This window comes from Novosphingobium sp. (assembly GCF_032093395.1).
Taxonomy (GTDB): Bacteria; Pseudomonadota; Alphaproteobacteria; order Sphingomonadales; family Sphingomonadaceae; genus Novosphingobium.
Genome location: NZ_DAMDBA010000006.1, coordinates 15,519 through 70,847, shown reverse-complemented (window position 1 = coordinate 70,847; position 55,329 = coordinate 15,519). Strand labels below are relative to the sequence as shown.

Here is a 55,329-nt window from a genome sequence, read left to right as displayed (position 1 = left end):
GCGCTCCTCGGTCACCCCTCCCTGGGGAAGCCCCGGCGGCGATCCGGGCCAGATCGGGAAGCGTTCGTCGGCAGCGCCCCCGCTTCCGCCCGCCGCAGCCAGAGCCCGGCCAGGCAGGAGGGGCGCGGCAGCCAGAGCGCTCAACGAACCCAGAAATTTACGGCGATCACTCGACATCTTGCACTCTCCCCGGAAGGTCTCATTATGAAGCGGAACATGCTGAAAATCATTCGAACTTTTGCCGGCTCCGGAAGCGCCGCATGATCGGCGCCTCGCTGCTCCTGCTGGCGGCCGCCACCACCACCGCCTCTGGCGCCGAGGTCGCGCCCAAGCCGCTGTTCCGCGATCCGGTGCATGACGGCGCCGCCGATCCCAGCACGGTCTACGATCCCGCCACGCGCGAATGGGTGATGTTCTACACCAACCGCCGCGCCGACCTGCCGATGGAGGACGAGAAGGACGTGCGCTGGGTCCACGGCACCGCGATCGGCACCGCAAGGTCGAAGGACGGCGTTCACTGGCGCTACGGGGGCACCGCGAGGCTTCCCGCAAGCTGCACCGGCGAAACGCTCTGGGCGCCGGATATCGAGCGTTTCAATGGCCAGTGGCACATGTGGCTGACGGTGGTGCCCGGCGTGTTCCGCGACTGGAATGCGCCGCGCTTCATCGTCCACCTCACCAGCAACGACCTTAAGTCCTGGACTTGCGGCGAGAGGCTCGACCTCGGATCCGACCGGGTGATCGACGCCAGCGTTATCGCGCTGCCGAAGGGCGGCTATCGCCTGTTCTTCAACGACGAGCGCATGGGCAAGGCCATCCGCACGGCGGACAGCACGGACCTGATCCACTGGAGCGTGAAGGACCGCCTCACCACCACGCCCGGCGAAGGCCCCAAGGCGTTCAGGTGGAAGGGCCGCTGGTGGCTGGTTTCCGATGCCTGGAAAGGCCTGTTGGTCATGCGCTCGGACGTCGACGACCTTGGGGGCGAACACTGGACCACCCAGCCCGGCCACATCCTCGCCACGCCCGGACAGGCACCGACCGACCGCGCCAAAGGGCAGCACCCCGACGTGATCGTCTCCGGCGACCGGGCCTATATCGTCTACTTCGTACATCAGGGCGGCGAGGACGAAGCCAAGGCGAACCCCGACTGGAACCGCCGCAGCGTGCTCCAGATCGCGGAACTGAAGGAGAAGGACGGCGTGATCACCGTGGACCGCGATAGCCCCACCCATGTCCGGCTCACCCCGCCGAAGGAGGCGCGGCGATGAGCCTGCTGCTGGACCGTCGCGCGCTGTGCATCGGCGCTACGGCGCTGGCCGGCTGCGCGACCACGCGGATCGCCCCGTCCGAGCCGGAAGGCCCGCTGCTGTTCGCCTATTTCAGCACCGGAAAGGGAGAGGCGGACGGGCTGAAACTGGCAGTGAGCGAGGATGGCTTCACCTTCCGCGCGCTTGGTGGCGGCAAGCCCTTCCTGGTGCCGCAGGTGGGCGAGAAGAAGCTGCTGCGCGACCCCTTCCTCTGGCGCGGAGAGGGGGCGGACGCGCCGTGGCACTGCATCTGGACCACGGCCTGGGAAGGCGTGACGATCGGCCATGCCACCACGCGCGACTTTGTGAACTGGACACCCCAGCGCGCGATCCCGGTCATGGCCTCCGTTCCCGGCACCCGCAACTGCTGGGCGCCCGAGGCGATCTACGATCCCGCCACGCGCCGCACCGTGATCTTCTGGTCGAGCACGGTGGAGGGCCGCTTCACCGAGACGGCCGGCAGTTCCGAAAGCGGCTACAACCACCGCCTCTGGTACACCACCACCGCCGATTTCGAGAGCTTCGCCGCGCCGCAAGTGCTCTACGATCCCGGCTTCAGCGTGATCGACGGCACTTTCGCGCAAGTCCCGAACGGCGGCCTCTGGCTGGTGGTGAAGGACGAAACCCTCGATCCGCCGCGCAAGTGGCTTCGCGCCGCCTCCGCTCGTAGCCCGCTGGGGCCGTTCGCGCCGCTGGGCGAGGTTTTCACGCCCTCGTGGGTGGAAGGCCCGATGACCACCCGGATCGGCGCCGAACTCGTCTGCTACTACGATGTCTATCGTGACGGCCGCTGGGGCGCGAAATCCACCCGCGATATGGTGGACTGGCAGGATGTCAGCGACCGCCTGGTCATGCCGCAAGGCGCGCGGCACGGCTCGCTGGTTCGCATCGACCGCAAGTTGCTCGCCGCTCTGGACACCTGAAAAAGCGGCTCCCGGATGGAGGATCCGGGAGCCGATAGTTCCGGCGTGGGAGGGCCCCGCCGTATTCTTCAAGATCAGAACTTCACATTGACGCCCGCAGAGATCGTGCGGCCGACGCGGGTCTGGAACAGCGTGTCCTGCCGCTGGCTATCGGTGTAGAGGCTGTTCTGCTCGTCGGTGAGGTTGGTGCCCTCGACGATCAGCTTGATCGAGTCAGAGATATTGTAGGAGGCCGAGGCGTCGACGAAGGTCGTCGCGTGGTTGCCCACCAGATCGCTGCCCGGCGAAGCGGGGATGCCGCGAATGAACGGTCCGCGATAGTTGATGGTGCCGCGGATCGAGAACTTGTCGTTCTCCCAGTAGAGCGTGCCGGAAGCGGTGTCCTTCGACAGTCCCACCAGGTCGTCACGCGTGGTGACCGTGCAGACGCCGCCCGCGCTGGAGAGGCAGTAATTGATCTTCGACATGACGTGCGTGTAGTTCGCCAGCACGCCGAAGTGGCTGATGAAGCCGGAGGCGAAGCTGAACGGGATCTGCGCGTTCAGCTCGATACCCTTGAGCGGGCCGCCCGGCGTATTGGTGGGCGTGGCGATGTTGAACAGTTCGTCGGGCGTCGTGTTGCTGCCGGTCAGCAATTCGTTGGGAAGGCCCAGTGAACTGAACGGTACCAGCGAATTCACGCTCTGCACGTAAGTCTTGATGTCCTTGTAGAAGAACGCGGCCGAAAGCAGCGAGCCGGGGCGGAAGTACCATTCCACCGCCGCGTCGAAAGTATTGGCGCGGATCGGTTCGAGCAGCGGGTTGCCCAGCGAGCCTGAGCGCGTCGTGGCATTGATGCCCACCGTGGGCACCAGCTGGGTGAGCGCCGGGCGCGAGAGCACTTTGGCCGCCGAGAAGCGCAACAGCAGGTTCTGCACCGGCTCTACCACGATGTTGGCGGACGGCAGCCAGTCGTCATAGCTGCGCGTGACGGCGCGGTACTGGCCGGTAAGGCCGGTGGGCGACGTGCGATCGGACAAGTTGATGAAGCCGGATGAGCGCTGCCAGGTGTGGATGTAGCGCACGCCCACATCGCCGCGCAGGCCGAAGCCCACCGCGTCGGAGAAGTCGAAGGTGCCCATCACGAAGGCGCTGCTCTGCTGCTCCTTCACGCCGGGGTTGGTCTCTCCGCAACCGGTGCAGGTGCGCGCGTCGAAGAGGTTGTAGGTATCGGCCAGCTTCTGCCAGTCCAGGCTCGCCCAGCTGCCTGGCGCGCCGTTGCCCCACAGGCTGTCTACCCCGGTGATCTGCTTGGTCAAGCTGGCCAGCGAGGTTCCCGCCGGCAGGGTCTGCACCAGGGTGTCGGCGGTGTAGTACGTGGTGAAGCGCTGCTGGAAGTCGCTCGAACGGAACTGGCCGCCGAAGTGGAGCTTGAAGGCGTCGGAGAACTCGTAGTGCGCATTCATCTCGCCCAGCATACCCTTGGTGGTGTTGCTGGCCGGCTTGCCCTGGAGACTGAAACCGCCCGTGACGATGCCCGCGCCCGGCGTGGGGCCGTAGAGGAAGTTGTTCGGATCGGACACGTCGAAACCGAAGCCCAGCACCGGGGTGCGGCCGCCGCCGGTATAGTCGATCGAGAAGTTGTCGGTATCCAGCGCATCCATGAAGTACTGCATGCGGATCTTGTCTTTCCACACCGACTCGTTGAGGCCAACCTTAGCATCGACGGTCAACCGGTCGTTGAACCGGCGCATGAAATTGAAGTTCGCCTGCTTGAAAGTGGTCGAATACTTCGAATGCAGGCCTTCCGAACGCACGTCCACGCCGTCCAGCAGGGCATATTCCACCGAGCCGAGGTCGGAAAGCTGCACGTCCTTCAGCGACATCATCGGATAGCCCTGGTTCGACCCGGAGCGGCCGAACGAGATTGCCTGGATGTAATTGTCGTCACGCGTCACGTTGAAGCGCGAATAGAGCAGGTCGAGCGAGATATCGGTGTCGTCGTCGGGCTTGTATTGCAGCGTCAGGGTGCCGCCGATGCGTTCCTGGGTCTGCGCGGAATTGATGTAGCGCGGGATGCGCGGGAAGAACGCGCCGCTGCCGGGCGTGTTGGGCAAGTCGTCGCGGCGGGCATCGTACACGGTCTGGTAGGCCGCAGTCGTGCCCGTGCGCGGATTGCCGGTGGAGCAGTTGGTCGCAGTGGTGCCGTTCGTGGCACTGTTCGCCGGGTTCTGCGGCGCGAAGCCCAGGGGAGAGCAGAACATGCCGTTCTGGTTGGCCGACAGGATGTCCACCGCCGAGTAACCGACCTCGCGCGTGTGGCGGCGTTGGTAGGCCAGCGAACCGAGGATGCCGAAGCCGCTGTCCCCGAACTGCTTGGAAACCAGCGCCGAGGCTCGCGGATCGACCTTCTTGGACAGTTCGTTCCATACGCCGCGGCCCGTGGCGGAGAACACGAAGTCCTTGTTCTGGTCCATCGGCTTGGGCGCGCTGAGGTCCACCGTGGCGCCCAGCGAACCTTCCTCGATATCGGCGGAAGGCGTCTTGCGCACGGTCAGGGCCGAGAAGATTTCGGTCGGGAACACGTTGAAGTCGAAGCTGCGGCCGTTGTTGCCGGCGCCGTAGATGTCCGATCCGCCGGTCTGCGCGGCGGCTTCCATGCCGTTGATGCGCACGCGCGTGAAGTCCGCGCCCAGGCCGCGAACCGAGATGTTCTTGCCCTCGCCGCCGTCACCGCGCTGGAGCGCGACGCCGGGGATGCGCTGCATCGATTCGGCGAGGTTGGAATCGGGAAACTTGCCGAGATCCTCGGCCTTGATGGTGTCGATCGCGGCGGTCTCGACGCGCTTGTCGGCCAGCGCCGCATCGAGAGAAGCGCGAAAGCCGGTGACGATGATTTCGGAAGGGCTGGGGGTATTATCTGTTGCGCTGTCCTGCGCGGCAGCCATCTGCGGCATCGCGAAAAGACATGCCGCGATCAGCGCCGGCACCGAAGCGCGGTTGCGCATGACGGATTTCGAGAAAGCCCTTCCCATTTTCCTCACTCCCAGTTTCTGTTCTTGTCCGAACATTCGCCCACTATGTGGGATTGAGTTTTACAATATACCTCGTTCTCGCTCAATTCCAGTCAAAATCGCTATGAGTTGACGAGTCATCCTTATTTGCAGGTGGGACGCGGCTGGAAAGCGATGGAAAGAGCGAGAGTTTCGCCGCGCGATGGATTGACTTGCCGTGCTCCCGTTATATGCCGTTCGGAACCGCCATATGGGACGATGATCGAGCGCGTCCGCCCAGCAGAGGATCACCTGAAATGTCGTGCAGTATGGCTCTGGCCCTGGCCACAAGCATGCCCGCCGCCGTGAATCCCACCATCGACATCGATCTCTCCGGAAAGACCCTTGCCGAGATGCCCGGCTTCAGGGCTGGCGGAAACGGTGTGGAGCGGCGCGATGCGTCAGGCGGCTTCGTCTATTCGATATCGCTGCCCGAAGGGACGTACCGCGTTACCCTGACACTGGGCGACAAGCGCAGCGCGGGGCGCACCACCGTCAAGGCCGAGAGCCGCCGCCTGATGCTGCGCGATGTCGCGACCAGACGCGGACAGGCGGTGTCGCGCAGTTTCCTGGTCGATGTGCGCGACGCGCGGCTGCCCGCGCCCCCGGCCAATGCCCCGCGCTCCGGACAGGCCGTATCGCTGGACGAGCGGGATCTCGCCAGCTTCAGTTGGGACGACAAGCTGACCCTCGAGTTCCTGGGTCAACCGCGCGTTTCCGCCATCCATGTAGAGCGGGCCGAGGCGCCACGCCTGTTCCTGGCAGGTGATTCGACCGTCGCGGACCAGTATACGGAGCCGTTCGCCAGTTGGGGGCAGATGTTGCCCGCGATGCTGAACGATCATGTCGTGGTGGCCAACCATGCGAAATCCGGCGCGACGATGAAGTCCTTCCTCGCACAATTGCGCTTCTCCAAAGTGCTGTCGCAGATACGCAAGGGCGACTGGCTGTTCGTCCAGTTCGGCCACAACGACCAGAAGGCCGAATGGCCGATGACCTATCTCGACCCGGTGCAAACTTATCCAGCCTATTTGCGGGCTTATGTCGCCGAGGCACGCGCGCGCGGTGCCCATCCGGTTCTGGTGACTTCCCCGGAGCGGCGCAATTTCGATGGGGCCGGAAAGATCAAGGACACGCTCGGCGCCTATGCGGAAGCGGTGCGCAAAGTGGCGGCCACCGAAAACGTGCCCCTGATCGATCTCAACCGCGACAGCATCGCGATCATGGAAGCGCTCGGCCCGGAAGTCTCGCCCCGCGCCTTCGCCGAAAATGGCAAGGACAGGACGCACAACGACAATTACGGCGCCTGGCTTTTCGCTGCCGCCGTGGCCCGACAGATGCGCGAGAAAGTCCCGGAACTGGCGCCCTACGTGACGTTGGGCGAGTTCGATCCCGCCCACCCGCCCCTCCCCGATACCCTGCCGATCGCGCCCAGCCTGCCGCTGGAGGAAAGCAAGCCCGAGGGGAGCTGAAGCGGCAGTTTTCTCCGAAATGTCGATTGACGCGCCCTCGTGGACGAGTTACCAAATATCGGTATTGATATCCATATAATGGAACAGGTGGGAGATTGGGTGTGCCGGATAGTGGAACGGGTTCCATCCACGCCTTCAGGATGCAGTTGAAGCCCGGCACGGTGGAGGAATACCGCCGCCGTCACGACGCCATCTGGCCCGAACTCTCCGCCCTGCTGACCGAAGCGGGCATCCGCGATTACTCCATCTTCCTTGACGAAGACAGCCTTGCCCTGTTCGCGGTATTGCGGCTGCTGCCCGACAATACGCGCGACACTCTGCCCGATCATCCGGTCATGCGCCGCTGGTGGGACTATATGGCCCCGCTGATGGAAGTGGACCCGGGCAACCGTCCGGTCGAATGGCCGCTCTCCCTCCTGTTCCACATGGATTGACGCGATGAAGCGCGCTTTCCTCTCCGCCCTGCTGCTGACAGCGGCACCCCTGCCCGCCATGGCGCAGGAAGCGAAGCCCACGGCTGACCTTTCCGCCCCGGTCCAGACGTTCGGCCGGGTTTCGTTCGATGCCCGCTCGCTGATGATCGACGGCAAGCGTCAGGTGATCTGGTCGGGCGAGTTCCACCCCTTCCGCCTGCCCAGCCCCGATCTCTGGCGCGATGTCCTCCAGAAGATGAAGGCCAGCGGGTTCAACACCGTCGCGCTCTATTTCGACTGGGGCTACCACTCGCCCAAGCAGGGGGTCTACGACTTCAGCGGCATCCGCGATCTCGACCGCCTGCTGACCATGGCCGAGGAAGAAGGCCTATGGGTCATGACCCGCGCCGGGCCTTACGTGAACGCGGAAGTATCGCGCGGCGGCTTTCCGGGCTGGCTGGTCAACCAGAAGGGCCGCGCCCGCACCGACGATCCCGAATACATGGCCGCCGCCGACGAATGGCTGACGCAGATCAACGCGATCATCGCCCGCCACCAGATCAACGGCGACGGTGAAGGTCGTGGGGGCAAGGGCCATAAGGGCTCCGTCATCCTCCACCAGATCGAGAACGAACTGGCGCTGACCACCCCGGCCCAGCGCCGCTACATGGACCACCTCTACGCCAAGGCACGCGCGGACGGCATCACCGTGCCGATCTTCCATAACGACCAGGGCCGCAACGGCTATTGGGTGCCGGAAGGTTCCTCCGTGGACAAAGTCGTCCACGGCCCCAACGACATGTACGCCTTCGACGGCTACCCCGGCGGCACCTGCACCGTGGAAGGCAAGCCGACGCGCAGCGTGGCCGCGCCGGACTGGGGCTTCTACGGCCCCGGCGGCGCGAAAGGCGGCGCGTCCGCCTCGCCGAAGACGCCCGGCTTCCTGGCGGAATTCGGCGGCGGCTGGTTCGACTATTGGGGCTCCAACGGCAGCTACGAGTGCAACGCGATCCAGCGCGGCAAGCGGTTCCAGCGGGTGTTCTACGGCACCAACCTGGCCAACGGCATCGGCATCCAGAGCTTCTACATGGTCTATGGCGGCACCAGCTGGGGCTGGCTGCCCGCCCCGGTAGTCTTCACCAGCTACGACTATGGCGCGGCCATCTCCGAAGCGCGAGGGCTTCGCGAAAAGGCGATGGAGATGAAGCAACTGGGCGGGCTGATCGCTTCCGTGCCGGACCTTGCGGGCATGATCCCGGCAGGCACGCCCGAAATCTCCTCCCCCAATATCCAGGTCTACCATAACAAGAGCCTGGAAACCGACGCGCGCTTCCTGATGGTAACGCACAAGCCGTCCAACGGGCAGACCGACGACAGCTTCACCGTCACCGCCGCATTGCCGGACGGCCGCTACACATTCCCGATGCGGCTCAATGGCTTCGACGCCAAGTGGCTGGTCGCCGGCGTGAATCTGGGCGGGCAGCGGCTGGTCTACTCGACCTCCGAATTGCAATCGGCCTCGAAGACCGGGGATGCCGACCTGCTGCTGCTTTACGGCCGCGCCGGGGAAACCGGCGAGACGGTGCTGCGCTACACCTCCGCGCCGAAAGTCGAAGTGCTGGAAGGCGCGGCGACGAGCGCCTTCGATGCGGCGAAAGGCGACCTGAAACTCACCTACACGCACAAGGGCCGCTCGGTGCTGCGCGTGAGCGGCGGAGGACGCGGCGACCTTATCCTGATCCTGGCCGACGAGGCCGAAGGCGCGCATTACACGCGCGCGCAGACCGCGGCCGGAACCGTGCTGGTGCGCGGCCCCGAACTGGTGCGCAGCGCGGCCCTGAAAAGCGGTGGCCTGGCCCTCACCGGCGACATCGCCCAGCCGGGCGCGATCGAGGTCTGGGCACCCGCCATCGTCCGCTCGCTGACCTGGAACGGCGCGCGTGTTGCTACCAAGGCGTCCGTCGCGGGCGGCATGAATTCCACCACCTCCCTGCCCGGCCCCGCGCCGATCGCGCTTCCCGCGCTCACCGGCTGGCGCATGGCCAAGGGCTCGCCCGAGGCCGATCCCAAGTTCGACGACAGCGCTTGGCAGGCCGTGGGCGGCAATCGCCCCAACGCCAGCATCACCCAGCGCCCCGATGGCCAGCCGAACCTCGGTATGGACGCCTATGGCTTCCACGAGGGCGACGTCTGGTATCGCGGCCGTTTCGACGGCACCGCGGGCGCGAAGACCGTTTCCCTGTTCTATGGCGCCGGTGGTTCCGGCCTCGTGCAGGCCTGGCTGGACGGCAAGTTCATCGGCCAGGCCGAGACGCCCGGCGGCATCCCGCGCCCGATCACCACCGGCACCGTCACTCTCGACCTGCCGCCCGAAGCGCAGGCAAGCGGCAGCCATGTGCTCTCGGTCATCGTGCGCAACAACGGCCACAACTGGGATCTCGATGCCGACGACTTCCACAAGGAAGCGCGCGGGCTGATCTCCGCCTCGATCTCGCAGCCGGGCGGGCGCAGCTTCGCGGTGCCGATCGCGTGGAAGATCCAGGGCAAGCGCGGCGGCGAGGATCTGGCCGACCCGGTGCGCGGCATCGCCAACAACGGCGGCCTCCATGGCGAGCGCATGGGCTGGCATTTGCCCGGCTTCGACGACCGCAAGTGGACGGCCGCAACCGTGCCCGCCACCAGCGCCGAGCCCGGCACCACCTGGTATCGCACCGCCTTCGACCTTGCGGCACCCAAAGGACAGGACGCGACCATAGCTCTGGCTTTCGGCGACACCGAAAGTCCCCGCTCGGTGGCGAAGTATCGCGTGCTGATCTTCGTAAACGGCTGGAACATGGGCCAGTTCGTGGCCCATGTCGGCCCGCAGCGCGTGTTCCCGATCCCCGAGGGCATCCTCAACCATCGCGGCACCAACCACGTCGCCCTCGCCGTTACCAGCGACGGAGCGCCGGGCGATGCGCTGGAGGCGGTCAAGCTCGTCACCTTGCGCAATGTGCGGGGCGGCATCCCCGTGCAGACGGTCAGCGCACCCGTCCGCCCGGACCAGTTGAAGTGACGGGCGGCACGCTCACCCGGCGCCAGTTGGGCGTAGCAGGCGCCGGGGCGCTCTGCCTTGCCGCGCTGCCGGGCGCGGTGAGCGCCGCCCCCAGGAAGGGTACACGTCCGTGGCCCTACCTGATCGGCGCGGACGTCTCCTGGATTCCCGAGGACGAAGCCGCAGGGGCCACCTATTACGAAGACGGCAACCGCAAGGACGTGCTCGCGATCTTCCGTGACGCCGGGTTCAACGCGATCAAGCTGCGCCTCTTCGTCGATCCCGCAAACGGCTATTCGAAGGGCAAGCCCGGCGGCCCCTGGTGCGACCTGCCGCGCACGATCGATTTCGCGCGACGGATCAAGGCGGCCGGCTTTCATCTCTCGCTTACCCTCCACTATTCCGACACCTGGGCCGACCCTCAGCATCAGGACAAGCCCGCGGCCTGGGCCGAACTGCCTTTCACCAAGCTGGTCGAAGCCGTCCACCGCCATACCGACGAGACGTTCGCCGCGATGAAGGCGGCAGGCGTCGCGCCCGATCTGGCGATCCTGGGGAACGAGACGACGTTTGGCATGCTCTGGCCCGATGGCCGCGTGCCGCTGACCATCGCCACCGGCAATCCGGTGACCGACAGGGAACATATGAATGTCTCCGGCGCAGGCGGCTACGACCGGTTCGCCGCGTTGCTGAAGGCGGGCATCGCCGCCACCCGCGCGCAGCTTCCCGGAACGCCGATCGCGCTGCACAACCACCTCGGCCGCCACTGGCCGATCGTCCGGCACTGGACCGACAGCCTGATTGCGCGCGACGTGGATTTCGATGCGCTCGGCTTCTCCTGCTACCAGCAGGCCGCCCAGGGCGACTGGGAGCGGACGTTCGCGGAATTCAGCCGTCGCTACCCGGACAAGGGCTTCTTCGCGATCGAATATTCGTCGCGCAAGCGCTACCTCAACGACCTTGTCCATGCCCACCCGAACGGCTGGGGCAGCTACATCTGGGAACCGACGCGCCATCAGGAAGCGATCTTCCTGAAGGACGGCAAGAGCGCCGGCGAAGGCCCGCGCCCGGACCTGCTCTCGCAGGGCCTCAATTCCGCCGAAGCACCCGGCGCGACACCCTCTTCGGAGCCCGCTCCCGGCACTCCGAAATCCGAAGACCACGGCGGCCGGTACGATGCCGATCCCGCCTTCCTGCAACTCTATCGCCAGATGGCGCGCGATTACGGAGTCCTGAAATGACCCATCGCACACTCTGCCGCTGCACCGCCCACAGGAGAACTTGAGTGGCCGCTCTTACCCATGACATCCCCCGCCAGCAGGTCACCGCGGCGATCGACCTGCTCATGCACAACCTCGTCAACATCAAGGACGAGACCGGCGAATTCCTGCTGCGCCTCGAAGACGGCCGGGTGATCGACACCAAGGGCTGGGCCGGCTGGGAATGGACCCACGGCATCGGGCTGTTCGGCATGTGGCGCTATTTCGAGCAGACCGGCGACGAGAAGGCGCTGAACATCATCCGCCAGTGGTTCGAGGACCGCTTCGCCGAAGGCACGCCCACCAAGAACATCAACACGGTCGCCCCCTTCATCACGCTGGCCTATCTCTACGAACTCGACGGCGATCCCAGCTATATCCCCTATCTCGACACCTGGGCCGAATGGCTGATGGCGCCGGATGGCCTGCCCAAGACCGAGGAAGGCGGCTTCCAGCACATCGTCTACAACGACGAGAATCCGGGCGAACTCTGGGACGATACGCTAATGATGAGCGTGCTGCCGCTGGCCAAGATCGGCCTGCTGCTGGACCGCCCCCAGTATATCGAGGAAGCCAAGCGCCAGTTCCTGATTCACATCAAGTATTTGGCGGACAAGAAGACCGGGCTGTGGTTCCACGGCTGGGACTTCACCGACCGCCACAACTTCGCCGAAGCGCTCTGGGCGCGCGGCAACTGCTGGGTGACGATCGCGATCCCGGAGATCATCGAACTGCTCGATCTCCAGCCGGGCGACGCCTTCCGCTCGTTCCTGATCGATACGCTGGCCGCGCAAGTGCGCACGCTCGCCGCCACGCAGGACGCGGAAACCGGCCTGTGGCACACCCTGATCGACGATCCGACCAGCTACCTTGAAGCCTCCGCCACGGCGGGCTTCGCCTATGGCATCCTCAAGGCCGTGCGGAAGGGCTACCTACCGCGCGAATACGAGGCGGTGGGCATCAAGGCGGTGCGCGGCGTGCTGGCCAATATCGACGAGACGGGCGAGCTTCAGCAGGTCAGCTTCGGCACGGCGATGGGCGACACGCTCCAGTTCTACAAGGACATCGCGCTCACCTCCATGCCCTATGGCCAGAGCCTTGCCATCTGCGCGCTGGCCGAGTTCCTGCGGACCTATATCTGACGATGCGCGGAGCGGCTTTCCTTGCGATAGTGGAGGGCCTTTCGGTAGTGGCGGGCCTGGCGCTCGCCCATCCGGCGCGGGCGGCCGCTCCTCCATTCGTCCATTTCGAACCCGTGCGGGGCGACTTCGTTCTTGCGAAGGATGGCCGCGCCGCGCAAGTCGTGACCGCGGCCGGGGATCACGAACTCGTCCGCATCGCCGCCCAGGACTTGCGCAGCGACCTTGCCTCGGTCACCGGCGCGACAGCCGGATCGGACGCGCAGGTCTGGATCGGCACCCTGGGCCGCAATCCCGCAATCGACCGCCTGGTCGCGACAGGCAGGATCGACGCGGCGAAACTGCGCGGCGCCTGGGAAAGCTTCCTGATCCTGCCCGTCTCCAACCCGGCCCCCGGCGTGAAGCAGGCTCTGATGGTGATCGGCAGCGACCGGCGCGGCACGGCTTACGGCGCTTACGAACTGTCCCGCGCGATCGGCGTCTCGCCCTGGCACTGGTGGGCGGACGTCCCCCCGGAACGACATCAGGCGCTCTACGTCTCCCCCAAGGCGCAGCGGTTCGGCCCACCTTCGGTCAAGTATCGCGGGATTTTCATCAACGACGAGGACTGGGGCCTGATTCCCTGGGCGCAGGGCAAATTCCCCGGCGAAGCTGCCCCCGGTCCCAAGACCTACACGAAAGTCTTCGATCTCCTCCTCCGGCTCAAGGGGAACACGCTCTGGCCGGCGATGCACAAGGCCAGCCGCGCCTTCAATGCCGATCCCGCCCATGCCGCCCTGGCCGAGCGCTACGGCGTCGTCATGGGCACCAGCCATGCCGAACCCATGCTGCGCAACAACGTGGGCGAATGGACCGGCAAGGCGGACGACTTCAACTACCTGACCAATCGCGACGGCATAGGCGATTACTGGCGGGGAAGGGTGAAGAGCAACGCTGCCAGAGAGACGATCTGGACGCTCGGCCTGCGCGGCATTCACGATAGCGGCATGGTCGGCCCCAGGACCGACGAGGAACGCCGCCGGACGCTGGAACAGGTCTTCGCCGATCAGCGCGCGATGCTCGGCGAAGCAGGGATTTCAGGCGCGCCGCAAGTCTTCACGCCCTACAAGGAAGTGCTCGACATCTACCGCGCCGGGCTGAAGGTGCCCGACGACGTGACGCTGATGTGGACCGACGACAACTTCGGCTACATCCGCCACCTGCCCGATGCCACCGAACGCGCCCGCACCGGCGGCAACGGCGTCTATTACCATCTCTCATACCTCGGGGCGCCGCTCTCCTACCTCTGGCTCTCCACCACCCCGCCCGCTCTCATTCGCGAGGAAATGGGACGCGCCTGGGATCATGGCGCGCGCCGGATGTGGATCGCCAATGCCGGCGACATCAAGCCCGCCGAACTCCAGATCGACTACTTCCTCAGCCTGGCCTGGGACATCGAGGGGACACGGAGTCAGCCGGTCGGGACATGGATGGGACAATGGGCCGAAAGCGCATTGGGCAAAGGCACCGGCAAGGCTGCCGCGGCCATTCTCGACGACTATTACCGACTGAACTTCGCTCGCCGCCCGGAGCATCTCCAGTGGTATCTGCCGGGAGAGAAGCCCCATGCCAGCCCACTTTCCATCGCGGAAGCCGACGAGCGCCTTGCCGGTTTCGCCGCCATGGAAAGCCGACTTGCCACGCTGCGCCGCGCGCTTCCCGCAGACCGAGCCGACGCCTTCTTCGAACTGCTGGACTATCCGGTTTCCGCCTCGACGGCCGCAAACCGGCGCTTTTTCGCGGCCGAGGCGCACGATGCCCTACGCGATGCCGATCCTGCGGAAAGCTGGCGCCGCGCCCGCATCGCGGCCGAAGCCAACGAGACGCTCGCCGCACTGACCATCCGCTTCAACCGCGACATCGCCGCCGGAAAATGGCGCGGGATCATGGCGGTGGAACCGGCGGACGGCCAGTGGCGCAGCTTCAGGCAGGCTCTTCCGGTGATGCCCGCCCTGGCCTCCATTCCCGACCTGCCTGCTATTGGGCCCGCCCCCTCCCCCACCAATGCCCCCGCCGCCACGCTCCCCCTGCTGCGTCCCGACCGGTTCGCGCGCGGCAAGGGCTGGCGCCTGATCGACGGGATGGGCCGCCACGGCGCGCTTCTCGGTGCCGGCGCAACCGCCGCCAGGGCGCGCGCTTCGATCGTGCTGCCCGCCGGACAGTGGCGCGCAGTCGTGGACCTCCTGCCGAGCTATCCCGCCGATAACGGCGAGAGCCTGCGGCTGACGGTAATGATCGATGGGAAACGCCACGCCTTGGAAGTGCCGCGCCGTACCGGCGACCGCGCCTGGGCCCTGGCCGTGCTCGACAACCGCATCTCGCACGCGCTTCCCACCCTGCTCGATGCCGGTAGCCACGAGATATCGCTCGAATCCGGCGATCCTGCCGTGATGATCGAGGCCATTCGTTTCCTGCCTGCTGACAAGCCGATTACTCCGACATAAAACCAGATCAATCGGCGCGCCCACGAAGGCGGGCCGCGAATAAGAACAAGACGGTGAAGGATCCTGTAGTGCCCGAAAGCCAGATGACGGCCGCGCGTCCCGTGCGCCTCCGAAACTACCTCGCCTATGGCTCGAACGATGTGCTCGGCGCCGGATCGATGGCGGTCATCTCCGGCTGGGTGCTGATCTTCTATACGCAGTTCTGCGGGCTTTCGGCGGCCCAGGCGGCAACCATCTTCGCCGTCGCGCGCGTGCTGGACGCCTTTGCCTCACCGATGATCGGCTATATCTCCGACCACTTCGGCAGCACCGCGCTTGGCCGCCGATTCGGGCGGCGACGCTTCTTCATCCTCGCCGCCATTCCCTTGCTGCCCAGCTTCGCGCTGATGTGGCTGCCGGGCCAGACCTTCTGGTACTACCTCGCCAGCTACGTACTGTTCGAGCTTGTCTACGCGATGGAGATCATCCCCTTCGAGACACTCGCCGCCGAGATGTCGAGCGACTATCGCACCAAGGCCAAGTTCGCCGGATCGCGCATCCTGTTCGGGCAGGCCTCCGCGATCCTCGCGGGCTTCCTGCCACTGTGGCTGATCGAAGCGCTGGGGCGCGACAGCGCCGATACCTTCTTCTACATGGGCCTGATCTTTGCCGCGCTGTTCATGGTGACAGCCGCCATGCTCTACCTGTTCAGCTGGGAACGACATGGGCCCCAGGGACATTTGGGCGGCACGCCCCTACCCCAGGAACGGCGTCACTCGGCAGGCCCGCTGGAGGCGCTCAAGGCGCTCTACCGCAATCTCTTCTCGACCATGCGCATCCGCGCCTTCCGCCTGCACTTGGGCATGTACCTCGGCGGCTACATCAGCCAGGACGTGTTCAACGCGGCCTTCACCTTCTTCGTGATCTTCGCGCTGGCGGGAACCACGGCGGTCGCCTCGGGTCTGCTCGGCACGATGTACATCGTCCAGTTCGTGGCGGTGATCGTCGCCATCAACCTGGCCCTGCGCGCCTCGCCCAGCCGCGCCTACCAGATCGCCGCCGCCAGCTTCGGTGCCGGTGCGCTGAGCCTGATCGGCCTGTGGCTGGCCGGAATCGAATCAGGCAGCCACATGATCTGGCTGCCCATCGTACTGGCGGGTCTCGGACGCGGCGCGCTGAACTACATTCCCTGGGCGACCTACAACTACATGGCGGACGTGGACGAGATCGTCACCGGCCGCCGCCGCGAGGGCGCCTTCGCCGGGGTCATGACCTTCGTGCGCAAGGCCACCCAGGCCGCGGCCGTCGCGGGCGTGGGCTTCGTGATGCAGGCGGGCGGCTTCGTCTCGGGCGCCGCGCAACAATCGGACGGCGCGATCCGCACGATCGCCCTGCTGCTCGGCATCGGCACCGTGACCATGCTGGCCTTCGGCATCGTCGTCTCGCTCCGCTTCCGGCTCTCGCCCCGCACGCACGAAGTGCTGATGCGCGAGATCGAGCACTTGCGTTCCGGCGCGCGCACGCCGTCCAGCCCGGAAGCGCAAGCCGTGGTGGAAGACCTTTCAGGCTGGCGCTACGACCAGCTCTGGGGCCGCAATCCACTGGTGGAGGACGAACCCGCGTCGTCCCGGACTCGATCCGGGACCGCTGGCAATTCTTTAGGCGATAGCGTGCGGTAAAGGCACCCAGCCGAAAGCTGGGTGAAGCGAGGCCAGCGGTCCCGGATCAGGTCCGGGACGACGAGAATTTCTACACCCGCGGCGCGCGATAACCCACGGCTTCGCTGATTTCCCCGGCCGTCGCCACGATGGCCGCCACCAGACCCTCGACGATGTCGTCGGTCAGGTAATGCGCGGCGCTGGCGATCGAGATGGCGATGCAGATCTGCCGCCGCGCATCGCGGATCGGCACGGCCAGCGAACGGACGCCGTCACCCAATTCGCTATCGTGCAGCACATAGCCCCGCGCCTTGTGCTCGCGCATCAGCGCCACGTATTCCTTCACGGCCTTGGCCGAAACCTTGCCGCCCACGGCGTCGCGGTAGAGTTCTTCCCAGACGGTCTCGTCCTCGTCGAGCAGTAGCGCCTTGCCCAGGCCGGTTTCCGCGATCGGGCGCCGGTCGCCGGGCGCGGTGGCCACGCGCAGCCGCTGGCGGCCGGTCACGCGGTCGAGGTGGCGGGACCAGTCGCCCTCGCGCTTTCCCACGAACACGCAGAAGCCGGTCTGGTCCGACAGCTTCTCCATGAACGGCCGGGCCACGCGTACGTAGTCGATCTGTTCGGTGGCCATGACGCCCAGTTCGAGCAGCTTGGGCCCGAGGCCGAAGCCTTCGCTCGTCACCGAGAGATAGCCGCGCGATTTCAACGCCTGGACCAGCCGGTGCGCGGTGGTCTTGCTCATGCCCAGCTTACGGGCGAGATCGGCGGCGCGGATGGGGCCGCCGATCACTTCATCCATGATGTCGAGCGCGCGCATGAGCGTCTGCGTGCCCTTGACCTCGACTTCGGGCTTGTCGTCGCGAAGTGCTGCCATGTTTCTGTCTTTCCCAAGTCAGGCCCACTTTGCGGGACGAGACTCCAATTGTTCCACCATGCTCTATACCTTGGAGCGTGGCGGTCAATGGGGGGAAAGGGAAGCGCGGATCAGGCGAAGGTAGCCTCGGTATCGCGCCGGATAGACAGTAGTCCGATCAAGCTGAGCACTGCCGCCACCGAGATATAGGCGCCGACGTAAAGCACGCCGCCCTCGTCCGCCAGCGTCTGGGCGATCGCCGGAGCGAAGCCGCCGCCGAAGATGCCGCCGACGTTGAAGGCGATCGACGAGCCTGTGTAGCGCACGCGTGCATCGAACAGCTGCGGCAGGAGCGAGGCGATCGGGCCGTAGACGAAGCCCATCGTGAACAGGCCGAGGCACAGGAACCCGGCGATGGCCGAGAGCGATCCGGCCGCGAACATCGGCCCCATCAGGAGGCCCACCGCCACCGCGCCGATGCACCCTGCGATCAGCACCCCGCGCGAGGTCCAGCGGTCTGCCGCATAGCCTGCCAGCACGATGCCCAGCGCCATGAACAGGATCGCGAAAAGCTGCACGCCCAGGAAGCTCTGGCGGTCGTAGCCCAGTGTCTGGGTGCCATAGCCGAGCGCGAAAGTGGTGGTGAGATAATAGATCGCGAAGCAGGCGATCACCGCGAAAGTGCCTGCCAGCGTCTGGCGCAAATGGGTTGCGAACAGCTCGACGATCGGGATCGACTTCGGCGGCGCTTCTTCCAGCACGGCCTCGAAAGCGGGCGTTTCCGTCAGCTTCAGGCGGATCCACAGGCCCAGCCCGACCAGCACCGAACTCAGCAGGAACGGAATGCGCCAGCCCCAGGCCAGGAACTGGGCGTCGGTCAGGGTCATGCTGAAGATCAGGAACAGGCCGTTGGCGGCCAGGAAGCCGACCGGGGCGCCGAGTTGTGGGAACATGCCGAAACGCGCGCGCCAGCCCGGCGGCGCGTTCTCCACCGCCAGCAGCGCCGCGCCGCCCCACTCGCCGCCAAGGCCAAGGCCCTGTGAAAAGCGCATGAGGCACAGCAGCAGCGGGGCCAGCCAGCCGATGCTCTCGTAAGTCGGCAGCAGGCCGATGATCACGGTGGCGCCGCCCATCAGCAGCAGCGAGGCGACCAAGGTGGATTTGCGCCCAACGCGATCCCCGAAATGGCCGAACAGGGTGGCGCCAACCGGCCGCGCGATAAACGCGATCGCGAAGCTGGCGTAGGCGGCAAGCCGCTGGACCGACGCCGATTCCGCCGGGAAGAACAGCGGCCCGAACACCAGCGCCGCAGCCGTGGCGTAGATGTAGAAGTCGTAGAACTCCACGGCGGTGCCGACCAGGCTGGCTGTCAGCACCCGTGCGTTCTTGCGGTAGACGTTCATCGCAGGCGCTCCGCGCCCGTGCTGCAAAGTCTCATCCCACCGAAAATTTCAACCGACACCTGGCACCCGCGAACCGCTTCCATTCAGCGGCTGCCCTTAGGGCAATCGACGCCAGTTTACAGCCCCCATTCGCGCAACATAATTACGTCAGCGCGCGGCGCCTGCCAGACGCTTGCCGGTGACCAGCGTCTGTACGACGAACAGCACCATCAGGATGGCGCCGACGGAGCCCACGAAGACGTCGAAACCGGAAATCGCCCCGAACAGGCCGCGTCCCGACCCCAGCACCATCATCATCGCGGTGAGGGCGATCAGCATGAAGCGCAGTTCGGTAGGCCCGGCCTGAAGGTAGGAAAGCTTGAACTCGCCCAGCACCCGCGCGGCAAGGTAGGCGTGGATCGACAGCAGCAGATAGCCGACGAGTGCAACCATGGCGACGTCCATGGTGACGTAGGGGCTGGTCCCGATCCCCCAGACGATCAGCGCCGTCGTCAAACCGTCACAGCTGTGATCTATGAAATAGCCATAGGACGGCCGTTCGATCTTGCGGAAGCGGGCCAGGCTGCCGTCCATCGAATCGCCAAACCATTGCACCACATAGCCGGCCATGGCCAGCCACAGCCAGTGCGCCGACAGGTTGCTCGCCGCGTAGCCGCCGAAGGTCATGAAAGCGCCGACCAGACCGGTTGCGGTCAGCAGGTCCGGCGTCACCCAGCGCGGCATGCGGGCGCAGAGCCATGTCAGGAGCTGGCGTTCGCGCCGCGCCAGCACGTTTTCCTGGATACGAGTGGGCGGTGCGGGATGGGCTTGGGTTTTGGCGTTCATGCAGGTCATCTCGAAATTCGGGGGCCGGTAGGTCTGATCTTCGCAGGCATGCCGACCGGGTCAGGCCACGGCCGACAGCCTCCCGCGCGCCCGGCCCGCGAGAGGAGAATCGGAAAAGGCGTGCAGAGTTCCATGAACAGGCTCCTGTTTGCGGGAGCCCGTCGGTCTCTCAGTCGTCGACGCGCAGAATTGAGCCGACGATCGGGCGCTCATAGCCGACCATCGCCCGCTTGGCCAGTTCGGCGCCGTTCGGCCGGCCCATTCCGCGCTCGCTTCGACGACAAGCCCCTGTAATCTCTGAGAACAGAGCCTGCCCCAGCTGCTTCTAGAGGCGGGCGAACAGGGGAATCGGGGAGAACATCAGCGAGACCAGCCCGCCCAGACTCAGCGCCACGAGAATGGCGCCCGTCAGTTCCATCAGCCGGCGCGGCGATATCCGGCGCGTGAACAGCGCGCCGAACGGGGTGGCGACTATTCCCCCGACGAGCAGGCCCGACGCGGCGAGCGTGAAGGAATGCAGCCCCAGCCGACCGATGAACGCGGTAAGCACGGTGACGGTGACGAAGAACTCCGCCGCATTGGCCGTGCCGATCGCCATGCGCGGGGTCATCCCCTGCGCCATCAGGTTGCCGGTGACCATCGGCCCCCAGCCGCCGCCCGAGGCGTCGAGAAATCCGGCGATGAGGCCGAGCGGCCCTACCAGCTTCATCCGGCGATAAGCCTGAGGCCGCCTTGGCCCGCGCCAGATCAGGTAGAGCCCCACGGCAGCGAGATAGACCAGCACCGCCGGACGCAGCACCGTCATGCTGACGCTCGTGAGCACCCAGACGCCGAGTAGGCCGCCGGCGATGCCCGGAATCACCAGCCGCGCGAAAAGCGGCCAGTCGACATTGCGCTGCAAGGCATGGCAGATCCCCGAGGCGCCGCTGGTGAAGCCTTCCACCCGGTGCGTCACCGCCGAGGCGACGCCGGGGGGCAGGCCCAGCAGCACCAGCAATGAATTGGCCAGCACGCCGAAGCCCATGCCCAGGCCGCTATCCACCAGCTGCGCGAAGAAGCCGGCGATGATGAAGGGCGCCAGGTCCAGCCACGGAATGGCGCTCCACGAAAAGGGCAAGCTGTCGATCATCCGCCCGCCTTCCGGAGCAGGGAAGACGCCGATCGGCCGATCCGCCCCGCCGGGGCCGTCGTCATGAACAGCAGCGGGAAACAGAGGGCGAGCACGGAGAGCACCGCGCTGGGCACCACGGCCGCTCCCGCCAGCCAGGGCAACACCGCCGCCCAGATCGCCGCCACCAACACGATCATCAGCGTCCTTTCCTGCTCCTGGTCGTCGAGAGCCGAAAGATCGGCATTCACCCGGCCGTCGAACAGCGTCCTGAGCCCCCGGCCGACCCGGCTCTTGCGGTCCACCAGCATGGGCGGGAGGCTGGCATGGGCCAGGCAGCCCAGCCCGGCCCCGACCATCCGCAGGCCCACGGCGCTGGCAAAGCGGCGATATTCGGGGTTGCGGTCGCTGAGTACCCTGAGACCGGCGCGACCGCCGAAGGCCAGGTCCGCCAGCGCATTGCTCTCGGCAGCGGGGGGCACCACGGGGGCGGCTTCCTGCTGGGTCGCCACCACCCATTCGAGAATGGCCGAAGGCACGTCGTACCCGGTCGCGCGCTCCAACCCCTGGAAGCCGGGAGCCGAGTTCGCCTCGCAGATGCGATAGCCTTCCTCGTCGAAGAGAATGTCGATGCCGGTGACGTCCAGTTCCAGCACGTCGGCCGCCTGGACGGCCAGTTCGGCCATTTCCGGTGGCGGATTATAGGCGATGCCAACGCCGCCCAGCGAGACGTTGGACTTGAAGCCCCCGGTCAGCGAGCGCCGCTCCATCGCCGCGATCACGCGCCCGCCCACCACCAGCACGCGCACGTCGCGGCCGTGGCTGGCGCGGACATAGTGCTGGAGGATGAAGTCCGCCTGGGCATCGGCGCTTTCCAGCAGGCCGGCGAGATCCTCGAACTGGTTGCGGTCCTCGCACTTGAGCACGCCTGCGCCGCGCGTGCCCTTCAGCGTCTTGACGATGACCGGGAAGCCGAGTTCGCGCTCCACCAGGTCCACGTCGATGGGGAAGCTGCCGAGGATGGTGCGCGGGATCGGCAGACCCGCGCGGTTCAGGGTTTGCAGGGTGTGCAGCTTGTCGGCCACCTGTTCGATAGTGGTCGGGCCATTGACCAGCCGCACGCCGCGCCGTTCCAGGTGGCGCAGCACGGCGAGCGTGAAGTAGTCCGTTTCCGCGCCGGTGCGACATATTACGAAATCGGGACGCTCGACGAGGCGGCCCTGATAGGTCGTGCTCCAGTCCTCCTCGGCACCCACCACCAGATCGAACTTGTGGGGATGCAGCACCAGCAGCTCGATTCCCATGGCGGTGGCCGCTTCCTGGAAACGAAGCACCTCGGGGACTTCGGAATTCGCGGGATCGAGTTCCCGATGAAACAGTATCCAGCCACGCAAGGCTTCATTTCCCCAAGAGAGATAGCGGTAAGGCAACGCGTTAGAAATGCAGCATATTCGGTGTCGTATCGAGCGGAGTGCCTTGGTGCCACGCAAAGGAACGTTCGCCAACGATCTTTGGTTGCCTGTCACACTATTCAGCCAAGAACCCTCGTCAAAAAGCCCTCGTCGTCCCGGATCAGGTCCGGGACGACGGAAGTTTTCGGGTTCCTTCATCCGCCCAACGCCTTATGCACGGACGAAACGCCGCGCACCGAAGGAGAGAGAGAGCACCATGATCCGCCACTTGCCCTGGCTTGTCACCGGCCTGATCGGCGCCATTTCACTGACGGTCGTCGCGGTTTCCCGAGGGGAGGCCGTGAACGCGTTGTGGATCGTGGTGGCTGCGGTCTGCTGCTTCCTGGTCGCCTACCGCTACTACGCGCTGTTCATCGCCCGCCACGTGATGAAGCTGGACCCCTCGCGGCCCACCCCGGCCATCCGCCGCGCCGACGGACTGGACTATGTCGCCACCGATCGCACAGTGCTGTTCGGGCACCACTTCGCCGCCATTGCCGGCGCGGGGCCGCTGGTGGGACCGGTGCTAGCGGCGCAGATGGGCTACCTGCCCGGCACGCTCTGGATCATCGGCGGCGTGGTGCTGGCAGGCGCGGTGCAGGACTTCATGGTCCTGTTCATCTCGATGCGGCGCGACGGGCGTTCGCTGGGCGAACTGATCCGCATGGAAATGGGCCAGACGGCAGGGACCATCGCCCTGTTCGGCGCCTTCATGATCATGGTGATCATCCTGGCAGTGCTGGCACTGATCGTCGTCAAGGCGCTGGCGGAGAGTCCCTGGGGCATGTTCACCGTGGCCGCCACTGTGCCGCTGGCGATGGTGATGGGCGCCTATACCCGCTGGATCCGGCCAGGCCGGATCGGGGAAGTTTCCATCCTCGGCCTCGTCGGCCTGCTTGCCGCCATCGTCTACGGCCAGGCCATCGCCCAGTCGCCGGTATGGGGGCCGCTGTTCACCTTTACGCCGGTGCAGCTCTGCTGGATCCTGATCGGCTACGGCGCGGTCGCCTCGGTCCTGCCGGTCTGGTTGCTGCTGGCGCCGCGCGACTATCTTTCGACGTTCCTCAAGATCGGCGCCATCGCCGCGCTGGCCATCGGCATCGTCATCATGGCCCCGCCGCTGCGGATGCCCGCGCTGACCGACTTCGTGAGCGGCGGCGGGCCGGTGTTCTCGGGCGGGCTGTTCCCGTTCCTGTTCATCACCATCGCCTGCGGGGCAGTATCCGGCTTTCACGCCCTGATCGCCAGCGGCACCACGCCCAAGCTGATCGCCAGCGAGAGCGACGCCCCGCTGATCGGCTACGGCGCCATGCTGATGGAGGCCTTCGTGGCGATCATGGCACTGGTGGGCGCCTCGATCCTCGACCCGGGCATCTATTTCACCATGAACAGCCCCGCCGCGCTGATCGGCACGGATGCCGCCAGCGCGTCGCAGGCGGTGACCGCGATGGGCTTTGCCATCTCGCCCGAGACCATCGCCCAGACCGCACGCGACGTGGGAGAACACACCATTATCTCACGCGCGGGCGGCGCCCCGACGCTGGCCGTGGCCATGGCCGAGATCTTCTCGCACGTCGTCGGCGGACCGGCGATGAAGGCGTTCTGGTACCATTTCGCGATCCTGTTCGAGGCCTTGTTCATCCTTACCGCCGTTGACGCGGGCACCCGCGCGGGCCGCTTCATGTTGCAGGACCTGATGGCCCTTGCCGTGCCCAGCCTCAACGACAGCCGGAGCCAGATTCCCGGCCTGATCGCAACGGCGCTCTGCGTGGCGGCCTGGGGCTTCTTCCTGCATCAGGGCGTCACCGACCCGCTGGGCGGGGTGAACACGCTCTGGCCGGTGTTCGGGATATCGAACCAGATGCTCGCCGCCATAGCCTTGATGCTGGCGACGGCCGTGCTGTTCCGCATGAAGCGTGACCGCTACGCCTGGGTCACGCTGGTGCCGACCGCATGGCTGTTGGTCTGCACGATCTCGGCGGGCTGGCTGAAGCTGTTCTCCGCCGATCCCACCGTGGGCTTCCTGGCGCATGGCGCGAAGTTTTCCGCCGCGCTGGAACGGGGCGAACTGCTGGCGCCGGCCAAGTCGATGGAGCAGATGGAGCGCATCGTGTTCAACGACCGCGTGGACGCCGCGCTGGTGGCGGTGTTCCTGGCCGTGGTCCTGTCATTGATGGTCTATACCTGGCGTACCTGCATGGCCTCGCGCCGCAGCGCCGTGCCGACCGTTCACGAGATTCCAGCCGCTGCGGTGGTGGCGTGAGCCTGCTGCGGACCTTGCGCCGCATGGCCCGGCTGATGGTCGGCGTGCCGGACTATGACGACTATGTCCGGCACATGGCCGCGAATCACCCGGAGCGCCCGGTGATGGATCGCAAGGCGTTCTTCAGGGATCGGCAGGAGGCGCGATACGGCGGCAAGAACGGCGGGCGCTGCTGTTGATTTGGGTGCTACCGGAGACGGTTGCGAAATGGCGATCCGTCATCCTGAACTTGGTTCAGGATCCATTCCGCCCCGCACGAAGCGGTATCGATATGGCACGATGGATCCTGAACCGAGTTCAGGATGACGTTTGGGAAAGACGCATAGGTCAGATGGGGCCAATTCCGCCCCCACCCCCTCAGTGGCGGCGAATCACCAGCTTGGTCTCGCCGCAGAGGCTGCATGCCTCCTTGCTGCGCACGAAGCCGTTGGTTCCCACCAGTTCGCGGGTCTGGACATCCGCATGATGAAGCACGCTGAGGCCCAGCCGCTGCGTGATGCAATCGTCACAGACCGGCTCCGGCGCCAGTCGCGCGACGAGTTTCTCGATGTCTTGCAGGATCGTCATGTTCATTGCCCTCGACCTGCCCGTGCCAGCTTGGCGCGGTCCCGGCAATGGCAATTACGATAGTTCGAGTTTCGCTACGGTAAACTCACCAGCCCGGCGATGGGCATGCTACCACTCTCCGCCGAGAGGCAACACCATTCGCGGTTGCCCTCGTTAAATGTTAGCGCTATCTTTCAAAATAGAAGAGTAAACCCACCGGGAGATCGATGTGTCTAGGCGAATCCACGCAGCCCTTGCGGCAACCGCTTTCTGCGGCCTGATCACGGCCTGCAACGGCACGGGCGGCGCGCCCGAGGCCACCGCTTCGGCCGATGTCACACAGGCGGGGGCCACGAAGGCGGATGCGTCCGGCAAGAAGTACCTGTCGCAGCCGCTGGTCAGCGAAATCTACACCGCCGACCCGTCCGCCCATGTGTGGAACGACAAGTTCTACATCTACAACAGCCACGACATCGACGGCCCCACGGCGGAAGACGACCTGGGCAGCCACTTCGAGATGCGCGACTACCATGTCCTGTCGATGGACAAGGTTGGTGGCAAGGTCACCATCGGACCGGTGGCGCTGGACGTGAGCCAGGTGCCCTGGGCCTCCAAGCAGATGTGGGCGCCCGACGCGGCCTTCAAGAACGGCACGTATTATTTCTACTTCCCGGCCAAGGACAAGCAGGGCGCCTTCCGCATCGGCGTGGCCACGTCCAAGGATCCCATGGGTCCGTTCAAGCCGCAGCCGCAGCCGATCAAGGGCAGCTATTCGATGGACCCCGCCGTCTTCACCGACGACGACGGCCAGAGCTACATGTACTTCGGCGGCATCTGGGGCGGCCAGCTCCAGCGCAACATAAACGGCAAGTACGATCCCAACGGTTCCAAGACCGATCTCCAGGCCGACGACAAGCCCGCCCTGCTCCCGCGCGTGGCCCGCATGAACGGCGACATGCTGGAATTCGCCGAGGCCCCGCGCGAAGTGAAGATCGTGGACGAAAAGGGCAAGCTCCTGCTCGGCGGCGACCATGACCGTCGCTTCTTCGAGGGCTCGTGGATGCACAAGTACAACGGCAAGTACTACTTCAGCTACTCGACCGGCGACACGCACTACCTCGCCTATGGCATCGGCGATTCTCCCTACGGTCCCTTCACCTATAAGGGCCGCATCCTGGAGCCGGTGGAAGGCTGGACCACGCACCACTCGATCGTCGAGAAGGACGGCAAGTGGTGGCTGTTCTACGCCGACAGCCAGCTCTCCGGCCAGACACGCCTGCGCAACGTGAAGGTGACCGAACTGCACTACAACGAAGACGGCACGATCAAGACCATCGATCCCTTCGTACGCTAAGGACAGGCGGGATGGCGAAAAGGCACGCTGGTCTGCTTGTCGCGGCGCTTCTGGCCGCCATCCCGTTTCCTGCTCTCGCGGCTCCTGCTCCGCAAATGGCGCTGACGTTCGACGACCTGCCCGCACACCCGCCATATCCGGCGGGTGAATCGCCGGTATCGGTAATCGACGCCATCGTGGCGTCGCTGAAGCAGGAGCGGGCGCCGGCGTTCGGCTTCGTCAACGCCGGGAAGGGCAAGCCCGGCGAACTCGGCACCGTGCTCGCGCACTGGCGGGCGGCCAGGCTGCCTTTCGGCAATCACGGTTACGACCACCTCAATCTCGACAAGGTCGGTCCAGCGCAGTTCGTCGCGGAGATCGACCGCAACCAGGCCGTGCTCGGCCCGGACGGGATGAAACGGCTACTGCGCTATCCCTTCCTGGCCGAAGGACGCGATCCTGCCGTGCGCGACAGCGTTCGCAAGGCCCTGGCAGAGCGAGGCTATCGCATCGCCGCGGTCAGCCTCTCGTTCGACGACTGGGCCTGGAACGCGCCCTATGCGCGCTGCTCGGCCCAGGGGAACGCAGCGGCGATCGCCGATCTGGAGGCCCGCTATCTCGACGCTGCGCGCAGCGATGCCAAGGCCGCTCGGGCCGCGTCCCAAAGCCGCTTCGGACGGGACGTGCCTTATGTCCTGCTGCTTCACGTCGGCGCCTTCGGGGCGCGAATGCTGCCACGGCTGCTGGCGCTCTATCGCGAGATGGGCTTCCGGTTCATTCCCCTGGAAGAGGCCCAGCGGGACAGGTTCTACGCCTCGACCGACCCGGCAAGGCCCGGCCCTTCACCGGCCTTGCTGCGAACGACTCCGCTCACGAAACCGGGGGATGAGGTCTGCCCTTCCTGAACGTCGTCCCGGACCTGATCCGGGACCGCTGGCAGTGAACGGCCCACGTTGCGACGGGGCGCTGTCACGCAATCTCTCGCCTAAAGAATTGCCAGCGGTCCCGGATCAGGTCCGGGACGACGTTCATCCGCTTACCGCAGCAGCTCCAGCGGAATTGCCTCGCCCATGGCCTTGTACCCGGCCGGGTTGGGATGCAGCGCATCGCCCACGTCATAGGCCGGATTGAGCCTGTCCGGCCGGGCGGGGTCGCGCATGACCTTGTCGAAATCGATCACGCCGTCGAAGTGGCCCGGCTCGCGGATCCAGGCGTTGATCGCCTGCCGGTCCGCTTCGTTGGCCGCGTCGGGATGATAATACTCCGTCCCCATATAGGGCAGCAGCGTCGCGCCGTGGACCTTGATCCCGCGGGCATGGGCGCGCGCCACGATCTGCGCATAGGCGCCGGTGATCTGTTCGACCATGGCCGCATGTTCCCCGGCGCTGACCGGCTGGAGACGCGTGAGATTGCCCAGGTCGTTGATGCCTTCCAACAGGATCAGGTGGGTAACGCCCGGAAGCGCCAGAACGTCGCGATCGAGCCGGGCCATGGCGTTGGGGCCGAGACCGTCGAGCAAGACCCGGTTCCCGCCGATGCCCTGGTTGATCACCGCCCGCTTGCCACCTAGCCGCCGCGCGAGCACGTCCGTCCAGCGATCGTTGCCGTTGGTGGTGGTGCCGCGCCCATCGGTGATGGAATCGCCGAGCGCCACGACCGCGCCGCCGCCGCAGGCGCGCGCCTCGATGCCGGAGAGCATGTACCAGTGGTCTACTTTGGCGGCGGCGGGCAGGTCAGCATCGGCCACATGATCGCCCGCCAGCCAGTAGGAGGTTGCCCGCGATCCCGGATGGGAGGTCTGGCGGCCGGGCACGGCTGCGAGGTGGATCGAGATCGCAAGGTCGTCGAAGGCCCTTAGCGGCAGGTCGATCGGATCGGAGAGCCAGTCGGCGCCGGGCGGGATCGTGACGCGGCGCTTGCCGGAAAAGCTCAGACGCGTGACCGACCCCGCGTTCACGGCGGCGCTGCCCGGCTGCACAGCCCGCGCCAGCGTCGCGGCTTCGATCACCAGGGGGACGTCTCCGAAGGCGTTGGAAAACCGCACCCGCAACCCGCTGCCCCCGATCGACGGCCGCACGATCTGGCGCAGCGTCACATCGCGCCGTGCCTCCGCCGGCAGCGCATTGTCGGCGCCGGGCTCCATCTGCGACGAACCCCAGGCCGCGACCCAGGGGCAGGACGCCGCCAGCGCGGGCATTGTCGGCGATGTCGCGAGCAGCGCGGCGGCAGTCAGGGCAAAGTGGCGGAACTTCGGCGGCATCGCACAACCCTCAAAAAAGAAAAGAGCCGGCGACCGAAGGCCGCCGGCTCGAAGGTTTCAGGGAGGAGGAGATCCCTGACAAGAACGAAATATCGAACGCGATCAGAAGTTCGCGCGCAGGCCCAGCAGCACCTGGCGGCCCGGATAGTAGACCGAGTAGGCGGCGTTCGAATACTGGAAGGTCGTGCGGATCGGCTCGTTGGTGATGTTCAGCACGTCGAGCGTCAGGCGCACGGCCTTGTCGAGGAACGGCAGCTGATAGCCGGCCGACATGTCCAGCTGGCCACGGGCATCCGAGCGCAGCGCGGCGCCGGGGATGTTGTTCTGCGGACCGTTCACGGCGATCGACTTGTCGTTCCAGACGTAGTTCAGGCTGACCGACAGGCCGCCGTTTTCGTAGAAGCCCTGGAGGTTGTACGAATAAGGCGAAACGCCGGTGGCGACGAGGCCCGAGGACGACGACTGCTTCAGGTAGGTGCCGTTGGCCGAGAAGCCCAGGCCCCGGAACAGGAAGTCGAGCGGCTGCACCCAGGTGACTTCCAGACCCTTGATCTTGAGGTCGGACAGGTTGATCGGGCGGTTCACCGTGATCGGCAGGTCGGCGATCGCCACGCCGGTGGCCGCCGCGCGATTGCGCAGGGCATCCTGCTGGGTGGAGATCAGGCTGTCGAACGGAATGTTCAGCGAACCGAAGCTGGCGCTGGTCACCTGGGTTTCGGTGAAGCCCTGGATGTTCTTCATGAAGGCCGAGACACCGACGTAACCGATGCCGCCGGTGTAGATTTCACCGCCGATATCGTAGTTGTCCGAGGTGTAGGGCGTCAGGTCCGGGTTGCCTGCGGTCGCCACCAGCGCCGAAGGATCGGAGAAGGTGATGCCCGGCAGGATCTGGCCCGCGTCCGGACGGGTCATGGTCCGCGACGCCGAGGCACGGATCTTGACGTTGTCCATCAGGTCGTAGGTCAGGTTGATCGAGGGCAGGAAGTTGTCGTAGTTCGACTTCGAGCTGATATCGATGATCGTGGTGCCGACCTGGCTTGGCCCGACGACGACCTGACGAGTGTGGGCATAGCGCATGCCGGCATTGGCGTGCAGGTCACGGCCGAACAGCTGGGTTACGCCGTTCAGTTCGAAGTAGGCACCCCAGACCGTCTCGTCCATGTCGCCGGTGGCGCCGCCGGTCACCGCGCCGCGTGCTTCCGGCGCGCTGTCGCGATAGCTGGCATAGTTGGTGGCGGCCTTCAGCGCATCGAAGTCAGGCACGACGAAGGCGTTGTAGCCGACGCTTCCGCTGGCCAGATGGCCGAAGTTGTCGACCGGGAACTGCTTCAGGTACTGCGCGATAGCGGTGGTCGGCACCGTGCCGGTGGCGCCGGTGCAGCCCGTGCCGCAGACCGAAAGCTGGTAGGCGGTGCTGTTGTCATAGGCGCGGATCGAGCGCTGGGCCCGGTCATAGGCGCCGCCGATCTTGATGCTGAACTGATCGTCGCCGATCGTGGTGTCGAGGTGGGCACCCTTGGTCTCGGTGCTGCGACGCACGAGCTGGATGTTCTGGCGATACCACTGCCAGCCGAGATTCGGATCGTTGAGATCAACGTTGGTGGTGATCAGCGGACGGTTCGCCGCGCCGGTATTGTCATAGTAGACGTCCACGCCCGAATTCGGCGGGGTCTGGAACGCGAACGTTGGCTGTTCGCGGAAGAAGCTGCTCTTGGACCAGTTGGCGCTGGCTTCCACCTTCACGGTATCGGACGGCTGCCAGGTCAGGCTGGGATTGATGTTCCAGAACTTGGTGGTCTGCTTGAACTGGCTGGCTTCGAGGAAGAACGACGAGTTGGCGAAGGTGCCGCTGGTGACAACGCCGTTGTCATCCACGGTGAGGTCGATCGGGATCATGCCGCCGGTCGCCTGGGCGCCGGTGCCGGGGCCCGAATTGCGGACCTGCCAGTTCATGTTGATCTTGTCGTAGTTGCGCTTGGACTTCGCCCAGATACCGTCGAGGGCGAAGTGCAGCTCGTCGCTGGGACGCCATTCGAGCGAGGCCAGCGCCGAGATGCGCGAACGGTCGCCCGTGGTCAGGCTGTTGCGACCGAGGCGCGGCAGCAGCGCGGTGCTCAGCTGGCTGCGCGTCAGGCCCGAGGTGGCGACGACATCCACCGGCTGGCCGGGAACGAGGCCGTGACCGGCATTGGCCGGGACGACCGAGGCCCAGTTCCAGTTGTTGTTGCCGGCATCGCCGGCGCCCAGGCTGCCGTCGCCCCAGCCCACGGTCTCGAAGCCGTCGACGCGGGTCTTGGTCTTCACGCCGGCCACGCCGACGAGAATGCCGAAGGTGTCGGTCGTGTGGCTGGCGACGAGCGCGCCGCGCGGGCTGATCTTGCCGTTGCTGTCGGTGTACTGGCCCTGCGCCACGGCCGTGATGTGGGTGCCTTCCTTGTCGAAGGGACGGGCGTTGCGCAAGTTGACGGTGCCGGCGATGCCGCCTTCGAGGGTGGACGGCGTCGGGCTCTTGGCAAGGTCGAGGCGGGTGAAGAGTTCGGACGGGAAGAAGTCCAGATCGACTTCGCGGTTGGCGCTGCCGCCGTTGGTGCCGCCGTCAGACGCCACCTGAAGCTGCGAGCCGTTCAGCAGCACGCGGGTGAAGCTGGGGCCGAGGCCGCGAATGGCCACCTGCGTGCCTTCGCCGTTGATGTCGCGGTTGAGGCGCACGCCGGGCATGCGGTTCAGCGTTTCGGCAAGGTTGGTGGCGGGCAGCTTGCCGATGTCTTCGGCGAAGATCGAATCCCCGAAGGTCACGGCGTCGCGCTTGGCGTTGGTGGCGCTCTGAAGCGAGGCGCGGATGCCGGTGACGATGATGTCGCCGGCCGAAGGTTCATCGCTTTGGGGTGCCGGATCGGCGACTGTCGTGTCGGCGGCAGTTTCCTGCGCGAAGGCGGCAGGCGCGGCAAAGCCCGAGAGCGCGGCTGCGCTCAGGAGAACGGCACGAACGGAAATACGGTTGGATCGCATTGGATATCCCCTCCCATGTAAACCACGTCCGCGTCATGTCGGATCGTGGGGTGCGCCAGCACTGGTAGCGCTATCATTATTAGACTTAATATGCCCAGTGCCGGCTGTCGTCAACACTTATGTTAGCGGTATCTTTCATCTGTAACCATAGAGCTTTACGCGCTGAATCTGCCACTTTCCGGCCTCAAGGCGAATGTGGCGGCCCTGGTGTGTCTGGTCGCCGTTGAGCAGTCTGCCCGGCACCCATTTGCCGGTCGAGTCGAATTCACCCTCGAAGGCCGAATCGATGCCGGCCAGATCGGCGCCCCCCGATTTCGGCTTGAACGTCACGGTAATCCCCTGCCCGGCGATGAGGTATTCCTCGGGCCCGATCTGGATGATCATGCCGCCTGCCGCCGCGATGGCGGCGGTGGTGCCGGGCTGCGAAGCGTCGGCACCGGGATTCGCCACCGGCCTTTGGATGTCCGCATAGGCGATGGTGAAGCGATAAGGGCCCACTTCGCGGGTATCGGGCTCATAGACGAGCGTCTCGTCGTACAGCTGGCGCGGTTTGAACCCGACCATGCGGTCCGTGCCCTGCGCGTCCAGGATATAGGGCTTGAGCTGCTGGAGCACGCCATAGGCCTCCTTCAGCGGTCCCGGCTCTTTGTCCACGGAGTCGATGGAGAACGGGCTGAATCCCAGCGCGTCGAGCTGGCCGATGGCATAGAAGGCGTTCGCCGGGCCGCTGGGATTGTTGGAATTGTGCGCTTCGGGAATGAACAGCACGTTGTCAGGCCGCTTGTAGCCGTTCACGATATCCACGAAGCTGGAAAAGTAGATGTCCGGCGCCAGGAAATCGAGGTGCGGGCCGCCCGCCTTCCAGACGTCCAGCAGGTGCGGCAGCGGGCCGCCGCTGGGATATTCGCCGGGAATGCGGCCCGGACGGTTGAGCGCCACGTTGACGTACATCGGGATCGGATAGGCAGCCTTGCCGGCCTCCGCAAGCTGGTCCGCGAACCGGGCATAATGCCAGGCGGCGAAGACTTCGGCTGCGGCATCGCCGCCGCCGAACAACTCGTCCCACGATCCGCTGGTACGCGCGCCGTGTTCCAGCCACATCCTGCGCATGCCGGGGACGAGCGAATCCTTGTGCGCCACCAGATAGTTCACAAGCTCGGCCGGAACCGGCTCGGCATAGGCGGCATTGGCCGCGGCGCTGTAGTCGCGCGCGACGGGGAGTATCCCGATCTCGTTCTCCACCTGCACCATGACGACGGTGTTGTCCTTGAAATCCACCGCCTTCAGGTGCGCCATCAACGCGGCATAGGCGCGCTGGTCGGCCTTGAGCGTCTCGCCCCCGAACGTCGAGAGGATCTCCACGCCCTGCCCGTTCGGCAGCTGCGCACGCGGAAAGCGCTGCTGGTCGCGCTTCACCCAGGCCGGGACGTAGGTGGACATGGAGTTCTTCCACGCGCCGAACCACAGGATCACCAGCTTGAGATCGTTGGCGCGCGCCGCTTTGATCTGCGAATCCACCGAGGACCAGTCGAACGTGCCTTCGGTGGGCTCGATCAGTTCCCACGATACCGGCGTGAGCACGGTATCGACGTTCATCTCCTTCAGGCGCTTCCAGTGCGGCTCCATGTAAGCCGCGCTGGACGCCGCGGAATTGCTGAGTTCGCCGCCGATCATCAGCATGGGCTTGCCGTTGACGATCAGCTGCTGCGTATCGCCCTTCCGCTCAAGGCGAGGGGCGTCGGCCAGCGCGGGGACGGCAAGGCTCAGGCTGGCGGTGAGCGCGGAGACTGCCAGCAAGGCGGTGCGGAGGGTCATGCGTTCTCTCCCAGGAATGCGGCAATCACGGCGCGGGCGCCGGAAGTTTCGAGATGGCCGAGGTGCGCGGCGATAGCGTCGAGTGCAGCCGGGTCCGGAGTATAGCCCAACACGCCGAGCGCGGCGGTCACGCGGGTGCGCGGGGTAGCCGCATCGCGGAGCGCATCGGCAAGGGCGGCAGCGGCGGGATCGTCGATGGCGAAGCTCTCGCCCGTGTCGGTCGTGCCCGCCTGCCAGCGCACCCAGGCCGCCACGGCGAGGGCGATGGCTGCGAAGGAACCGCCCTGCTCTACCATGACGGCAAGCGGCGCGAGGAGGCGTTGCGGCAGCTTTTGCGAACCGTCCATGGCGATCTGGCGGGTGCGGTGCTGGAGCGCGCTGTTGGCGAAGCGCGCCATGAGTTCTCGGCGATAGGCGGGAATGTCGAGCCCGGCGGGCGGGTCCAGCGTGGGCACGACTTCGTCCCAGAGCCGCTCGACGAAGAGCAGGCCCTGCGCGGTGCCCACGAATTCATGCACGAAGCGGTCACCGGCCAGGCCGCCGAGGTAGGCGATGGCCGAATGCGCGCCGTTCAGCAGACGCAGCTTGGCTTCCTCCCAGGGCGCGACGGCATCGGTCAGCTGCACGCCGAGCGCAGCGAAATCGGGCCGCTCGCCCGCGAAGCTGTCCTCGATCACCCATTGCAGGAAGGGTTCGGCTTTGACCATCGCCCGGTCTTCCGCGCCGGTCAGCGCGGCGAGACCGGCAATGTCCTCGTCCGTAGTGGCGGGAACGATGCGGTCGACCATGGTCGCCGGGAAGGTGCAGCTTTCCGCGATCCAGGCGGCGAGCGCGGGATCGTGCGCCTCGGCCATGGCGAGCACGGCCCCTTTCAACAGGGCGCCGTTGTGGGGCAGGTTGTCACAGGAGAGGATCGAGAGCGGGGCGAGGCCGTTCGCCCGCCGATGCGCAAGCGCCGCAACGAGGAAGCCCGCCGCCGTGCGCGGACGCGCCAGCCCGGCGAGATCGGCCGCGACGTCCGCGTCATCCGCCTTGAGCCTGCCGGTCTTGCGATCGAGGCAATAGCCCTTCTCGGTAATCGTCAGGGTGACAAGGTGCGTCTCGGGCGAAGCCAGGGCAGCCACCACCGCCTCCGGGTCTTCCGGGGCGACCAGCACGCGCTGCACGGCGCCGACGATCTGCGGGGTCTGCACCTCGCCTTCGCGCACCAGCAGGGTGTAGAGGCCGTCCTGCGGGTTCATCTGGTCCCGCACCGAAGCCGAGCGCAGCGAGACGCCGATCACGCCCCAGCGCAGATCGCCCGAGGCCAGCGCCGCCTCGAACACGGCGGCCTGATGCGCGCGGTGGAAGGCACCGATGCCGAGGTGGACGACGCCCGCCTTTACCGCCGCGCGGTCATAGGCGGGGCGGGCGACAGTTGCCGGAACCTGGCCGAGAGTCTCGTTCGAAAGCCTCACAGCTTGTACGCCGCCTTGACGAGATCGTAAGCGAGCGCGCGGGCCACTTCATGCGCCTCGTCCACGGGCAGGCGGTGTTCGGCCACCAGTTGCGCCAGCCAGGCGCAGTCCATGCGGCGGGCCACGTCGTGCCGGGCCGGGATCGAGAGGAAGGCGCGGGTGTCGTCGTTGAAGCCGACGGTGTTGTAGAAGCCCGCCGTCTCGGTAGCGCGCTCGCGGAAGCGGCGCATGCCTTCGGGGGAATCGTGGAACCACCATGGCGGGCCGAGGCGCAGCGAGGGGTAGTGCCCGGCCAGCGGCGCCAGTTCGCGCGAATAGACGTCCTCGTCCAGGGTGAAAAGGATCAGCGTCAGGCGCGGGTCGTTGCCATGGCGGTCGAGCAGCGGCTTCAGGGCCTGCACGAATTCGCCGGGCAGCGGAATGTCGCCGCCCTTGTCGCGCCCGAAGCGGTCGAGCACGGCCTGGTTGTGGCTGCGATGGACGGCCGGGTGGAGCTGCATGACCATGCCGTCCTCCACGCTCATCCCGGCCATTTCGGTCAGGAGTTGGGCGCGGAACAGTTCGGCGTGCGCCTTGCTCGCGCCCCCCTCACCCACTCCGGCCAGCACCCGCTGGTAGAGCGCCTCGCACTCTTCCGGCGAAAGATCGGCGGTCAGTGAGCTGGGATGGCCGTGATCGGTCGAGGTGGCTCCGGCCTCGCGGAAGCGGGCGCGGTGGAAGCGGTGCGCGGCCAGATAGCCTGCGTAAGTCGACACGTCCTCGCCCGCCATCTCGCCGAACTTCGCCAACTTGGCGGCGAAACCCGGCGTTTCGGGATCGACGACCGGATCGGGGCGATAGGCGGTGACGACGCGGCCGCTCCAGCCGCTTTCCCGGATCGCGCGGTGATGGGCGAGCGGGTCGAGCGGGCCTTCGGTGGTGGCGATGGCCTCTATGCCAAAGCGCTCGAACAGGGCGCGCGGGCGGAAGGCCTCGGTCTTGAGCGCGGCGTCGATCACCTCGTAGTAATGATCGGCGGTCGTCTCATCCAGCAGCACGTCGAGGCCGAACACTTCCGTGAAGACCCAGTCCAGCCACATGCGCGAGGGCGTGCCGCGGAACAGGTGGTAGTGCTTCGCGAAGATCGCCCAGATCTTGCGCGGATCCTGCTCCACCGGGCTGCCGTCGACGCTGGGCACGCCCAGCGATTCCAGCGGCACGCCCTGCGAATAGAGCATGCGGAACACGTAGTGATCCGGCACGATCAGCAGCGAAGCCGGATCGCTGAACGGTTCGTCATAGGCGAACCAGGCCGGGTCGGTATGACCGTGCGGACTGACGATCGGCAGGTCCTTCACGCCCTGATAGAGCGCGCGCGCAATGGCGCGCGTGCCCGGATCGGCGGGGAACAGGCGGTCGGGATGGAGAACGAGAGGACGAGTCATGCGGGAGCTTTCTCGCGATCGGGATCGGCGATCTGGTAGCGGGGAAGGATCAGGTGAATGACGGCCAGCGCAACCAGATAGGCACAGGAGGCGACCACGAAGATCGGCTCGTAGCTGCCCACGGTTTCCAGGATGGTGCCGGCGAACTTGGCCATGAGCATGCCGCCCAGCGCGCCGGCCAGACCGCCGAGACCGACGACGGAGCCGGTCATCCAACGCGGCATCGTGTCACCCGGCAGCGCGTAGAGGTTGGCGGAAAACGCCTGGTGCCCGGCGCAGGCGAGGCCCACCAGCGCCACGGCGGTCCACAAGCCCGGCGCACCCGGCGCCATGGCGATCGGCACGGCGCAGAGCGCGGCCAGGAACATAGCCGTCTTGCGCGAACGGTTGATGGTCCAGCCCCGGCCGATGAAGCGCGAGGAAGCCCAGCCGCCCAGCACCGAGCCCACATCCGCCAGCAGATAGACCGCGATCAGCGGCGGGCCGAAGTCCAGCATCTTGACTCCGAACTGCTTGTTGAAGAAGTCCGGCAGCCAGAACAGGAACGTCCACCAGACCGGATCGATCAGGAAGCGGCCCAGCATGTAGGCCCAGGTCTGGCGATAGCCGAACAGCGCGCGCCATTTGACCGGGCGCGGTTTCTCCACCGGATCGGCCTCGATCCAGGCGAGTTCTTCGGCGCTGAGGTTCTTCTTGTCGCGCGGGCGGCGGTAGAAGCCGAGCCAGGCCGCCAGCCACAGGACCGTCAGCAGGCCGGTGAGGATGAAGGCCCAGCGCCAGCCGAGAGTCAGCGCAATCACCGGCACCACCAGCGGCGTCAGGATCGCGCCCACGTTGGAGCCGGCGTTGAAGATGCCGATGGCGAAAGCGCGCTCGCGCTTGGGGAACCATTCGTTGGTGGCGGCGATGGCGGCGGGGAACGTCCCCGCCTCGCCGATGGCCAGCGGTATGCGCGCGAAGAGCATGCCGCTGGTGGAGGTGAACAGCGCGTGCGCCATGTGGCCGACCGTCCACAGCGTCACGGCCAGGGCATAGCCCGCCCGCGCGCCGATCTTGTCGATCAGGCGGCCGAAGAACACGTAGGCGATGCCATAGCCCGCCTGGAACCAGATCGCGAGATCGGCATAGCCGCTCTCGCTCCAGCCGTAGCGCGCCTGAAGCTCGGGCTTGAGCGTGGGCAGGACCAGCCTGTCCACATAGCTCAGCACCACCGCCGCAAAGAGCAGCGCGCAGACGATCCAGCGGATCCGGCCCGAGGGTTTGCTCGGTCCGGCGCCCTGGTCCTTGATGAGCGTCACGCCGTTCACCGTCGTCACCAGTTGTACATCGTGCCGTCTTCGAGGCGGTTCACCGGCAGGAAGGCGCGGCTATATTCGTAGCCTGCGGCCAGTTCCTCGTCGATGTCCACGCCCAGGCCCGGCGCTTCGCCCGGATGCATCATGCCGTTCTCGAACGTATAGGCATGGGGGAAGACCGCATCGGTTTCCGGCGTATGGCGCATGTATTCCTGCACGCCGAAGTTCGGCACCGAAAGGTCGAAATGCAGCGCGGCGGCCATGCAGACCGGCGAAAGATCGGTGGCGCCGTGGCAGCCGGTGCGGATCTGGTAGAGATCGGCCAGCGCGGCGATGCGGCGCAAGTGGGTGATGCCGCCCGCGTGGACCACGGTGGCGCGGATATAGTCGATCAGCTGGTTCTGGATCAGGTCCTTGCAGTCCCAGATCGAGTTGAAGATCTCGCCCACGGCCAGCGGCGCGGTGGTGTGCTGGCGGATCAGCTTGAACGCTTCCTGGTTCTCGGCAGGGGTCGCGTCTTCCAGCCAGAACGGGCGGTAGGGTTCGAGATCCTTGCCGAGACGGCCCGCCTCGATCGGGGTCAGGCGGTGGTGGATGTCGTGCAGCAGGTGCACGTCCCAGCCCAGCGCCTCGCGCGCGGCCTTGAACAGTTCGGGCACGACGCGCAGGTACTTCGCGGTGTTCCAGACGTTCTCGGTCGGCAGGTCGGCATCGGCGGGCTCGTAGAAATACTTGTCCTTGGAGACGCCGTAAGTCGAGGCCATGCCGGGCACGCCGCACTGGAGGCGGATCGCCTTGTAGCCCTGCGCCTGGTAATCGAGCGCCACGTTGATCGTGTCCTCGATGGTGGTGCCGTTGGCGTGGCCATAGACCATCACGCCCTCACGGCTCGCGCCGCCGAGCAACTGGTAGACCGGCAAGCCGGCGATCTTGCCCTTGATGTCCCAGAGCGCCATGTCGACGGCGGCGATCGCGGTCATCGTCACCGGGCCGCGACGCCAGTAGGCGCCCTTGTAGAGATACTGCCAGACGTCCTCGATGCGGTGCGCGTCGCGGCCGATCAGGCAGGGGATGACGTGGTCGGTCAGGTAGCTGGCGACCGACAGCTCACGGCCGTTGAGGGTCGCGTCTCCCACGCCGGTAGTGCCGTCGTCGCAAGTGATCTTCAGCGTGACGAAGTTGCGACCCGGACAGGTGATGATGACTTTGGCATCGACGATCTTGGGCATGGGATGGATCCTCAGGCGATTTCGAGAGTGGTGGTCTTGAGATCGGCGCTGCTGGCGCCGACCAGGATATCGAACAGGCCGGGCTCGACGACTTCGCGCATATCCTCGTTCCAGAGGCTGAAGTCGTCGGGCCCGAGGGTGAATTCGACCTTGCGCGTCTCGCCGGGCTTCAGCGTGACGCGGCGGAAACCGCGTAGTTCCATGACCGGGCGGGTAACGCTGGCGGCCTGGTCGTGGACGTAGAGCTGCACCACTTCGTCGCCCGCGCGCTGGCCGGTGTTGGTCACATCCACCGATACGGTGACATTGCCCGCCGTGCCGATACGCGGGGCCGAAAGGCTGGGCGCGCCCACGGTGAACGTGGTGTAGCTGAGGCCGAAGCCGAACGGATAGAGCGGTGCCGTCTCGGCAAAGAGATAGCCGCGCTTGGCGGACGGCTTGTGGTTGTAGAAGAAGGGCACCTGCCCGACGTCCTTGACCACGGTGACCGGCAGCTTGGCGCCGGGATTGACGTCTCCGAACAGCGCCTCGGCCATGGCCGTGCCGCCTTCCTGGCCGAGATACCAGCATTCGAGGATCGCGTCGGCCTGCTCGGCCACGGTCGGCCACGAGGGCGGGCGGCCGTTGAGCGCGACGACGATCACCGGCTTGCCGGTCGCCTTGAGCGCGCGGAACAGTTCGTTCTGTTCGCCCACGAGGTCGAGGTCGGTACGGTCGCCAAGGTGGTTCTTCGCATAGCCTTCGCGGCTGGTCTGCTCGGTATCGCCGATGGCCAGCACGATCACGTCGCTGGTTTTCGCGACTTCGACAGCCTCCGCGATCAGTGCGCGATTCTTGGCCGGGTCCGCCAGAAGCACTTCGTTGGCCGAGCGGTCCTCGCTCCGGGTGATGAACACGCCCTGCGCGAAGACGACTTCGGCCTTGCCTGCCACGCGCGTCTTGATGCCTTCGACAAGGTTCACGCTGGAACGCGGCTCGGAGGAATAACCGCCGAGACGGGTGACATTGGCGTTCGGGCCGATCACCGCGATGCGCTTCTGCGCGCCTGCCGTCAGCGGCAGAACGCCCGTATTCTTGAGCAGGCAGATCGACTTGCGCGCCGCTTCCAGCGCCAGCGCGCGGGCTTCGGCATTGGCGGTGAGCCTGGCCGACGCCTTGGGATCGACCGGCCCGGCCTCGAACATGCCGGCGCGGAACTTCAGCGTCAGCATATGGCGGCAGGCAGCATCGACGGCGGCAAGCGGCACCAGCCCCTTGCGGACCTGATCGGCCAGCGTGCGATAAGCCTCGCCGTCGGGCAGGTCGCAATCGACGCCCGCAAGGAGGGCAAGGCGCGCCGCGCCCTCGATATCGGCGGCAAGGTGGTGGAAGCTCGCCAGTTCGCCGATCGCGGCATAGTCGCTGACGATAGCGCCGTCGAAGCCCCATTCGCCGCGCAGCACGTCGTTCAGCAGCCAGCGGTTGGCATGGCTGGGGATGCCGTCGATCTCGTTGTAGGAGGGCATGACCGCGGCGATGCCGGTGCGGCGCACCACTTCGCGGAACGGCGGGAAGAACGAATCGTAAAGCTCGCGCTTGCCGAGGGGAGCCGGGGCGACGTTGTTGCCTGCCTCGGGCTGGCCGTGGCCGGTCATGTGCTTGAGCGTGGCGAAGACCTTGCCCTCGGCCAGTTCCTTACCTTCGCCCTGAAGCCCCCGCACGGCGGCGACGCCCATCTCTCCGCAGAGATAGGGATCTTCCCCGAAGGTTTCCTCGATACGGCCCCAGCGTGGGTCGCGGGCGATGTCCACCACCGGCGACAGCGCCAGGGTGGAGCCGTGCGCGCGCACTTCGCGGCCGATCACCGACTGCACGCGCTCCACCAGATCGGTGTCGAAAGTGCCCGCCATGGCGATGGCCTGCGGAAAGCTGGTTGCTTCGGGCGCCATGTAGCCGTGGAGCGATTCCTCATGGAACAGCACCGGGATGCCGAGGCGGGTCCGCTCGCGCGCCCACTTCTGGGTGGCATTGACGAAAGCGATGGTATCGGCGGGCTTGCGCCAACGACCCGTCACTTCGGTGCCGGTATTGTTGGCCGTGGCCGCGCCGCCCCGGTCGGACGGGCGCGCGATCTGGCCGATGCCGTTCGGGTGCGCCTGACTGGCGCGCGCCGGATCGAAAGCGCGCGATTCGTTCATGATCTCACGCTTGCGGGTGGAGAGCGTGATGAGCTGGGCCACCTTCTCGTCCAGCGTCATGATGGCCATCAGATCCTTGACGCGCAGATCGACGGGAACCTTGGGATCCTTGTACAGCGGCGTTGCGGCGCGCGCGGAAAGCGGCAGGAACGCCAGCATCGAGGCGCCCGCGCCCCACCGCAGCAGCTCACGGCGCTTCATGGAAGCGGCGATCATGCGCGCGCCTCCACAAACGAGAGGCACGATCCCGCAACCGTCAGACAAACCGGAAAAATCATCGTTCTCCCCTGCATCCCCGGGCACTCTCGGGCCCATTTCCCAATCGGGCGGCAAACACTGTTGCCTGCCCTGAACTTTGTGTGTTAGCGGTATCATGCGCGACAACGAACGAGCTTGTCAATGGCATCGCGGCGCTAATTAATTCGGCCCTCGGGCCATGATCTGGGACACAGGGGAGGATGATGAAAAAGCGGCTTCTGACGATCGGCGTATGCGTGATGGCCCTTGGCTTCGCGACTGCTCCGGCCTTTGCAAACGATGGCTACGATCTCTGGCTGGCCCCTGCAAGTTCGCCCGCCACGGACATCCGCGTGATCGGCCAGTCGGAAACGCTGGACCGCGCCGCCGGAGAACTGCGCCGCGACCTTGCCGCCTCGGCGCTTCCGGTGGTTCTGGCAAAGGTCGACGATCCGGCGCTTGCCGCGCTGCGCCTGCCCACGGCATCGCTGGGCGAGGAAGGTTACCTGATCCGAGCCGCCACTCTCGACGGTCGCAAGACGCTGATCGTCACCGGCCAGACCGACCGCGCCGTGCTCTACGGCGCCTTCGCGCTGATCCGCGCGCAGAAGACCGGCGCCGATCTTGCCGCGATCGACGTTCAGTCAGCCCCGAAGATCGGCCTGCGCGTGCTCAACCACTGGGACAATCTCGACGGTTCGGTGGAGCGCGGATACGCGGGCCAGTCGCTGTGGGACTGGTGGACCCTGCCGGACTTCAAGGATCCGCGCTATACCGACTATGCCCGCGCCAACGCCGCGCTGGGCGTCAACGGGATCGTCCTCAACAACGTCAACGCCAAGCCGGAGAGCCTGACCGCGCCCTATATCGCCAAGGCCAAGGCGCTGGCCGAAGTGTTCCGGCCCTGGGGCATCAAGGTCTATCTCTCCGCCCGCTTTTCCGCACCGATCGAGATCGGCCACCTAAAGAGCGCCGATCCGCTCGATCCCCAAGTCCAGGCCTGGTGGAAAGCCAAGAGCGACGAAATCTACCGCGAAATCCCCGATTTCGGCGGATTCCTGGTCAAGGCCAACAGCGAAGGCCAGCCCGGCCCGCGCGACTATCACCGCAGCCATGCGGAAGGCGCCAACATGCTGGCCGCCGCCGTCGCGCCGCATGGCGGCATCGTCATGTGGCGCGCCTTCGTCTATGCCGAAACCGACCCGGACGACCGCGCCAAGCAGGCTTATACCGAGTTCAAGCCTCTCGACGGCAAGTTCGCCGACAACGTGCTGGTCCAGGTGAAGAACGGCGCCATCGACTTCCAGCCGCGCGAGCCGTTCCATCCGCTGTTCGGCGCCATGCCGAAGACGCCGATGATGCTGGAACTCCAGATCACCAAGGAATACCTGGGCTTCGCCACCCACCTTGCCTACCTCGGCACGATGTTCGAGGAAGTGCTGGAGGCCGATACCCACGCCAGGGGCAAGGGATCGACCGTGGCCAAGGTGGTCGATGGTTCGCTCTATCGGCATAAGCTGAGCGGCATTGCCGGGGTCGCCAATGTCGGGCGCGATCGCGACTGGTCGGGCTCCACGTTCAACCAGGCCAACTGGTACGCCTTCGGCCGCCTCGCCTGGGATCCGACGCTGTCGGCCGACAGGATCGCCCGCGAATGGGCGCAGCAGACTTTCGGCAACGATCCGCGCGTGATCGATACGGCGGTGAAGATGATGATGGCCTCGCGGGAGGCGGTGGTGGACTATACCGGGCCGTTCGGGCTGGCCCACCTGATGGGCACCGGCCACCACTACGGTCCCGGCCCCTGGATCAGCGACCTCGCCCGGCCCGAATGGAACCCGGTCTACTACCACAAGGCCGACAGGAACGGCATCGGCTTCGACCGCACGAAAACCGGCAGCAATGCCGTCGCGCAGTACGAACCGGCCGTGGCGAAAATGCTGGCCGATCCACGCACGACGCCGGAAAGCGAACTGCTGTGGTTCCATCACCTGCCGTGGGACTGGAAGATGAAATCCGGCCGCACGCTGTGGCAGGAGATGGTGGCGCGCTACGATCGCGGGGTGTCAACGGTCGCGCAGATGCAGTCCGAATGGCAGGGCGTGAAGGGCCTCGTCGATGCCGAGCGCTGGCAGAAGACCGCCAGCTATCTCCAGATCCAGCACGACGAGGCGAAGTGGTGGCGCGATGCCAGCCTGGCCTACTGGATGTCGGTAAACGGCCTGCAACTGCCTGAGGGCGTCGCCGCGCCGGAACACGATCTGGCGTGGTACAAGGCGCAGGACTTCCCGCTCGCGCCCGGCCATCCTCACTGACCACCTCCACTGATAACGCTTCGCTGGTTGCGCTACCAACGCGACTTGTGGTGTTAGCGAACATTCCCCGGCGCTCCTCATGAGCGCCGGGGATCCGCCGGGGAACCAGATGAGCAGGCAAACCAGAGGTCCGCGCAAGCAGCGCTCCAGCGCCAAGATCGACGATGTGGCCCGTCTCGCGGGCGTATCGCCGATGACGGTGAGCCGCGTCATCAACAAGGGCGCAAACGTCCGCGAGGAAACCCGCCGCAAGGTGGAAGTGGCCATCGCCGAACTGAACTACGCCCCCAGCACCGCAGCGCGGATACTGGCCGGGGGCGAGGACTTGCGGATCGGGCTTCTGCACTCCAACCCGAGCTTCGCCTATCTCAGCGAGTTCCTGGTCGGCGCCCTGGAGGAAACCAGCGCCGCCAATGCACAGCTGCTGGTGAAGCCGTGCAACGAGGAAGGCGGAGAAGGCGGCGGCGAGGCAAGGGCGGTGGCGCAATTGCTGCGCACCCGCATCGACGGCGTGATCCTGCCGCCGCCGCTCAGCGATTCGCCCGCCGTGCTGGAAGCGCTCAAGGACGCGGACGTGCCGGTGGTGGCGGTGGCCACGGGCCGGGCACCGGAATGGGCACTGTCCGTGAGCATCGACGATCGCGAGGCAGCCTTCACGATGACCCATCATCTGGCCGCGCTGGGCCATCGGCGGATCGGCTTCATCACCGGGCACCCGAACCAGACCGCCAGCGCCGAGCGTCTCGACGGCTACCGCGAAGCGCTTTCGGCGCTGTACCTGCCGTTCGATCCCGCACTGGTGGCGCAGGGATACTTCACCTATCGTTCCGGACTGGAGGCAGCGGCCCAACTGCTAGACCTCGATAGCCCGCCCACCGCAATCTTCGCCTCCAACGACGACATGGCCGCCGCCGCCATCACCGTGGCCCACCGGCGCGGGCTGGACGTGCCGAACCAGCTTACTGTCTGCGGCTACGACGATACCGCGCTGGCCGTCTCCGTCTGGCCCGAGCTGACGACGATCCGCCAGCCCACCACCGACATGGCGCGGCGCGCCGTGCGGCTGCTGATCGGCGAGATCCGCGCGCGCAACGGCGGCGGGTCGGCAGGCGATCATCCGCATGTGGTCGCTGAGTTCAAGCTGATCCGCCGCGATTCCGACGCTAAACCCGCCGCCTGATCCAAAGCGCATGAACGAAAAGCCCCCCTTGCGACAGGTCGCAAGGGGGGCCTTTCGTTTCGGGGCGGGCGGGGCTCTGAGCCCCTGCCCCTAAGGTTCTCAGCCTTCCATCTCTTCCAGCTCGCGCCCCTTGGTCTCGTTGACCATGGCGCGGACGAAGAAGAACGAGACGGCGGCGAAGAACGCATAGCCGGTGTAGGTCACGGCGAGGCCGGGACTGACCGCCAGCGCAGGGAAGCTCACCGAGACGGCGGCATTGGCGATCCACTGCGCGAAGCCCGCCACCGCAAGGCCGGAGCCGCGGATCTGGTTGGGGAACATCTCGCCCAGCATGACCCACATGATCGGGCCCCAGCTCATGTTGAAGAAGATCACGTAGAGGTTGGCGGCGACCAGCGCGATCACGCCGTTGTTGCCGGGCAGCGAAACGGCGCCGTCCGCGCCGGTGACGGCGGTGGAGAAGGCATAGGCCACGGTGGCCAGCGTCACCGCCATGCCCGCCGAGCCGATCAGCAGCAGCGGCTTGCGGCCGATGCGGTCCACCAGCGCGATGGTGGCGAGGCAGGCGCCGATCGATAGCACGCCGGAAAGGATGTTGGTCTGAAGCGCATAGTCTTCCGAGAAGCCGACGGCCTCCCACAGCGTGGCGCCATAGTAGAACACCACGTTGATACCGACGAGCTGCTGGAACACGGCGAGGCCGATGCCTGCCCAGACGATCGGGCGAACGCGGCCGCTGGTCTTCTCGATCAGGTCCGAAAGCTTGGGCTTGTGGTGGTCGGCAGCCAGGCTGGCGCGGATTTCCGCGACCTTACGGTCGGCTTCCGCCGTGCCGAACAGGCGGGTCAGCACGGCATGGGCGCGCGGCTCCTGGCCCTTTACCACCAGATAACGCGGGCTTTCGGGGATGATGAGCAGCGCGAAGAAGTAGATCGCGGCCGGGATCGCCTGGAGCCAGAACATCCAGCGCCAGGCCGGAAGGTCAAGCCAGAGCGCTTCGGTGGAGCCACCCGCGTAGCGTGCCAGCACGAAGTTGGCGACGAAGGCACCGGTGAGGCCGGTGATGATCATCACCTGCTGCACGCTGGACAGGCGGCCGCGAATGGCGGCGGGGGTCACTTCGGAGATATAGACCGGCGAGATCACGCTGGCCGCGCCGACGCCAAGGCCGCCGACGATGCGCGCGATGATGAAGATCGCCGACGATCCTGCCGCGCCGGCCACCAGGGCACTGACGAAGAACAGCACGGCGGAGAGCATCATCACGCCGCGGCGCCCGATCACGTCGGCCATGCGACCTGCGGCGAAGGCGCCGATCGACGAGCCGACGAGGATTGCGCCGACATTGAAGCCGATTCCCAGCTTGCCGAGATCGAAGGCGGCCTCAAGCCCCTTCTGGGTGCCGTTGATAACGCCGGAATCGTAGCCGAACATGAAACCGCCGATCGTGGCGACGGCCACGATGGCGATGATGAACGCCATGTTGATCCGGGTATCCGACCCGGATATCGGGCCGCTCTGCGCCGCAGTCATTCCTCATTCCCCTTAATCGAATGCGCCGATATTGTTTTGGGCGCCCGCATGGTGTTGGCGACTTAACTGTTGGCCGGGCATACCGGCAAGCCGGAAACGCCCGGATCGAAAGCGAAAACGTTGCCTGCCAGCGGCTGCCGTTCCAGTTCCGCCGCCGAGAGCCCCTTGCGCGCCGTGGTGGCGTAGGCGGTGCGCAGCTCCGGGCCGCCGAAAGCGATCTTGGTGATGTTGGCGACCGGGAATTTCACGGTTGCCATCAGCTTGCCCGCCGGATCGTAGCGCCGCACGCCCCAGCCTCCGAACAGCCCGGTCCAGAGGCAGCCCTCGGCGTCGATCACGGCGCCATCCGGGTAGCCGGCGCCGTCCTCGATGGTGACGAAGGCTTCGGGCTTGCCCAGCGTACCGTCCTCATCGACCGAAACGCGCCAGATCGTCTTGCCCAGCGTATCGGTGTGCCAGAGCGTCCGTCCGTCCGCGCTGATCGCGGGGCCGTTGGTGATGACCACCTCGGGCAGGCCCGCGTGGACGCAATGCCCTCGGTCCAGCCGATAGAGCGCGCCGGAAGCCTCGGTTTCCTCGTCATGCATCGAACCCAGCCAGATGCGCCCCGAAGGATCGGTGGCGGCATCGTTCAGCCGGTTGTCGGCGCGGTTCGGCTCGGGGTCGTGGAGCAGCGTAAAGGCGCCGGTTTCCGGGCTGAACCGATGCAGCCCGGTCTTGACCCCGGCAATCATGTCGCCGCGCTCCGTCGGCAGCGCCCAGCCGATCTGGTCGGGCGCGTGCCACATGTCGAGCATGCCGGTCGCCGGATCGTGCCGGTAGAGCCGGTGCTCCTTGATATCGACGAACCACAGGCGGTCGCCGGTCCAGACCGGCCCCTCGCCCAGCGTGGCGCCGACGGAAAGAACGGATTCCGGCGTCACGTCAGCGCCACCCGGCATCGACGAAGTAGTCGTGCCCGGTGCACATGGCGCCGTCGTCCGAGGCCAGGAACAGGCAGAGCGCGGCGACGTCGACAGGCTGGATGCGCGCCTTGAGGCACTGCGCGGCCATGATCTCGGCCTCGCCCTCGGGCGTGTACCACTGCTTCTGGCGCGGCGTATCGACATTGCCCGGCACGATCGTGTTGACGCGGATATTGTCCGCACCCAGATCGCGCGCCATGGCGCGGGTCATGCCTTCCACGGCTGCCTTGGCGGTCTGGTAGAGCACCAGGTCCGGCAGGCCGAGATGCCAGCTGATCGAACCGAAGTTCAGGATCACGCCGTGCCCTTGCGCCTTCATGCCCGGAACCACTGCCTGCGCCGCGAAGAACTGGTGGCGCAGATTGGTGGCCATGCGATCGTCCCAATAGGCGGGCGTCACGTCGTCGATCGTGTGGCGATCGTCGTTGGCGGCATTGTTGAGCAGCACGTCCACGCCGCCCAGCAGGCCCGAAAGCTCGGCTACGGTGGCGGCGGTGGCATCCAGGTCGCGAAGGTCGCAGGCGCGGAAATGCGTTCCCGGCAGCGAAGCGGAAAGCGCTTCGCCGGCCGCGGCGTTGATGTCCACGAAGGCGACATGCGCGCCCTGGGCCACGAAAGCCTCGACAAGGCCCGCACCGATGCCGGTGCCGCCGCCCGTGATGAGAACGCGCTTGCCCTTGAGGCTGGGGTAGATTGCAGAATGTCTGGTCATGGATGGGCCTTCATCAAGCCTTGAGAAGCCCGCGCGAAAGCAGGTTGGCGTAGAGTGCCGAGATGCCGGTGCGCCAGGGCGCCGCATCGCGCGAGGTGACGACGCGGTTCTGGAGCTGGCCCAGCTTGTCGCTCTCGATGGTGACGACATCGCCCACCTTGTGGGTAAAGCCGCGACCCGCCTCGTCACGGTCCTGCACGGGCGCGAAAAGCGTACCGAGGAACAGCACGAAGCCATCGGGATAGTGGTGCTCGCTCAGCGTCTGGCGCACGAGATCCAGCGGATCGCGGCTGATTTCCGCCATGTTGCTGGTGCCGCGCAGGACGAACTGGTCCTCTCCGGTGATCGAGAGGCGCACTTCGGCGACGCGCACGTCGTCGATGGTGAAGCTCTCGTCGAAGATGCGGACGAGCGGTCCGAGCGAGCAGGAGGCGTTGTTATCCTTGGCCTTGCCCAGCAGCAGGGCCGAACGACCCTCGAAATCGCGCAAGTTCACGTCGTTGCCGAGCGTGGCGCCGACGGCCTGGCCGTCGCTGCCGACCAGCAGGGCGATCTCGGGTTCGGGGTTGTTCCAGCTGGAATCCGAGCGCACGCCGATCTCGGCGCCGACGCCGACGGTGGAGAGCACCGGTGATTTGGTGAAGACTTCCGCATCGGGGCCGATCGCGACTTCGAGGTACTGCGACCAGAGGCCGTCCTCGATCAGCGCGGCTTTGAGCTGCGCGGCGCTTTCGGAGCCGGGCACGACCGAGCGGATCTGGCCGCCGATGCGCGATTCCAGACGTTCGCGGATGGCGGCGGCGGCGCTCCAGTCACCACGGGCGCGCTCTTCGATCACGCGCTCGATAGCGGAGGTCGCGAACGTGACGCCGCAGGCCTTCACGCACTGGAGATCGACCGGGGAGAGCAGGTTCACCGAAGCGACATCGAAAGCGCCGAGGCGCTTGCCGCCGTTGCCGGTGAAATCGCCCGCCTCGACCAGAGCCGAGACAGTGGGCGCCACGGCCGACATGTCGATCAGTTCGCCACGGACGACGAGAATGGGGCTAGGGCCTTCGCCGAAATCGGCGCGGCCCAGGAACGTGCCGGAAATCCAGTCGGCAGGCATCAACGACATACAGTCTCGGGATTCGTCACGATTCCCCCTCCCATGTTTCATTTACTGATAGCGCTACCAATTGGCAGATTGATGCGGGTTGTCAAGCACCATCGCATGATCCGGAAACAGTCCGAGCGCAAGGCGCCGGGGCTGGTTTGCGGAGGCCGTTGCATCTTGCCGGGCCGTTCGAGCGTTGAGCCTTTCCCGACCGCTTGTCCAAGGATGCTGCGACATGACCGAAATCCGCTCTGGAGACGACGCTCTGGCCGCACCGCCGCCGGACGTGCCGTTCGAAAACGCGCATGACCGGGCGACCTGGATCGAGGCGACGCGGCGCATCGCCGCCGTGGCCGGTGCCGATATCTCCGGGGAGCCGGGATGGATGTCCTGGCGCGAAGGCGATTCCGAGCGAGGCGGGCAACGCTATTTCATTCCGCGCGACACATTGCTGGTGGAAGAGGCCCATCGGCTGGGCATCACCTCCGATTCGCAGTTCTTCGGCGGCGCCGTCCCGTCCCATTTCATCGCGACCAAGGCCATCTCCCATCCCCTCGTCTCGCCTGAGGCCCGCGCGCCGGAGGGCTGGAACCCGGCCCTCGCCGCCCGGATCGAAGAGGCCGTGCTGCGCGGCTATACCGCCTTCACGGTAGCGGACGCCGCGCTGGCCGGGCGGCTGATGCTGGAATACGGTCCTGCCCGGCTCAAGGAAGTGGAGGCAACCTCCGGCCAGGGCCAGACGGTAGTGACCAGCGAGCGGGAGCTGGAAGACGTGCTGGCCGCGATCGATCCCGCCCGTATCGAAGCGGGCGGCGTGGTGATCGAGGAGAACCTGGAGCAGGTCGAGACATACAGTGTCGGCACGGTCACCCTTCCCGCACCCGGCGGCAATGGGTTCCGGTCGCTTGCCTATTGGGGCACCCAGCAGCTCACCCGCAACAACCAGAGTGACGTCGCCTATGGCGGCTCGCGGCTCCACGTCGTGCGCGGAGGATTCGCGGAACTCGGCCGTGAGATGCTCTCGCATGACCGGGCCGAAGCGGTCATGAAGGCAAGGCTTTACGACAGCGCCGTCTTCGCCGCCTGGCCCGCGCTGTTCGCCTCGCGCCGCAACTACGACGTGGCCGAGGGTATCGACGCGCAAGGCCGCAAGCGCATCGGCGTGCTGGAGCAGAGCTGGCGCATCGGCGGCGCCACCGGCGCCGAGATAGCCGCCTTCGAGTACCTTGAAGCCCATCCCGACCGTCACGCAGTGACCACGGCCACGGTCGAGATCTATGGCGATCCCGATGCCGCTCCGCCCGGCGCGGCCGTCTATTTCAGCGGCGTGGACCCGGTGGCCGGTCCCCTGACGAAGTACGCCGCTATCGTCGAATGAAATGGTGACACGCATGAAATCTGCCCGCCCCGTGACGCTGCCCGTGGCCGACGAGACGATCGACGGCACGATCCTCACCCCTGCCAAGCTCACGCCCGGCGTGCTCTTCATCCATGGCTGGGGAGGCTGCCAGGAACAGGATCTGGTGCGCGCCGAGGAGATCGCCCAGCTCGGCTGCATCTGCTTCACTTTCGACTTGCGCGGCCATGCCCGGCACGAGGGAGAGCGCAACAGCGTGACCCGGTCGGACGGCTTGGCCGACGTGATCGCCGCCTACGACTTCCTGGCGGGCCAGGACGGGATCGACGCTTCCGCCATGGCGGTGGTGGGCACGAGCTACGGGGGCTATCTGGCCGCCCTGCTCACAGCGGAACGGCCGGTTTCCTGGTTGGCGCTGCGGGTTCCGGCGCTCTATCCCGACACCCACTGGGACGTGCCCAAGGCCCTACTCGATCGCGCCGAGATCGACCGCTACCGCAGCCATTTCCGCACCGGCCACCAGGATCGCGCGCTCGCCGCCTGCGAACGCTTTGCCGGAGACGTGCTGATCGTGGAATCGGAATTCGACGACTACGTGCCCCATCCTGCGATCAGCTCCTACATGGCGGCATTCCGCAACAGCCGTTCGCTCAGCTATCGCGTCCTCAAGGGCGCGGACCATGCCTTGCGCGACGAGAGCCAGCGAAAGGGATACAACGACCTGCTCATCGCCTGGATCGAGGAAATGGTGCGCGGCGTCCGCCGACCTACTTAGGCGGTACACGCATGGTCGCACCATCTGGGCCGATCCGCCGAACACCCTGTCGAACCTCGCCCCTCCGGCTCCGATCGCTTGGAAACCGCCCGGCCAGCGCGGCGTTCGTCGGTATATGCGGATGGGGCTGACAGAGACGAGGAACACGCTGATGGCCGAGATCCAGGATATGATCCATGAAGATGCCCTGCCGGGGCACGAGAGCACGCTCGAACCCAAGCCGGAATGGGCGCCGCGCTATCCGGGATCGGACCGGCTGAAGGACAAGGTGGCGATCGTCACGGGTGCGGACAGCGGCATCGGCCGCGCGGTAGCGGCGCTGTTTGCGCGCGAAGGCGCCGACGTGGCGATCCTCTACCTGCTGGAAGACGACGACGCGGCCGAAACGAAGCGCATCGTCGAGGCCGAAGGCCGCCGCGCGATCACCATCCGCGCCGACATCGGATCGCCGGACGCCTGCGAACTGGCGATCCGCCAGACCATGGAGAGCTTCGGCAGGATCGACGTGCTGGTGAACAACGCGGGCGAGCAGCATCCCGACAAGGACATCACCGATATCAGCGAAGAGCAGCTTCGCCGCACGTTCCAGACCAATATCTTCGGCATGTTCTTCATGACCCAAGCCGCGCGGCCTCATCTGAAGGCCGGCGCCAGCATCATCAACTGCACCAGCGTGACGATGTACAAGGGCAGCAAGGAACTGCTCGACTACAGCTCCACCAAGGGCGCGATCACCGCTTTCACCCGTTCGCTCTCGGAGAACCTCGTGGGCGAAGGCATTCGCGTCAATGCCGTGGCGCCGGGGCCGATCTGGACGCCGCTCAACCCCTGCGGCGGCGCGAGCCCGGAAAAGCTGGAAAACTTCGGCGAGGATACGCCGATGGGCCGCCCCGGCCAGCCCAACGAAGTAGCGCCTTCGTTCCTGTTCCTCGCCTGCGAGGACGCCAGCTACATGAGCGGGCAGGTGCTCCATCCCAATGGCGGTATCATCGTGGGAAGCTGAAGCAGAGGCGCTTCGCAGGCGCCGCCCGGACACGGCGCCTGTGACCGCCTCATGCCTGCAACGACGAGGGATGCCGGTTGTCTACGCTCGGTAATTCGATGTTCCAGGAAAATTCCCGGCCTTCATACTTGCGCGTAACCGTCAGCCCATGCCCCGTTTCGAAGAGCCGATAGCTGCCCCGTGCGAAAAGCTCGGGATCGGCGCGGCGCTGCGCCAGCAGGTCGCGGGTGAGCGCCGCCTTGCGCAGGGACTGGTCGTCCTTCGAGCCAGTCCAGTCGACCGGGCGGCGGTTATCGGGATCGGTCAGGGATACCGCGCCCCATTCGGTACCCTGATAGATATCGGGTACGCCCGGCGCGGTAAGCTGGAGCGCCGCTTGCGCCAGGATCACCCGCTCGCGCGCGGCTTCGAAAGGCTTTTCGGTGCCCTCGGGCCAGAAATCGGGACAGCAATCGGAGCGGGCGAGATCGCTCAGCAGCGCCTTGACCAGCGTTCCGGCGCGGGCCTCCGCCTCTTCGTTGGGCGCTTCATGCCGTGAGAGATCCTTGGCCTCGCGCATGGCCTTGTTCATATGCTCGGCCGCGCGGGCCTCCGCATCCGGGGCACCGCGCAGGGCCAGCGCCGTTTGGAGGGCATAGATACCCCAACGCTCGGGCAACCCGGATTGCACCGCCCGGCTCCGCGCCTCGGCATAGAGGCGGCGCGCCAGTTCGGGAACATGACCGAGCGCCACGATCGCCGCGCGCGCATCGGCAGAGCGCTTGGTGTCGTGCGTGGAAAGCGTGTTCAGGGCGAGCGGCGTCTGCTCCGCGCGCGCCTGCATGAGCCGGGCGAAACCGTCGATGTCGAGCGGCTCCAGATCCGGCTCGGCACCCACTTCACAGAAGGGCAGATAGGAAACGCTGCGGAAGAACACGGTGTCTTCCTCGGACTTGGCGGTGAGCGCGCCGGTAAGCTGCTCGAAACGCGCCGCGAAGGTGCGTGCGGTTTCGCTTGTGGAAGAGCTGCGCAGCAGATCGAGTAGAGCCGCCGTAACGTCGCCGGATGCCTCGGGCGCGCCCGTCAGTTCGGCCCCATCCGCCGTGTAGGCGCGATAGACCGGCCATGCCGTCGCCAGCCGTGCCACGCCGTCGGCCACGGCCGGGCCCAGGGTGCGCGGAACCGCGAGAGCCGCCATGGCCGCTTCCGTCACGCGCCGCAGTTCAGGGGCCAGCGAATCCGCCAAAAGGGCGCGGCGCACCGCGCGCACTTCGGCATGGGTATCGTGCGGCACCGCGCCTTCCGCCGCCTCGCGCATGGCGGAAAGGCCGGGTGCATGCGTGAGCAGGCGGGTCACCGGCGCCAGGAACTCGTAGCCGCTCATCCCCTCGATCGGCCATTCATTGGGGATCCGCTCATCCGCCTTGACGATCTTTTCCACCCAGACGGGCACCGAGCCCACGGCATCCCGCAGTCTCCGGAGATAACCGCCGGGCTGAGCCAGGCCGTCTATGTGATCGACCCGCAGCCCGTTGATCCGTCCGGCACGGACCTGCTCGACGATCCAGCGGTGGGTGAGATTGAAGACGCCGGGGTCTTCCTGCCGCACGCCGATCAGGCTGGTGATGTTGAAGAAGCGGCGGTGGATGATCGCATCGGCCGTCTCCCGCCAGTCGCCCGCCGACCACCATTGCTCGGAGAGCAGCGCCGCCAGCGTGGGCGCGTCCAGCCCTCCTTCCTCCACCAGCCTGCGCGCAAGCGGCGTCTCGCGCAGGGGATAGGGCTGACCATAGATGGCAAGGGCCGGCTGCGCGGGCGTGCCGGCGATGCCGATCGAGCCCGCTTCCAGCACGTCTTCCACCATGCCGTCCAGCACTGGGAAGTGCAGCGGCCCCTTGTCCCAATCGATGTCGAAGACGCGGGCGAACTGGCTGCCGCGACCATGCCGCATGATATCGGCGATAAAGGGATTTTCCGGCGTGAACGCCATGTGGTTGGGAACGATGTCGAGGATCAGGCCGATCCCGGCGGCGCGGGCCGCCTCGCTCAGCGCGACGAAGGCCGCTTCGCCTCCGAGCGCAGGGTCCACCAGGTTGGGATCTATGACGTCGTAGCCATGGGTAGAGCCAGCAGCGGCCTGGAACAGCGGTGAAAGGTAGAGGTGGCTCACCCCCAGATCGACGAGGTGCGGCAGCAGGAAGCGGGCGTCGTCCAGCCCCACGCCGCCCCGCAGTTGGAGGCGATAGGTGGCGACGAAGGGGATAGGGGCGGTCATTCCGGGCGATCCGTGTGAAGTGCGGCGGAAAAGGCGAAGGGGCTGGCCTTACCGTTGACGAGGGGGCCGGTGACGAGGATCAGCGGATCCTCGTGCGGCGCGAAGGCCTGTTCACCGGAGCGTGTGCCCAGCCGCGCACGCAGGGACAGGCGCGCGCGGCCGAAGTCCCAGACGGCCTCGATCATGGCGCCGTCCCGCTCGACCGCGACGGACGGCCAGGCATTGTCGGCCAGCAAAGGCACCACATGATCGCGGCGCAGCGCCAGCAGGTGGCGCACGAATGCCTGATGATCCTGTTGCTCCTTGCGACACGGCGCGCCGATCTTGGAGACCCTGAAAGTGTCGGGCGAAATGGGATCGGGCACTTCACCCCCGAATGCCTTGAACTGCGCGAACTCTTCGGCGCGGCCCTTGCGGACTGCCGCGGCCAGGTCGCCCGTGAAGTCCGCGAAGAACAGGAAGGGCGCGTCGGTCAGGAACTCGTCGCCCATGAAGATCATCGGCACGAAGGGCGCGAGCACGGTCATCGCGGTCGCCACCCGCAAGGCGGTGCGGTCTTCGACAAGCTGGTGCAGCCGCTCGCCCTGCGCGCGATTGCCCACCTGGTCGTGATTGCCGAGGAAGTTCACGAAAGCGGTGCGCGGCAATTCGCCGGACGGTTCGCCGCGTGCATGCCGGGCGCCCTTGCGGTGCTGGCCCTGTTCGACATAGCCATCGCGCAGAGCCGTCTCGATGTCGGCCAGCGGATCGAC

At 66.2% G+C, this 55,329-nt stretch carries 39 protein-coding genes; 18 read left to right on the top strand and 21 right to left on the bottom strand.

The annotated features are described in order from the left end of the window. The first annotated feature begins 260 nt into the window (after positions 1-260). Together RT424_RS03815 and RT424_RS03810 are read left to right on the top strand one after the other, a co-directional pair. Entirely contained in the window at positions 261-1,271 is a 1,011-nt protein-coding gene (locus RT424_RS03815) for a family 43 glycosylhydrolase (protein ID WP_313434637.1), read from the top strand. Next, the gene (locus tag RT424_RS03810) at positions 1,268-2,233 is read left to right on the top strand and encodes a glycoside hydrolase family 43 protein (protein ID WP_313434636.1); all 966 of its coding nucleotides are present in this window, start codon (positions 1,268-1,270) and stop codon (positions 2,231-2,233) included. Before RT424_RS03815 ends, RT424_RS03810 begins: the two co-directional genes overlap by 4 nt. A 74-nt stretch (positions 2,234-2,307) precedes the next feature. Here RT424_RS03810 and RT424_RS03805 read toward each other — a convergent pair whose 3' ends face one another. After that, complete coding sequence (locus RT424_RS03805) at positions 2,308-5,247, bottom strand: TonB-dependent receptor (protein ID WP_313434635.1); 2,940 nt, start codon at positions 5,245-5,247, stop codon at positions 2,308-2,310. Between the two features lie 275 nt (positions 5,248-5,522). Here RT424_RS03805 and RT424_RS03800 point away from each other — a divergent pair, with 275 nt between their 5' ends. The 7 genes from RT424_RS03800 (at position 5,523) to RT424_RS03770 (ending at position 16,723) form a co-directional block, all read left to right on the top strand. Beyond that, positions 5,523-6,737: a rhamnogalacturonan acetylesterase gene (locus tag RT424_RS03800; protein WP_313434634.1), complete on the top strand. Its 1,215-nt coding sequence runs from the start codon at positions 5,523-5,525 to the stop codon at positions 6,735-6,737. 140 nt (positions 6,738-6,877) lie between these two features. Then, positions 6,878-7,171, top strand: coding sequence for an L-rhamnose mutarotase (locus RT424_RS03795; protein ID WP_313434685.1), 294 nt, complete (start codon positions 6,878-6,880; stop codon positions 7,169-7,171). Positions 7,172-7,175: 4 nt separating this feature from the next. After that, on the top strand, positions 7,176-10,205 hold the full coding sequence (locus RT424_RS03790) for a beta-galactosidase (RefSeq protein ID WP_313434633.1): 3,030 nt from the start codon (positions 7,176-7,178) through the stop codon (positions 10,203-10,205). Beyond that, a complete protein-coding gene (locus RT424_RS03785; protein ID WP_313434632.1) occupies positions 10,202-11,425 on the top strand; it encodes a glycosyl hydrolase 53 family protein in 1,224 nt (407 codons plus the stop codon). Before RT424_RS03790 ends, RT424_RS03785 begins: the two co-directional genes overlap by 4 nt. Positions 11,426-11,469: 44 nt before the next feature. Then, positions 11,470-12,585, top strand: a complete 1,116-nt coding sequence (locus RT424_RS03780; RefSeq protein ID WP_313434631.1) for a glycoside hydrolase family 88 protein — start codon at positions 11,470-11,472, stop codon at positions 12,583-12,585. A gap of 2 nt (positions 12,586-12,587) precedes the next feature. Next, positions 12,588-15,065: a glycosyl hydrolase 115 family protein gene (locus RT424_RS03775; protein ID WP_313434630.1), complete on the top strand. Its 2,478-nt coding sequence runs from the start codon at positions 12,588-12,590 to the stop codon at positions 15,063-15,065. An 83-nt stretch (positions 15,066-15,148) separates the two neighbouring features. Then, positions 15,149-16,723: an MFS transporter gene (locus tag RT424_RS03770; RefSeq protein ID WP_409521438.1), complete on the top strand. Its 1,575-nt coding sequence runs from the start codon at positions 15,149-15,151 to the stop codon at positions 16,721-16,723. A gap of 70 nt (positions 16,724-16,793) precedes the next feature. On the opposite strand, the gene RT424_RS03765 is transcribed toward RT424_RS03770, so the two are convergent. The 5 genes from RT424_RS03765 to RT424_RS03745 form a co-directional block, all read right to left on the bottom strand. Next, positions 16,794-17,576 carry an IclR family transcriptional regulator gene (locus tag RT424_RS03765; RefSeq protein WP_313434628.1) on the bottom strand — a complete coding sequence of 261 codons (783 nt, stop codon included), beginning with the start codon at positions 17,574-17,576 and terminating at the stop codon, positions 16,794-16,796. A 110-nt stretch (positions 17,577-17,686) separates the two neighbouring features. Further along, a complete protein-coding gene (locus RT424_RS03760; RefSeq protein WP_313434627.1) occupies positions 17,687-18,958 on the bottom strand; it encodes an MFS transporter in 1,272 nt (423 codons plus the stop codon). A 147-nt stretch (positions 18,959-19,105) separates the two neighbouring features. Beyond that, positions 19,106-19,783 (bottom strand): CDP-alcohol phosphatidyltransferase family protein, encoded by a 678-nt coding sequence (locus RT424_RS03755; RefSeq protein WP_313434626.1) that lies wholly within the window; start codon positions 19,781-19,783, stop codon positions 19,106-19,108. 325 nt (positions 19,784-20,108) lie between these two features. Continuing rightward, positions 20,109-20,912, bottom strand: a complete 804-nt coding sequence (locus RT424_RS03750; RefSeq protein WP_313434625.1) for a sulfite exporter TauE/SafE family protein — start codon at positions 20,910-20,912, stop codon at positions 20,109-20,111. After that, entirely contained in the window at positions 20,909-22,285 is a 1,377-nt protein-coding gene (locus tag RT424_RS03745) for a RimK family alpha-L-glutamate ligase (RefSeq protein ID WP_313434624.1), read from the bottom strand. Before RT424_RS03745 ends, RT424_RS03750 begins: the two co-directional genes overlap by 4 nt. Positions 22,286-22,559: 274 nt before the next feature. Between RT424_RS03745 and RT424_RS03740 the strand changes: the two genes are divergently transcribed. Next, the gene (locus RT424_RS03740; protein ID WP_313434623.1) at positions 22,560-24,605 is read left to right on the top strand and encodes a carbon starvation CstA family protein; all 2,046 of its coding nucleotides are present in this window, start codon (positions 22,560-22,562) and stop codon (positions 24,603-24,605) included. After that, positions 24,602-24,784, top strand: coding sequence for a YbdD/YjiX family protein (locus RT424_RS03735; RefSeq protein WP_313434622.1), 183 nt, complete (start codon positions 24,602-24,604; stop codon positions 24,782-24,784). Before RT424_RS03740 ends, RT424_RS03735 begins: the two co-directional genes overlap by 4 nt. A 178-nt stretch (positions 24,785-24,962) precedes the next feature. Here RT424_RS03735 and RT424_RS03730 read toward each other — a convergent pair whose 3' ends face one another. Then, a complete protein-coding gene (locus tag RT424_RS03730; protein ID WP_313434621.1) occupies positions 24,963-25,172 on the bottom strand; it encodes a hypothetical protein in 210 nt (69 codons plus the stop codon). 259 nt (positions 25,173-25,431) lie between these two features. Between RT424_RS03730 and RT424_RS03725 the strand changes: the two genes are divergently transcribed. Together RT424_RS03725 and RT424_RS03720 are read left to right on the top strand one after the other, a co-directional pair. Further along, positions 25,432-26,505, top strand: a complete 1,074-nt coding sequence (locus RT424_RS03725; RefSeq protein WP_409521437.1) for a glycoside hydrolase family 43 protein — start codon at positions 25,432-25,434, stop codon at positions 26,503-26,505. An 11-nt stretch (positions 26,506-26,516) separates the two neighbouring features. Continuing rightward, positions 26,517-27,389: a polysaccharide deacetylase family protein gene (locus RT424_RS03720; protein ID WP_313434620.1), complete on the top strand. Its 873-nt coding sequence runs from the start codon at positions 26,517-26,519 to the stop codon at positions 27,387-27,389. Positions 27,390-27,520: 131 nt separating this feature from the next. Here the strand turns inward: RT424_RS03720 and RT424_RS03715 are convergent, their stop codons facing one another. From RT424_RS03715 to RT424_RS03680, 8 genes are all read right to left on the bottom strand, one after another. Next, entirely contained in the window at positions 27,521-28,744 is a 1,224-nt protein-coding gene (locus tag RT424_RS03715) for an SGNH/GDSL hydrolase family protein (RefSeq protein WP_409521436.1), read from the bottom strand. Positions 28,745-28,846: 102 nt separating this feature from the next. Continuing rightward, positions 28,847-31,753, bottom strand: a complete 2,907-nt coding sequence (locus RT424_RS03710) for a TonB-dependent receptor (RefSeq protein ID WP_313434619.1) — start codon at positions 31,751-31,753, stop codon at positions 28,847-28,849. Between the two features lie 135 nt (positions 31,754-31,888). Continuing rightward, on the bottom strand, positions 31,889-33,568 hold the full coding sequence (locus RT424_RS03705; protein WP_313434618.1) for a DUF5597 domain-containing protein: 1,680 nt from the start codon (positions 33,566-33,568) through the stop codon (positions 31,889-31,891). Continuing rightward, complete coding sequence (locus RT424_RS03700) at positions 33,565-35,025, bottom strand: mannitol dehydrogenase family protein (RefSeq protein ID WP_313434617.1); 1,461 nt, start codon at positions 35,023-35,025, stop codon at positions 33,565-33,567. Before RT424_RS03700 ends, RT424_RS03705 begins: the two co-directional genes overlap by 4 nt. Next, on the bottom strand, positions 35,022-36,449 hold the full coding sequence (gene uxaC / locus RT424_RS03695; RefSeq protein WP_313434616.1) for a glucuronate isomerase: 1,428 nt from the start codon (positions 36,447-36,449) through the stop codon (positions 35,022-35,024). Before uxaC ends, RT424_RS03700 begins: the two co-directional genes overlap by 4 nt. After that, positions 36,446-37,765, bottom strand: a complete 1,320-nt coding sequence (locus RT424_RS03690; protein ID WP_313434615.1) for an MFS transporter — start codon at positions 37,763-37,765, stop codon at positions 36,446-36,448. Before RT424_RS03690 ends, uxaC begins: the two co-directional genes overlap by 4 nt. Then, positions 37,762-38,973: a D-mannonate dehydratase ManD gene (gene manD, locus RT424_RS03685; protein ID WP_313434614.1), complete on the bottom strand. Its 1,212-nt coding sequence runs from the start codon at positions 38,971-38,973 to the stop codon at positions 37,762-37,764. The genes RT424_RS03690 and manD overlap by 4 nt, the downstream gene beginning before the upstream one ends. A gap of 11 nt (positions 38,974-38,984) precedes the next feature. Beyond that, complete coding sequence (locus RT424_RS03680; RefSeq protein ID WP_409521435.1) at positions 38,985-41,366, bottom strand: glycoside hydrolase family 3 N-terminal domain-containing protein; 2,382 nt, start codon at positions 41,364-41,366, stop codon at positions 38,985-38,987. Positions 41,367-41,608: 242 nt separating this feature from the next. Here RT424_RS03680 and RT424_RS03675 point away from each other — a divergent pair, with 242 nt between their 5' ends. Further along, positions 41,609-43,702: an alpha-glucuronidase family glycosyl hydrolase gene (locus tag RT424_RS03675; protein ID WP_409521434.1), complete on the top strand. Its 2,094-nt coding sequence runs from the start codon at positions 41,609-41,611 to the stop codon at positions 43,700-43,702. A 109-nt stretch (positions 43,703-43,811) separates the two neighbouring features. Next, complete coding sequence (locus tag RT424_RS03670) at positions 43,812-44,882, top strand: LacI family DNA-binding transcriptional regulator (protein ID WP_313434613.1); 1,071 nt, start codon at positions 43,812-43,814, stop codon at positions 44,880-44,882. A gap of 99 nt (positions 44,883-44,981) precedes the next feature. Here the strand turns inward: RT424_RS03670 and RT424_RS03665 are convergent, their stop codons facing one another. The 4 genes from RT424_RS03665 to RT424_RS03650 all read right to left on the bottom strand — a co-directional run bounded on the left by RT424_RS03665 (position 44,982) and on the right by RT424_RS03650 (position 49,209). Next, positions 44,982-46,415, bottom strand: coding sequence for a sugar porter family MFS transporter (locus RT424_RS03665; RefSeq protein ID WP_313434612.1), 1,434 nt, complete (start codon positions 46,413-46,415; stop codon positions 44,982-44,984). 62 nt (positions 46,416-46,477) lie between these two features. After that, the gene (locus RT424_RS03660; protein ID WP_313434611.1) at positions 46,478-47,356 is read right to left on the bottom strand and encodes an SMP-30/gluconolactonase/LRE family protein; all 879 of its coding nucleotides are present in this window, start codon (positions 47,354-47,356) and stop codon (positions 46,478-46,480) included. After that, a complete protein-coding gene (locus RT424_RS03655) occupies positions 47,340-48,092 on the bottom strand; it encodes an SDR family oxidoreductase (protein ID WP_313434610.1) in 753 nt (250 codons plus the stop codon). Before RT424_RS03655 ends, RT424_RS03660 begins: the two co-directional genes overlap by 17 nt. A 13-nt stretch (positions 48,093-48,105) precedes the next feature. Beyond that, entirely contained in the window at positions 48,106-49,209 is a 1,104-nt protein-coding gene (locus RT424_RS03650; protein ID WP_313434609.1) for a fumarylacetoacetate hydrolase family protein, read from the bottom strand. A gap of 214 nt (positions 49,210-49,423) precedes the next feature. Between RT424_RS03650 and RT424_RS03645 the strand changes: the two genes are divergently transcribed. The 3 genes from RT424_RS03645 (at position 49,424) to RT424_RS03635 (ending at position 52,323) form a co-directional block, all read left to right on the top strand. Further along, a complete protein-coding gene (locus RT424_RS03645) occupies positions 49,424-50,566 on the top strand; it encodes a DUF3182 family protein (RefSeq protein ID WP_313434608.1) in 1,143 nt (380 codons plus the stop codon). A gap of 13 nt (positions 50,567-50,579) precedes the next feature. Continuing rightward, entirely contained in the window at positions 50,580-51,320 is a 741-nt protein-coding gene (locus tag RT424_RS03640; protein WP_313434607.1) for an alpha/beta fold hydrolase, read from the top strand. 151 nt (positions 51,321-51,471) lie between these two features. Beyond that, positions 51,472-52,323 (top strand): SDR family oxidoreductase, encoded by an 852-nt coding sequence (locus tag RT424_RS03635; RefSeq protein WP_313434606.1) that lies wholly within the window; start codon positions 51,472-51,474, stop codon positions 52,321-52,323. A 49-nt stretch (positions 52,324-52,372) separates the two neighbouring features. Here RT424_RS03635 and treY read toward each other — a convergent pair whose 3' ends face one another. Both treY and RT424_RS03625 read right to left on the bottom strand, forming a co-directional pair. Continuing rightward, entirely contained in the window at positions 52,373-54,577 is a 2,205-nt protein-coding gene (treY, locus tag RT424_RS03630) for a malto-oligosyltrehalose synthase (RefSeq protein ID WP_313434605.1), read from the bottom strand. Next, positions 54,574-55,329: DUF3459 domain-containing protein (locus tag RT424_RS03625; protein ID WP_313434604.1), on the bottom strand; the 756-nt coding region annotated here is incomplete at its 5' end. The genes treY and RT424_RS03625, both read right to left, overlap by 4 nt.

Coding starts and splice junctions, on each gene's coding strand:
- uxaC (WP_313434616.1), bottom strand. CDS start 36,449: ATGACTCGTCCTCTCGTTCTCCATCCCGACCGCCTGTTCCCCGCCGAT.
- RT424_RS03800 (WP_313434634.1), top strand. CDS start 5,523: ATGTCGTGCAGTATGGCTCTGGCCCTGGCCACAAGCATGCCCGCCGCC.
- RT424_RS03810 (WP_313434636.1), top strand. CDS start 1,268: ATGAGCCTGCTGCTGGACCGTCGCGCGCTGTGCATCGGCGCTACGGCG.
- RT424_RS03765 (WP_313434628.1), bottom strand. CDS start 17,576: ATGGCAGCACTTCGCGACGACAAGCCCGAAGTCGAGGTCAAGGGCACG.
- RT424_RS03640 (WP_313434607.1), top strand. CDS start 50,580: ATGAAATCTGCCCGCCCCGTGACGCTGCCCGTGGCCGACGAGACGATC.
- RT424_RS03790 (WP_313434633.1), top strand. CDS start 7,176: ATGAAGCGCGCTTTCCTCTCCGCCCTGCTGCTGACAGCGGCACCCCTG.
- RT424_RS03815 (WP_313434637.1), top strand. CDS start 261: ATGATCGGCGCCTCGCTGCTCCTGCTGGCGGCCGCCACCACCACCGCC.
- RT424_RS03740 (WP_313434623.1), top strand. CDS start 22,560: ATGATCCGCCACTTGCCCTGGCTTGTCACCGGCCTGATCGGCGCCATT.
- RT424_RS03755 (WP_313434626.1), bottom strand. CDS start 19,783: ATGAACGCCAAAACCCAAGCCCATCCCGCACCGCCCACTCGTATCCAG.
- RT424_RS03665 (WP_313434612.1), bottom strand. CDS start 46,415: ATGACTGCGGCGCAGAGCGGCCCGATATCCGGGTCGGATACCCGGATC.
- RT424_RS03715 (WP_409521436.1), bottom strand. CDS start 28,744: ATGCCGCCGAAGTTCCGCCACTTTGCCCTGACTGCCGCCGCGCTGCTC.
- RT424_RS03635 (WP_313434606.1), top strand. CDS start 51,472: ATGGCCGAGATCCAGGATATGATCCATGAAGATGCCCTGCCGGGGCAC.
- RT424_RS03705 (WP_313434618.1), bottom strand. CDS start 33,568: ATGACCCTCCGCACCGCCTTGCTGGCAGTCTCCGCGCTCACCGCCAGC.
- RT424_RS03660 (WP_313434611.1), bottom strand. CDS start 47,356: ATGCCGGGTGGCGCTGACGTGACGCCGGAATCCGTTCTTTCCGTCGGC.
- treY (WP_313434605.1), bottom strand. CDS start 54,577: ATGACCGCCCCTATCCCCTTCGTCGCCACCTATCGCCTCCAACTGCGG.
- RT424_RS03730 (WP_313434621.1), bottom strand. CDS start 25,172: ATGACGATCCTGCAAGACATCGAGAAACTCGTCGCGCGACTGGCGCCG.
- RT424_RS03775 (WP_313434630.1), top strand. CDS start 12,588: ATGCGCGGAGCGGCTTTCCTTGCGATAGTGGAGGGCCTTTCGGTAGTG.
- RT424_RS03795 (WP_313434685.1), top strand. CDS start 6,878: ATGCAGTTGAAGCCCGGCACGGTGGAGGAATACCGCCGCCGTCACGAC.
- RT424_RS03750 (WP_313434625.1), bottom strand. CDS start 20,912: ATGATCGACAGCTTGCCCTTTTCGTGGAGCGCCATTCCGTGGCTGGAC.
- RT424_RS03710 (WP_313434619.1), bottom strand. CDS start 31,753: ATGCGATCCAACCGTATTTCCGTTCGTGCCGTTCTCCTGAGCGCAGCC.
- RT424_RS03760 (WP_313434627.1), bottom strand. CDS start 18,958: ATGAACGTCTACCGCAAGAACGCACGGGTGCTGACAGCCAGCCTGGTC.
- RT424_RS03650 (WP_313434609.1), bottom strand. CDS start 49,209: ATGTCGTTGATGCCTGCCGACTGGATTTCCGGCACGTTCCTGGGCCGC.
- RT424_RS03670 (WP_313434613.1), top strand. CDS start 43,812: ATGAGCAGGCAAACCAGAGGTCCGCGCAAGCAGCGCTCCAGCGCCAAG.
- RT424_RS03680 (WP_409521435.1), bottom strand. CDS start 41,366: ATGATCGCCGCTTCCATGAAGCGCCGTGAGCTGCTGCGGTGGGGCGCG.
- RT424_RS03645 (WP_313434608.1), top strand. CDS start 49,424: ATGACCGAAATCCGCTCTGGAGACGACGCTCTGGCCGCACCGCCGCCG.
- RT424_RS03720 (WP_313434620.1), top strand. CDS start 26,517: ATGGCGAAAAGGCACGCTGGTCTGCTTGTCGCGGCGCTTCTGGCCGCC.
- RT424_RS03805 (WP_313434635.1), bottom strand. CDS start 5,247: ATGGGAAGGGCTTTCTCGAAATCCGTCATGCGCAACCGCGCTTCGGTG.
- RT424_RS03655 (WP_313434610.1), bottom strand. CDS start 48,092: ATGACCAGACATTCTGCAATCTACCCCAGCCTCAAGGGCAAGCGCGTT.
- RT424_RS03770 (WP_409521438.1), top strand. CDS start 15,149: ATGACGGCCGCGCGTCCCGTGCGCCTCCGAAACTACCTCGCCTATGGC.
- RT424_RS03675 (WP_409521434.1), top strand. CDS start 41,609: ATGATGAAAAAGCGGCTTCTGACGATCGGCGTATGCGTGATGGCCCTT.
- manD (WP_313434614.1), bottom strand. CDS start 38,973: ATGCCCAAGATCGTCGATGCCAAAGTCATCATCACCTGTCCGGGTCGC.